This window comes from Egbenema bharatensis FJBBOT/2019, from assembly GCF_048077055.1.
Lineage (GTDB): Bacteria > Cyanobacteriota > Cyanobacteriia > Elainellales > Elainellaceae > Egbenema > Egbenema bharatensis.
The window spans coordinates 7,106,664-7,164,334 of sequence record NZ_CP182236.1; the positions used below are offsets into that span (position 1 = coordinate 7,106,664).

The 57,671-nt window shown below is 51.3% G+C and carries 48 protein-coding genes, 2 tRNA genes, 1 other RNA gene and 2 pseudogenes (2 of these 53 cut by a window edge); 30 read left to right on the forward strand and 23 right to left on the reverse strand.

All coding sequences use genetic code 11. The features are described 5' to 3' along the window. The 3 genes from ACM1PF_RS33065 to ACM1PF_RS33075 form a co-directional block, all read left to right on the forward strand. Window positions 1-350, forward strand: partial view of a branched-chain amino acid transaminase gene (locus ACM1PF_RS33065; RefSeq protein ID WP_416670679.1) — the end only. The gene continues 565 nt to the left of window position 1, outside the view; the window shows 350 of its 915 coding nt (coding positions 566-915); the start codon falls outside the window, past its left edge; its stop codon occupies window positions 348-350. 112 nt (window positions 351-462) lie between these two features. After that, a complete protein-coding gene (locus tag ACM1PF_RS33070) occupies window positions 463-807 on the forward strand; it encodes a four helix bundle protein (protein ID WP_416670681.1) in 345 nt (114 codons plus the stop codon). Between the two features lie 155 nt (window positions 808-962). Beyond that, entirely contained in the window at window positions 963-1,163 is a 201-nt protein-coding gene (locus tag ACM1PF_RS33075) for a hypothetical protein (protein WP_416670683.1), read from the forward strand. Window positions 1,164-1,275: 112 nt separating this feature from the next. Here the strand turns inward: ACM1PF_RS33075 and lepB are convergent, their stop codons facing one another. Continuing rightward, window positions 1,276-1,923 (reverse strand): signal peptidase I, encoded by a 648-nt coding sequence (lepB, locus tag ACM1PF_RS33080; protein ID WP_416670685.1) that lies wholly within the window; start codon window positions 1,921-1,923, stop codon window positions 1,276-1,278. 795 nt (window positions 1,924-2,718) lie between these two features. On the opposite strand from lepB, the gene ACM1PF_RS33085 reads away from it, so the two are divergent. Beyond that, window positions 2,719-3,348 carry a type I restriction endonuclease gene (locus ACM1PF_RS33085; protein WP_416676912.1) on the forward strand — a complete coding sequence of 210 codons (630 nt, stop codon included), beginning with the start codon at window positions 2,719-2,721 and terminating at the stop codon, window positions 3,346-3,348. An 89-nt stretch (window positions 3,349-3,437) separates the two neighbouring features. Here ACM1PF_RS33085 and ACM1PF_RS33090 read toward each other — a convergent pair whose 3' ends face one another. Together ACM1PF_RS33090 and ACM1PF_RS33095 are read right to left on the reverse strand one after the other, a co-directional pair. Then, window positions 3,438-4,229 (reverse strand): SAM hydrolase/SAM-dependent halogenase family protein, encoded by a 792-nt coding sequence (locus ACM1PF_RS33090; protein ID WP_416670687.1) that lies wholly within the window; start codon window positions 4,227-4,229, stop codon window positions 3,438-3,440. A gap of 242 nt (window positions 4,230-4,471) precedes the next feature. Continuing rightward, window positions 4,472-4,906 (reverse strand): DUF2203 domain-containing protein, encoded by a 435-nt coding sequence (locus ACM1PF_RS33095; RefSeq protein WP_416670688.1) that lies wholly within the window; start codon window positions 4,904-4,906, stop codon window positions 4,472-4,474. Window positions 4,907-5,069: 163 nt separating this feature from the next. Here ACM1PF_RS33095 and ACM1PF_RS33100 point away from each other — a divergent pair, with 163 nt between their 5' ends. Then, entirely contained in the window at window positions 5,070-5,375 is a 306-nt protein-coding gene (locus ACM1PF_RS33100) for a DUF6439 family protein (protein WP_416670690.1), read from the forward strand. A 235-nt stretch (window positions 5,376-5,610) separates the two neighbouring features. Then, window positions 5,611-7,434: a SpoIID/LytB domain-containing protein gene (locus ACM1PF_RS33105; RefSeq protein ID WP_416676914.1), complete on the forward strand. Its 1,824-nt coding sequence runs from the start codon at window positions 5,611-5,613 to the stop codon at window positions 7,432-7,434. 102 nt (window positions 7,435-7,536) lie between these two features. Here the strand turns inward: ACM1PF_RS33105 and ACM1PF_RS33110 are convergent, their stop codons facing one another. After that, on the reverse strand, window positions 7,537-9,699 hold the full coding sequence (locus tag ACM1PF_RS33110) for an NAD(P)/FAD-dependent oxidoreductase (RefSeq protein ID WP_416670691.1): 2,163 nt from the start codon (window positions 9,697-9,699) through the stop codon (window positions 7,537-7,539). Window positions 9,700-9,883: 184 nt separating this feature from the next. Here ACM1PF_RS33110 and ACM1PF_RS33115 point away from each other — a divergent pair, with 184 nt between their 5' ends. From ACM1PF_RS33115 to ACM1PF_RS33145, 7 genes are all read left to right on the forward strand, one after another. Then, window positions 9,884-10,120, forward strand: a complete 237-nt coding sequence (locus ACM1PF_RS33115) for a hypothetical protein (RefSeq protein ID WP_416670693.1) — start codon at window positions 9,884-9,886, stop codon at window positions 10,118-10,120. 182 nt (window positions 10,121-10,302) lie between these two features. Next, window positions 10,303-10,887 (forward strand): DNA starvation/stationary phase protection protein Dps, encoded by a 585-nt coding sequence (gene dps, locus ACM1PF_RS33120; RefSeq protein WP_416670694.1) that lies wholly within the window; start codon window positions 10,303-10,305, stop codon window positions 10,885-10,887. An 85-nt stretch (window positions 10,888-10,972) separates the two neighbouring features. Then, a complete protein-coding gene (locus tag ACM1PF_RS33125; protein ID WP_416670696.1) occupies window positions 10,973-11,200 on the forward strand; it encodes a DNA-directed RNA polymerase subunit omega in 228 nt (75 codons plus the stop codon). 168 nt (window positions 11,201-11,368) lie between these two features. Then, on the forward strand, window positions 11,369-12,028 hold the full coding sequence (locus tag ACM1PF_RS33130) for a hypothetical protein (RefSeq protein ID WP_416670698.1): 660 nt from the start codon (window positions 11,369-11,371) through the stop codon (window positions 12,026-12,028). Window positions 12,029-12,039: 11 nt separating this feature from the next. Next, a complete protein-coding gene (locus ACM1PF_RS33135; RefSeq protein ID WP_416670700.1) occupies window positions 12,040-12,405 on the forward strand; it encodes a DUF1818 family protein in 366 nt (121 codons plus the stop codon). A gap of 92 nt (window positions 12,406-12,497) precedes the next feature. Continuing rightward, window positions 12,498-12,571 (forward strand) — tRNA-Pro (locus ACM1PF_RS33140). A gap of 275 nt (window positions 12,572-12,846) precedes the next feature. Beyond that, on the forward strand, window positions 12,847-14,121 hold the full coding sequence (locus tag ACM1PF_RS33145; RefSeq protein WP_416670702.1) for a glycosyltransferase family 4 protein: 1,275 nt from the start codon (window positions 12,847-12,849) through the stop codon (window positions 14,119-14,121). A gap of 205 nt (window positions 14,122-14,326) precedes the next feature. On the opposite strand, the gene cysC is transcribed toward ACM1PF_RS33145, so the two are convergent. Both cysC and ACM1PF_RS33155 read right to left on the reverse strand, forming a co-directional pair. After that, entirely contained in the window at window positions 14,327-14,884 is a 558-nt protein-coding gene (gene cysC / locus ACM1PF_RS33150; RefSeq protein WP_416670704.1) for an adenylyl-sulfate kinase, read from the reverse strand. Window positions 14,885-15,049: 165 nt separating this feature from the next. Beyond that, window positions 15,050-16,522, reverse strand: a complete 1,473-nt coding sequence (locus ACM1PF_RS33155; protein ID WP_416670706.1) for a leucyl aminopeptidase — start codon at window positions 16,520-16,522, stop codon at window positions 15,050-15,052. A 441-nt stretch (window positions 16,523-16,963) separates the two neighbouring features. On the opposite strand from ACM1PF_RS33155, the gene ACM1PF_RS33160 reads away from it, so the two are divergent. From ACM1PF_RS33160 to ACM1PF_RS33170, 3 genes are all read left to right on the forward strand, one after another. Next, a complete protein-coding gene (locus tag ACM1PF_RS33160; protein ID WP_416670707.1) occupies window positions 16,964-17,959 on the forward strand; it encodes a glycosyltransferase family 8 protein in 996 nt (331 codons plus the stop codon). Between the two features lie 272 nt (window positions 17,960-18,231). Then, window positions 18,232-20,511: a lytic transglycosylase domain-containing protein gene (locus tag ACM1PF_RS33165; RefSeq protein WP_416670708.1), complete on the forward strand. Its 2,280-nt coding sequence runs from the start codon at window positions 18,232-18,234 to the stop codon at window positions 20,509-20,511. A 274-nt stretch (window positions 20,512-20,785) separates the two neighbouring features. Continuing rightward, window positions 20,786-20,968 (forward strand): CsbD family protein, encoded by a 183-nt coding sequence (locus tag ACM1PF_RS33170; protein ID WP_416670709.1) that lies wholly within the window; start codon window positions 20,786-20,788, stop codon window positions 20,966-20,968. A gap of 430 nt (window positions 20,969-21,398) precedes the next feature. Here ACM1PF_RS33170 and ACM1PF_RS33175 read toward each other — a convergent pair whose 3' ends face one another. Further along, complete coding sequence (locus ACM1PF_RS33175; RefSeq protein WP_416670710.1) at window positions 21,399-22,556, reverse strand: sensor histidine kinase; 1,158 nt, start codon at window positions 22,554-22,556, stop codon at window positions 21,399-21,401. A 449-nt stretch (window positions 22,557-23,005) separates the two neighbouring features. On the opposite strand from ACM1PF_RS33175, the gene ACM1PF_RS33180 reads away from it, so the two are divergent. The 3 genes from ACM1PF_RS33180 to mutY all read left to right on the forward strand — a co-directional run bounded on the left by ACM1PF_RS33180 (window position 23,006) and on the right by mutY (window position 25,319). After that, window positions 23,006-23,668 (forward strand): Coq4 family protein, encoded by a 663-nt coding sequence (locus ACM1PF_RS33180; RefSeq protein WP_416670711.1) that lies wholly within the window; start codon window positions 23,006-23,008, stop codon window positions 23,666-23,668. A gap of 105 nt (window positions 23,669-23,773) precedes the next feature. Next, the gene (locus ACM1PF_RS33185; RefSeq protein ID WP_416670712.1) at window positions 23,774-24,103 is read left to right on the forward strand and encodes a DUF760 domain-containing protein; all 330 of its coding nucleotides are present in this window, start codon (window positions 23,774-23,776) and stop codon (window positions 24,101-24,103) included. Between the two features lie 7 nt (window positions 24,104-24,110). Next, the gene (gene mutY, locus ACM1PF_RS33190; RefSeq protein ID WP_416670713.1) at window positions 24,111-25,319 is read left to right on the forward strand and encodes an A/G-specific adenine glycosylase; all 1,209 of its coding nucleotides are present in this window, start codon (window positions 24,111-24,113) and stop codon (window positions 25,317-25,319) included. A 26-nt stretch (window positions 25,320-25,345) separates the two neighbouring features. Here the strand turns inward: mutY and ssrA are convergent. The 4 genes and pseudogenes from ssrA to ACM1PF_RS33210 form a co-directional block, all read right to left on the reverse strand. Then, window positions 25,346-25,738: a transfer-messenger RNA gene (ssrA, locus tag ACM1PF_RS33195) on the reverse strand. Window positions 25,739-25,808: 70 nt separating this feature from the next. Further along, on the reverse strand, window positions 25,809-26,219 hold the full coding sequence (locus ACM1PF_RS33200) for a response regulator (protein ID WP_416670714.1): 411 nt from the start codon (window positions 26,217-26,219) through the stop codon (window positions 25,809-25,811). Between the two features lie 261 nt (window positions 26,220-26,480). Beyond that, window positions 26,481-27,760, reverse strand: a pseudogene (mgsA, locus tag ACM1PF_RS33205) (methylglyoxal synthase). Between the two features lie 6 nt (window positions 27,761-27,766). Next, window positions 27,767-28,951, reverse strand: a complete 1,185-nt coding sequence (locus ACM1PF_RS33210) for an AI-2E family transporter (RefSeq protein WP_416670717.1) — start codon at window positions 28,949-28,951, stop codon at window positions 27,767-27,769. A 181-nt stretch (window positions 28,952-29,132) separates the two neighbouring features. Here ACM1PF_RS33210 and ACM1PF_RS33215 point away from each other — a divergent pair. Then, a pseudogene (locus tag ACM1PF_RS33215) lies at window positions 29,133-31,245 on the forward strand (cation:proton antiporter). Here the strand turns inward: ACM1PF_RS33215 and ACM1PF_RS33220 are convergent. Together ACM1PF_RS33220 and ACM1PF_RS33225 are read right to left on the reverse strand one after the other, a co-directional pair. Then, complete coding sequence (locus ACM1PF_RS33220) at window positions 31,246-33,006, reverse strand: macro domain-containing protein (protein WP_416670719.1); 1,761 nt, start codon at window positions 33,004-33,006, stop codon at window positions 31,246-31,248. Next, window positions 33,003-33,671 (reverse strand): MerR family transcriptional regulator, encoded by a 669-nt coding sequence (locus ACM1PF_RS33225; protein WP_416670720.1) that lies wholly within the window; start codon window positions 33,669-33,671, stop codon window positions 33,003-33,005. Before ACM1PF_RS33225 ends, ACM1PF_RS33220 begins: the two co-directional genes overlap by 4 nt. Before the next feature lie 312 nt (window positions 33,672-33,983). On the opposite strand from ACM1PF_RS33225, the gene ACM1PF_RS33230 reads away from it, so the two are divergent. Next, entirely contained in the window at window positions 33,984-34,604 is a 621-nt protein-coding gene (locus tag ACM1PF_RS33230) for a TenA family transcriptional regulator (protein ID WP_416670722.1), read from the forward strand. Between the two features lie 194 nt (window positions 34,605-34,798). After that, on the forward strand, window positions 34,799-36,331 hold the full coding sequence (locus ACM1PF_RS33235) for a phytoene desaturase family protein (RefSeq protein WP_416670724.1): 1,533 nt from the start codon (window positions 34,799-34,801) through the stop codon (window positions 36,329-36,331). 61 nt (window positions 36,332-36,392) lie between these two features. On the opposite strand, the gene ACM1PF_RS33240 is transcribed toward ACM1PF_RS33235, so the two are convergent. After that, window positions 36,393-40,184 (reverse strand): NB-ARC domain-containing protein, encoded by a 3,792-nt coding sequence (locus tag ACM1PF_RS33240; RefSeq protein WP_416670725.1) that lies wholly within the window; start codon window positions 40,182-40,184, stop codon window positions 36,393-36,395. 169 nt (window positions 40,185-40,353) lie between these two features. On the opposite strand from ACM1PF_RS33240, the gene ACM1PF_RS33245 reads away from it, so the two are divergent. Further along, the gene (locus ACM1PF_RS33245) at window positions 40,354-40,920 is read left to right on the forward strand and encodes a TetR/AcrR family transcriptional regulator (protein WP_416670727.1); all 567 of its coding nucleotides are present in this window, start codon (window positions 40,354-40,356) and stop codon (window positions 40,918-40,920) included. A gap of 111 nt (window positions 40,921-41,031) precedes the next feature. Then, window positions 41,032-41,271: a response regulator transcription factor gene (locus tag ACM1PF_RS33250; protein ID WP_416670729.1), complete on the forward strand. Its 240-nt coding sequence runs from the start codon at window positions 41,032-41,034 to the stop codon at window positions 41,269-41,271. 24 nt (window positions 41,272-41,295) lie between these two features. Here ACM1PF_RS33250 and ACM1PF_RS33255 read toward each other — a convergent pair whose 3' ends face one another. Beyond that, window positions 41,296-42,483, reverse strand: coding sequence for a glycosyltransferase family 4 protein (locus ACM1PF_RS33255; RefSeq protein ID WP_416670730.1), 1,188 nt, complete (start codon window positions 42,481-42,483; stop codon window positions 41,296-41,298). A gap of 517 nt (window positions 42,484-43,000) precedes the next feature. On the opposite strand from ACM1PF_RS33255, the gene ACM1PF_RS33260 reads away from it, so the two are divergent. Further along, window positions 43,001-44,191: a histidine kinase gene (locus tag ACM1PF_RS33260; protein WP_416670732.1), complete on the forward strand. Its 1,191-nt coding sequence runs from the start codon at window positions 43,001-43,003 to the stop codon at window positions 44,189-44,191. Window positions 44,192-44,203: 12 nt separating this feature from the next. Beyond that, window positions 44,204-44,929 carry a diacylglycerol/polyprenol kinase family protein gene (locus ACM1PF_RS33265; protein ID WP_416670734.1) on the forward strand — a complete coding sequence of 242 codons (726 nt, stop codon included), beginning with the start codon at window positions 44,204-44,206 and terminating at the stop codon, window positions 44,927-44,929. A 32-nt stretch (window positions 44,930-44,961) separates the two neighbouring features. Here the strand turns inward: ACM1PF_RS33265 and ACM1PF_RS33270 are convergent, their stop codons facing one another. Beyond that, window positions 44,962-46,296, reverse strand: a complete 1,335-nt coding sequence (locus ACM1PF_RS33270) for a homoserine dehydrogenase (RefSeq protein ID WP_416670736.1) — start codon at window positions 46,294-46,296, stop codon at window positions 44,962-44,964. A 582-nt stretch (window positions 46,297-46,878) separates the two neighbouring features. Here ACM1PF_RS33270 and ACM1PF_RS33275 point away from each other — a divergent pair. Both ACM1PF_RS33275 and ACM1PF_RS33280 read left to right on the forward strand, forming a co-directional pair. Next, window positions 46,879-47,490 (forward strand): hypothetical protein, encoded by a 612-nt coding sequence (locus ACM1PF_RS33275; RefSeq protein WP_416670739.1) that lies wholly within the window; start codon window positions 46,879-46,881, stop codon window positions 47,488-47,490. Window positions 47,491-47,565: 75 nt separating this feature from the next. After that, window positions 47,566-47,637: transfer RNA gene (locus ACM1PF_RS33280), tRNA-Thr, on the forward strand. 65 nt (window positions 47,638-47,702) lie between these two features. Here ACM1PF_RS33280 and ACM1PF_RS33285 read toward each other — a convergent pair. The 5 genes from ACM1PF_RS33285 to ACM1PF_RS33305 form a co-directional block, all read right to left on the reverse strand. Next, a complete protein-coding gene (locus ACM1PF_RS33285) occupies window positions 47,703-48,680 on the reverse strand; it encodes a glycosyltransferase family 2 protein (RefSeq protein WP_416676916.1) in 978 nt (325 codons plus the stop codon). A 38-nt stretch (window positions 48,681-48,718) separates the two neighbouring features. Continuing rightward, window positions 48,719-49,519: a class I SAM-dependent methyltransferase gene (locus ACM1PF_RS33290; RefSeq protein WP_416670741.1), complete on the reverse strand. Its 801-nt coding sequence runs from the start codon at window positions 49,517-49,519 to the stop codon at window positions 48,719-48,721. A 239-nt stretch (window positions 49,520-49,758) separates the two neighbouring features. Continuing rightward, a complete protein-coding gene (locus ACM1PF_RS33295; protein ID WP_416670742.1) occupies window positions 49,759-51,870 on the reverse strand; it encodes a hypothetical protein in 2,112 nt (703 codons plus the stop codon). Between the two features lie 157 nt (window positions 51,871-52,027). Next, on the reverse strand, window positions 52,028-54,148 hold the full coding sequence (locus ACM1PF_RS33300) for a hypothetical protein (protein WP_416670744.1): 2,121 nt from the start codon (window positions 54,146-54,148) through the stop codon (window positions 52,028-52,030). 399 nt (window positions 54,149-54,547) lie between these two features. Then, window positions 54,548-55,024 carry a DUF4079 domain-containing protein gene (locus ACM1PF_RS33305; RefSeq protein WP_416670747.1) on the reverse strand — a complete coding sequence of 159 codons (477 nt, stop codon included), beginning with the start codon at window positions 55,022-55,024 and terminating at the stop codon, window positions 54,548-54,550. 193 nt (window positions 55,025-55,217) lie between these two features. Between ACM1PF_RS33305 and ACM1PF_RS33310 the strand changes: the two genes are divergently transcribed. Together ACM1PF_RS33310 and ACM1PF_RS33315 are read left to right on the forward strand one after the other, a co-directional pair. After that, entirely contained in the window at window positions 55,218-55,718 is a 501-nt protein-coding gene (locus tag ACM1PF_RS33310) for a hypothetical protein (RefSeq protein WP_416670749.1), read from the forward strand. After that, a complete protein-coding gene (locus ACM1PF_RS33315) occupies window positions 55,715-55,879 on the forward strand; it encodes a hypothetical protein (protein WP_416670750.1) in 165 nt (54 codons plus the stop codon). Before ACM1PF_RS33310 ends, ACM1PF_RS33315 begins: the two co-directional genes overlap by 4 nt. 421 nt (window positions 55,880-56,300) lie before the next feature. Here the strand turns inward: ACM1PF_RS33315 and ACM1PF_RS33320 are convergent, their stop codons facing one another. Both ACM1PF_RS33320 and ACM1PF_RS33325 read right to left on the reverse strand, forming a co-directional pair. After that, window positions 56,301-57,053 (reverse strand): aspartate/glutamate racemase family protein, encoded by a 753-nt coding sequence (locus ACM1PF_RS33320; RefSeq protein WP_416670753.1) that lies wholly within the window; start codon window positions 57,051-57,053, stop codon window positions 56,301-56,303. Window positions 57,054-57,176: 123 nt separating this feature from the next. Then, on the reverse strand, window positions 57,177-57,671 hold the end of the coding sequence (locus ACM1PF_RS33325) for a UDP-glucose dehydrogenase family protein (protein ID WP_416670754.1). It continues 855 nt past the right edge of the window; 495 of the gene's 1,350 nt are visible here — the last part of the coding sequence; its start codon lies off the right edge, out of view; its stop codon occupies window positions 57,177-57,179.

Here is a 57,671-nt window from a genome sequence, read left to right on the forward strand (position 1 = left end):
GCGAAGCCTCTGGGATGAATATCTTCATCGTGCGGCAGGGGCAATTGATTACACCAGGATACGAGCAAGACATTTTGGAAGGCATCACCAGAGATAGTGTGCTGACGATCGCCAGAGACCTGGGCATTCCAGTCGTGGAGCGATCGATCGACAAATCCGAGCTTTTCATTGCCGATGAAGTTTTCCTCAGTGGCACAGCAGCTAAAGTGACTCCGGTGCGCCGCATTGAAAACTACGAACTGTCTAACGTCCGTCCCATTACTGAAAAACTGCGTGACAAACTCACAGCCATCACCGAAAACCGCGACTCTGCCTACAAGGATTGGGTTTATGTGATTCCTCTGGATTAGCGATCGCTCTACTGTTGGACTGATACAGTTCCCATTCTGAAGGGTTTTCTGCAACGCTGAAGCGATTTTGCGTTCAAAATTAAGTGAGTCGATCTGTGAGAGTCAGGGGAGCATGGGGGATAGTCTCATTCAACAGAAAACCTTTGAGTTTGCCCTCAAAATTGTGCGACTATATCGCAAACTTCAAGCTCGTCAGGAGTTTGTACTATCCCCTCAGCTTTTACGCAGTGGCACGAATGTGGGCGTGAAGATTGAACAGGCGATGGCAGAATGCGATCGTCGATCGTTTTTAGATAAACTTGCTGCGGCTTCCAGTGAGGCGCGGGAAACTCGTTACTGGCTCCGATTACTGCAAGAGTCCCATCTGACTGATATTGACCTGACTTCAGAACTGAATCAAATCAATGAAATTATTGATCTGATTACCAGCTTGGCTGCCGCAGATTGGCATCAATAATGCGGCTCTTTCCCAGGTTCCCCATCGAAATGGCGCATTCGATACTTCATTTTTCTGGTAAAGCCATTAAGCTATGCATACAATTTCCCAAATATCCTAAAACCCTGACATAGAATTGGAATATACGGGAGCCGCAACACGCTAGAGGTGATGAAATGCTAGTCATCATGACGGAAAATCAGGTCTTTCCTCCTCAGCAAGTGTGTCAAACGTGCCTCATGGCCGATCAAAGTGGTCAACCTCGCTGGTATCAAGGGAAACTGCGCTGTGGTCGTGCTTTAAGCAAACTTGCTGAAGACTTACCCGATCAGTATGAGTGTCAGATGGGATTTCGGATCGCTAATATCGACGGGTAGGGGTTGTAGAACATTAGAAGATCTGACTTGATCACCTGTGTCACTCTGCTTTGTTGACTGGGCGGGCAGGATGCCCACCCCACAAGAGTTTGGTTAATCCCAGGCATTTTCCTTAGCGGCTGCTTGCTTCGAGTTTGATGCGTCCCAGTCGATCGATCGGAAAGAAGCGAAACACAGCTCGACCAATAATATTCTGCTTGGGCAAGAATCCCCAGATGTGGGAGTCATTACTGTTGTTGCGGTTGTCTCCCATTACGAAGACTTGATTTTGGGGCACTTGAACCGGGGGCATTTCGTAATCTGGCGCTTCGGCAATGTACGGTTCTGTCAAGGGTTGACCATTGACGTACACCCGTCCCTCCTGCACCTGCACCACATCTCCCGGCGTACCAATCACTCGTTTAATAAATGCCTTGTCTGGAGCGTAGCCATATTCCAGTAACTGGGCTGGTGGCATAAACACCACAATATCGCCTGTGTTAGGTGGATGCAGATAGTAGCTGACTTTTTCCACGACTAAGCGATCGCCAATTTCCAGGGTCGGAACCATTGAGTCGGAGGGAATGTAGCGCGGTTCTGCAACAAACAGGCGGATGACTAGAGCCAGGATAAGGGCGATCGCCAAAATCTGAGCATTTTCCCGCTGGGATTTCGGCAGTCGTGACCACCAGTTTCCCGTTGCGGTGGGTTGAGTGGCAGGGGTAGAGGGATTTGAGTCTGATCGATCGGATGGGTTGAGATCCTGGGGTTCAGAAGCCATATATGCAGTCGATGTACTTATAATCAATGCGGAGCTTGCGCCAGTGCTTATCTTCCCATGAGATGGGGGGTGGCGATCGGTTTCAGTTTGTCTGAAGCCTAACTGGGTAGAGGCAGGTTGGACAGATTACATTAAAACCGTTAAACCCAATGTCGAAAACGGGTGTATCCCACTTTTGTAGAAGAGTGAAGATTAATCCACCCCTGCCCCTCCCAAGAGGGGATTTAATGGACATTCTCCTGGTGAGCAGGGATTCTCCAGGGTTTCCCCTCCTGGGAGGAGTTAGGGGCGGGTTCCAATTCTAATTCCACCAGACCTTTGTGGATCCGATCGCCTTGGCAGGAAAGGGATTTAGGGAAGGCTGCAAAACTGGAATGCTCTCGTCGAAAACTGGGCTAATCAAACTTCTCTTTAGACAAGTTTTCTATTTTAATCTCCTGTAAGCGACCTCTGACTGCTATATCCTCAATATGAGATAGTAGCCGATTACAATGTTGCTCAAGCTCATGTAAAGCAGAGAAGAGATTTTGCAGATTTGTTTCTACAACCTCAATGCGTGTGGCTAAGGGCTGCCTCTTCTCAATAATGCGTGTAATCTGAGCCGTTCTGTCGCCTATCATGCTAAACACCTTTGTAATAAAAGCACAGGGAAATCAAGATTCTTCCTTCCCTGTATAGCAATTCGTTCTCGAAGCCGCTTTTGTGGTTCACCAAGACTTCGTATTCCAACTTTCTTGGCTGTAGTCTCTGGCTAGGGTTCCCAAAAATGAAGGCACATCGTAAGGGGAGGGGATGATGGTACAAACAATTCCAGCAAAGGACATTAACCTGCTACAGCTTCAAGAGCAGTTTGGTTTACAGCGATCGGATGATCCGCAGTTTTTTGGGGAGTGGCAGGGCACACTGCCGGAACTGAGCGCAGCAGAGAAAACCAGTTTGGATGAGGTGAAGCGGGACTATTTGCATCTCTCCCAGTATGAGATCTTGGAACCTGTGGTCAAGCTGGTGGTATTGTCTCCCCTGTTGAAGTTAGCGGGCTTCTACCGTCCTCCTTTCTACATCGCAGCCGAACGGACGATCGAGATTACTTCCCTGGATCAAGAAACTCTGGTGCGGGGTCAGATTGATGTGCTGGTGTTTCAACCCCGGTTTTGGGTAGTCACGATCGAAGCGAAACGATCGCACTATTCCCTGGAAGTGGGAATTCCCCAGGTGTTGGCCTATATGCTGGGACAGCGGGACAGAACTCAGCCTGTGTTTGGACTGGTTACCAATGGGCGAGAGTTTCAGTTTCCCAAGCTGGTTCAGCAAGGGACACCCCAATATGCCCTGTCCTATACCCTGTCTTTGAATCGGGGGGATGATCTGTACCGAGTGGTACAGGTGTTGAAGCAGTTGGGGCAGATTGTCAGCCAGGAAGGGTGAGCAATAAATAGCTTTATCCAACCTGGAAACCTGGTACACCATCAAACGATCGGACAGCCATTGCGAATTGTTCCAGGCTGAAAACAAAATTATGCCCCTAATCGAGTGATAGACTGCCCAACTCGGGGTCTACCAAAGCGTTCCCAGGCACTTCCACCCCGCAAAAATAGCTCAATCCAGCGTCGAGACTGCCCATCTGGCATCGTCCAGCCTGAGCTGCCCGGTGAAAAAGCCAGCGTTCCCTCCGGCACCCGGAAACTCCCATCGGAATAGACGGCATCACTGACCACATCACCCACTCGGATCACGATCTTTGCCTCAGGTTCCAGGGTGATGGAATCGGCCGGAATAGTGGTTTTAATGTTGCCGTAACCATCAACCCAGGCAATCCGATTCAAGGGCATTTCTGGGAGCAGGCTCACATCCAGGGCATCACCCAGCAGGCTATAGTCATCTTGAGCGATCGCCGCAGCCGCAGGCGGAAACACATCCCGCGATCGAAACTGGGAGCCGCCCCTGGACACATTGACGGAGTGGATGGCCTTCGCCTGATCTTTAATGAACGACAGCGTGTAGCCCGCATTGACACCCACGACTTTCACCCCATTCGGCAACAGCGCGTAGGTTAGCCCTTCCCCTTCATTATCCTGGCGCGCATCAGGGTCATCCTGGCGAGGAGCGCAGTTGTGATAAATCAGTCGATCGGCTGCACCGGGATTTAACCCCAACTGAGCAATCCAAAATCCTGTGGCGATCGTGCTGAAGGGGGGGACAGATAACTCATGAATCTGTGCCTGAGGTAAAGCCATTTGTAGCCGTTGTTTGACTTCCGCAAAGGCTGGATCGCCAACGCCGTAATCGGCAATGAGGGAGATGAACATAGGAAGTGAGGAGTGAGGAGTGAGGAGTGAGGAGTGGGGAGTGGGGAGGGAGCATCCATTGATGGAAATTGAGCGATTTCTGTAGCGCAGGCATCTTGCCTGCCAGTCGGCTAGGCGTGATACAAACGCGAAATTGGGTACCCCCTATTAGCTGATAGCGTAGCGTATCTTCTATCGTATCTTCTGCGATCGAACCGCCAGCCCGATCGAATAGCCAGCCCGATCGATCAGCCAGCCATTCATTAACCCGCGATCGATCGCAAAATCCAGCCGATGATCACCCCAATGCCTCCGAAACGAACGGCTTGCCAGAACACTTCTTTTAGCCCGCTCCAGGAGAACAGCTTGCTTTCCAGGGAAACTTCCAGATCTTCAAGCTGTTGCCGAATTTGCTTGAGTTCTGCCTTTAGCTCCGCCTGATGGGAGTTAGAACGGGGATGTTGGAGCTGTCGTTCCACCTGTTCCTTGCGCTGCTGAAGTTCCTGCTGACGAGTTTGATCCGTCTGCACCTGAGCATAGCGGGCTTTGAGGAGGAGGAGGGATTGCTCAACCTCGCGCAGTTGTTGTTCAAGATCGATCGCCGCTTCTGCCGCTTCGGGATGATCGGGAGGATGATCGGGGGGATGGGCAGGCGATGGGGCAGGCGATCGATTGGGGGGATCGGGCGGAGAAGTCATGGGAATGGGAACCAAGATGATGAAGAAATTCTGATCTTAATGATGCTGAAAAACCTTTCCTGGGAGAGACGTAGTAGAGTTTAAGAAGCATAGCATCACCTTATAAGTTCCTTTGCACCGCTCCTAGCCAATTCTCATCACCCCGTCTACCTTAGTCGCTAACATGATGCAGAATACCCCCACAGCACCCCAAACTGATCAATCCGCACCGCTAACTCCCGCTGAATTAGCTCAAGCCCTGGTAGAACAACTGGCCATTTCTCCCAATGATTGGCATCGATTAAAGTCGAATCGGAAAGCCCGCGCCGCAGAACAGGCCGCAGTCGCCCTGGTGTACTTGCTCAACGATCAACCGGAGGAAGCCCTCCTCCGATTGCAACAGGCTTCAGGCTGGCTCGATCGCTCGATCGTTGCTCCGCCCTGCCCAACCCACGGTCATGCTCGTTCGGATAGAGCCAACCCGGAATAACCGCATTTACCCTACCCGCACGGATTGCCCGTACCGATTGCTGGAACTTAAATTGCTGGAACTTAAGTAGATCCAGGCGGTTCATAATGTTTTGAGGATTTTTGGCAAGGGTGCGATGAAGTTTTCGTGAAGTTGCCTGTAACTTGGTCGATTCTTAAACTCAGCATCCATAATCAATGACTGTTGGGGATTGCTGTCAGCATCTCTACTGATCTATGGAGTACGGGTCGGAAGAATGGGTCAAACGATCGGTTTTAGTACCTACTGCGTCATTCCTACAGTGATATTACGGATTCAAATCAAGTCTAATCTGTTTGGGGCAGCCCTCCTGGCGGCCTGTCTAACCAGCCTTGCTACGGCTAAACCCAGCACGGCTCAGGAAGCTCCTTTGAACCCGATTCTGGATGTTGGGGTCGTTCAACGCTTCGGTTCTCAGCCCAGTGACTCTATCGTGATCCAACCCGAAGAGGGGGATACCGTCACCGTTGAGTTGAAGTCAGGAGAGCAGGAGCAGGAAATCACCACCACCGATGAAATCAAGATTGATGTGGTGATGCAGGCCCTGCCGGAACCCAAGGTAACGGAGCGTTTGGTTCTCAGCACCCACCGCAGCTTTGAAAGTGCTGAAGACAGTGCAACCCAATGGCGATCGAAGGGAATTGAGGTAGAAATTGCCCAACCGCGTCAGTGGCAGGTCTGGGCAAAACGAGAAACCTATGGCACTCCCCTGCTGCGACGGCTGCTGATGCAAAATCTGCGTTCCCACGGTGCGCGTAATGCGTTTATTGATTCGCAAGTCCAGCAACAGGTTCCTAAAGCCTCGCTCACCATCAACGGCACCCGGCTTCAGCAGGATGAAGTCACCTTCAGCACCACCCAGAATCAGGCCACGGTTTCCTTCAACCGTACCGATCATGGTCGCCGACTGTATGCAGGCACTCTGAGGCTTCAGCCGAATGCCTATGGCACCTACACCCTGGTGAATCACGTTCCGGTGGAAACCTACCTGCGCGGGGTTGTACCCCACGAAATTGGAGCTGGTGCTCCCCCAACCACGATCGAAGCGCAGGCGATTCTGGCTCGTACCTATGCCCTGCGGAATTTGCGGCGGTTTGCAATTGATAATTACCAGCTCTGTGCCGATACCCAGTGTCAGGTTTACTGGGGGTTGTCGGGGGCAGTTCCAGAAACCGATCGCGCCATTGCCGCAACCCAGGGGCAGGTGTTGACCTACAATAACGAACTGGCGGACGCACTCTACTCCTCCACCACGGGCGGGATTACGGCTCCCTTCGAGGATGTGTGGGATGGGGAAGAACGGCCTTACCTGAAGGCGATAGTGGACTCGGTGCAGAACCCCTGGGATCTGTCCAGCTATCCCCTGAATGATGAAACCAACTTCCGCAACTTCATTGGGCGCAAAACTGGTTTTAATGAAGACAATTGGGATATGTTCCGCTGGCGCATCGAAAACTCCTTGACGGACATTGCCGGTGACTTGAGGGCATTTCTTCAGAACAAACAACATCCCTTTGCCGACTTTACTCAGGTAAGAGAACTCAAAGTTCTGGAACGTTCCCTGGCGGGACGAGTACAGCGAATTGCCGTAACCACCGATCGCGGTGAGATTATTTTAGAAAAAGACGAGATTCTGCGGGCCCTGTACGCTCCCAATAGCACTCTGTTCTACCTGGAGCCGATTTATCAACCTGTGGCATCCCCCCAGACGGAAAAATCCGTTGCTCCCGCAGAAGCCCCTAATCCTACTGCCAATGCCGCAGCGAACCCCACACCTGACTCTACCCCAGCCGTCAGCCCCCAACCCACTCCGGCTCCGGTTTTGAAAGGATATGCCTTTGTCGGGGGTGGTTTTGGTCATGGCGTGGGCATGAGCCAGACGGGAGCCTATCGCCTGGGCCGGATGGGCTGGTCCAATAGTCAAATTTTGAGTTTCTATTACCCCAACACGCAACTGCAACTGTTGACCAATGCCGTCACCTTCTGGCGTGATGCTTCCCCTGAGGTTCCAGGTGCTGATCTCGATCGAGCGCGAAATTAGTTGATGCAACCGATCGGGACAAGGGCGCACAGCAGTGCGCCCCAACAACAAGGACGTACATAACAGTTCGTCCCGATGACAAGGACGCACGGCGGTGCGTCCCTACTTGGTTTCTACCTGGGTGGGGCGGATCGTTCTTTCGGGTAAGGAAGGGTTGATTTTTGCATCTGTGGCGGCGGATCGTCCTCGAATCCGGACGAAATCGGCACGGGGATTCCCAACTCCGTAGGTTAACCCATAGCTCTGGGTCAGCAACCAGAACCAGAGTCGAGGAAAATGGGGTTCTAGCCAGGGCTGAATCCATCGAGTGAAGCCGGGTAGCCAGCCCAGTAACCAACTGACCAGAGCCATTAGCGTAAAGTTGAGGTAGCTCCCCATCCAGCGCACCAGGGCTGATGCCCCTGCCATTTCCCAAATCCACAGTAGTAAAGCCGGGTTGGTAAACCCCGCTCGAATCGCCATGCGGTTAAACGGTATCCAGCCCGATCGATCTTTGATGAAGTTATCTGCCACCTGAGGAGATTCTTTGCCCAGAATGCCAAAGAAGGTATTGAGCATCGCGTTCACCCGTTCGGGGGGCAGAAAGCGGTGGGTGGGCACCATCATGCCCCTGGAAAATAACCAGGTGACTGCAATATTGCTTTGATAGGCCCGGATCTGGTTCAGGTCATTTGCAGTTAACAAATTGTGGCGCAGAGCAGTGTCGAGTAAATCGGTCAGGCGTGGCAGGTTGCGTACCAGGGAACCAAACCCTGTAAAGATCAGCGGCGACTGGAGCGAGGCAGCATCCCCGATCGCCAGGACGCGATCGAACCCAGTTTGGCGATCGTTCCCTCGAATGCTGAAATAGCCTGGAATGTAACCAAATGTCGCCTTCTTCCAGCGCAGTTTGTCTAAGTCGCAACGGCGGTATTCTGGCAAAATCGTGAAGAAATCCTCATACATTTCCAGCAGTGATCCAGGATTGTCGGGATGGATTTGGTGGTAGTGAAACAGGTAAAAGGTCAGTTCTTTGTCCTTGCCAGGAAACAGTTCCCAAATTAGCTGCCGTCCCCTGGAAATGTCTCCATGACTGTTCAGGACATCGCCATACTGGGAATCCCATACTTCTGGCTCAAATCCGCCATCAATTACCGCACCCACGGTTGGACACACACTATCAAACGCCCGTCCTCCGTTGAGCTGCCAGGCGATCGGGGAAGCAGTGCCCATTGCATCGATCAGCAGTCGGCCACTGACCGGGCGATCGGTTTGAGTCGGCAAGTGAACCGTTTGCAGCAGCACTTGCTCAGTTCCAACCTCTGCTCGAATAAACTCTGTTTCATCCCAGATTTCCCCACCTGCCGATCGCAATTTTTCACCACACACCTTCAGAAATGCTTCCGCATCGATCGCCACATTCAGCACCGTCGGCGTATGGAGTACAGGAGCCTGGGCCTGGGGTGGATTGTTGGCATCAAAAAATTTATTAAATCCATCTATATATTCACGGGCAATCACCCTATCGAATTCTGCGGCAGTAAATAATTCCAGATCCATCAAGGTCTGAAACTCATTCCGAGAGATATTCCACTCGCGATTCATCCGACCAAACGGCAGCCGTTCGATGAGTAAAACGCGATATCCCAACCGTGCCATCACCGCCGCATGAACCACTCCCAGGGCCCCACCGACATAGATCAGATCGTACTGTGCAGCAGAATTGGGCGTTCTCTGTTCCGTCTTGACTACCACCTGCCTGGGGGTTTTGGGATTTCGGACTCCTTCCCGCCACCGCTGTTCCCACCAATACACCCGCGTCAGGTCATATTCTCCATTGGGTATCGAGCGGAAGTATTTGACCGTCTTGGGATAGTGCGGTTCCAGGGCTTCAAAAATAGACTCTTGGGTGAGGTCAATGGGAGGAGGTTCAGGATAATGATGGGGAAATTTCGATCGCACCGATTGTACGAGCTGCTGTAAAATCTTCTGCTCGTTCGGGAAGGTCTGTTCAGCCCAGCGGAAGACCTTCAGGTAGGTAGTGCGTTGGACTGACCAGGTGAAGAGAGATAGCTCTGGGAGGAGGCGATCGGCATCAGAAGTAGCCAATTTGGAACTGGAGGCAGATGGGTGAGTGGGTTTAGCAAATCTGAACCGACAGCCATCCGGCGTAATCCACTTTTCAATTATCTTGAATTGTTTCTCAGGGCTAAATTCGTGATGTAACCATTGCCGAACGGCTGCGATGTCCGGCGTGGGGATTTCAATGTAAAGAACCTCTCTCATCCCAAAATCTAAAGCTCCAATAATTTTTTTCGGAAACTAATAAATTTCCTGTAAAAACAGGGTTGACAATCGCCAAGAGTGCGCTACACTTCTGGACACGTTGGGTCTTCTTAACAAACTTTACACAGTTCTCATTTTTGATCTTATTTATAGCCAGGGTAATGGTTTCCTTGAGTAGTCAGCAATGAAAAATTATCCCATCCCAGACAACCCCCAAGAAATAGTTGCAATGCGGCAAAAACCAGTAAACGAAGAACTGATTGCCACTGCGATCGCAGGCGTTGTCCAAGTGGCCCGCTCCAAAGGGCAATCCTTAGAAGATTTGACGGCTGAAGTCCTGGCAGACGATCGGCTGCTGGATTGGGAAGCCCGTCGCTGGCTCAGTGATATCGTGACCCAAGCCTGGAAAACGTTACCTTGATGCAGCAAGGCAGTTCCCAACTGAGGATACTCACAAAGAACTGCGGGATTTTCTGCGATTTCTGTGCGATTCCTAAAGGTTGTTACAAATTTCTGACAAAGTTGAAGTTTAATTCATCGTTTCCCCCGATTTGAACTAAGGTTGGGGATTATTACTCAGCATTCAAACTAGGACATAGACATATGGGTAGCAATGGTCACGGTCAGCCGATGTACCCCACTCGCATCGATCTTGCGGCTGATACTCGCGCAGATGTTTCAGCAATTCTCAATCACGCCCTCGCTTCTACCCTGGATCTCAAAACTCAGGTTAAACAGGCCCACTGGAATGTTAAGGGGATGGACTTCTATCAACTTCATGAGCTATTCGATGAAATGGCATCTGAGCTAGAAGAGTTTGTAGACATGATTGCTGAACGGGTGACAGCACTGGGGGGGCGAGCTTTAGGAACTGCCCGGATTGCTGCCAGTGGGTCTATCCTGCCGGAATACCCACTGGATATTTTGGAGGGTAAAGCTCATATTGTTGCCCTTGCCGATCGCTATGCTCCGTATGCCAAGATGATTCGGGATGCGATCGATCAAACCGACGACCTGGGGGATGCAGATACAGCCGATTTGTTTACCGAAGTCTCGCGGGCAATCGATAAGCGGTTGTGGTTCCTGGAAGCCCATTTGCAAACCTCCGTTGATTCTGAATCTTCTACAGAGAATGGGGATGGGGAAAAGGCAGAACCCGCAAAAGCTAAAAAGGCAAAGGCCAAGTAGGCTGGACTCGTAATCAGCGTGGGTGGACTCTGTTAGACTGGGAAGCGTTATACTGTCATTTCTGGCGATCGGTTAACCAAAAACTATGCTAAAACGTTCCACTCTGGATACCAGCCAACTCATGCGTCGGGCTGAGGATTTGATTGATGCCGCCTCAAATCGTTACCGGATTACGGTTCAGGTTGCCAATCGAGCCCAGCGTCGTCGCTATGAAGAATTTGACAGTATTGATGATCCAAAAATGAAACCCGTCATCCGGGCCATCATTGAGATGTCGGATGAATTGACGCAACCTGAGATCATTGGCGAGTAGGGGCGCACTGCCGTGCGTCCTAATTAACAAGTAACAGGGGTGCACTGCTGTACACCCTGACTGATAGGTAATAGGGGCGCACAGTTGTGCGCCCTTACAGTAGATTTCTGACAAGACTGGGATGGCTTTTATCGCAGATCCTTAATCTGTTGTTTTGCCTGGGTTGCAATGAAGTTTGTCAAAAGGAAGTTTGTACGCTTCTCGCAATGGGTCACGATCGCACTTCTAACCGTTGGGCTGGTGGGGTTGTTTGCATCTTTGCCCGCCTCTGAGTCCATTCACTTCCGTTCACAAACGCCGCTATTACAGTCCCTTTCTCCCAAGGCAGCAGTTGCCCAGCGGTTTGATGTTGAAGGTGTTTGGCGGTTGGTTTATGAAGCCCTGCCGGACTTGCCCCTGGAGAATCAGTATGTAAGTCGCAACACTGGAGAAGTCGCGGAAGAGAATACTTTAGTGGGTCGTCTGATTCGCTATCACGTTTATGTTCGAGGTCGTCCAGCCATATTTCGTTTCGACTGGAAGCTAACTCTGGGAGACTACCTGGGCGTGAATGAGCCAATCACACCATCGGTCTATCCCAGTGCCGATGTCCTGCGGGTAAATCCAGCAGAGGGCGACATCGCAGCTATCCGTACGTTGAACCGTGCGGAACGGGATGCCCTGGTTCAAGTTTTGGTGGATATCTTCAACGGTGGATTTGCCCCATCTGCTCCGTCTCCTGCTCCCGATCGTTCGGAGCCTGTTTCTCCCTCTCCTCCAGCAACTCCAGGGTCTAGCCCCGCGCTGCGAGAACCGCGACCTGGAGATGCGGATTTGCTCAGACCGTAGACGGTGGAGTTATGGTACGTCAAGTGAAAAGCGGTGAGGGTTGGCGGCTGGGATGGGACTCCAGTGCAAGGGAATTCTCTGGTCTGGTGGGCAGTGACCATTGGGCGATCGAACTCACCACCGCTGAGTTCAATGATTTTTGCCGTCTAGCCAGTCAGCTTGCGGAAACGATGCGCCAAATGCGTCAGGAGTTGATGGAGGAAGAACGCCTTTCCTGCGAGGCTGAGAGCGATTTGCTGTGGCTGGAGGCAGAGGGCTATCCCCATGCTTACGAGTTGCACCTGATTTTGCTCACCGGACGACGGGGCGAAGGCTCCTGGTCTGCGGCAGCCGTGCCGGACTTACTTCAAGCGATCCAGGTTTTGCACGTTTTTTAGCCCGTTCCGTGCAGTTGGTTTAGTTGGTTTCAAAGTTCGATCGCCACCCTTGATAAGTTATGCTATTCTGGTAAAGCGGTGAATTCAACCACCGGGGCGTAGCGCAGCTTGGTAGCGCACCACTTTGGGGTAGTGGGGGTCGTGGGTTCAAATCCCGCCGCTCCGATTTGATTTAATCTGCATATTTTTTAAGCGATCGCTGTCTCTACCAGGGGCAGCGATTTTCAGTTTGGCAGTTCTTGAGTCATTGCAGCGCACACCATCAGACGCGGGACTCGATCGTCACTATTACGAATTCTTTAAATTTCAGCCATCAGTCAGTATCGTATTCCTACGGTAGGCGAAAACCTTGCAAAACGAATAGATCTAGAGTTATAGCGGCAGGCAGAAGGGCAGAACCTGCTGATTCGCTTTGTTCCTCCTCCGAAAGTTTGAACTCCTATGCGTATCTTGATTTATTCCTACAACTACTATCCTGAACCAATCGGCATCGCCCCTTTGATGACAGAACTGGCGGAAGGGCTGGTTAAAAGAGGGCATGAAGTTAGGGTTGTAACTGGGATGCCAAACTATCCTCAACGCCAGATTTATCCAGACTATCAGGGCAAATTGTTCTGCACCGAGGAACGCAACGGAGTCATCATTCAAAGAAGCTGTGTCTGGGTTCGTCCCAAGCCTGGATTAATGACTCGAATGCTGTTGGATGGTAGCTTTGTGGCCAGCAGCATTTTTCAGGCGTTGAAGGGTTGGCGACCGGATGTGATCCTACTGACCATTCCGCCTTTACCGATCGCAGTTCCAGCTTCTTTGTTGGGGGCGATCTATTCCTGTCCGATCGTGCTGAACCTGCAAGATATTTTGCCCGATGCCGCCGTTCATGTGGGGCTGCTCAAAAATAAGGTCGCCATCCGCGTTTTTGAAACTTTAGAAAAATATGCCTATCGCACTGCTCATACCATTAGTGTAATTACGGATGGCTTCACCGAGAATTTGGTCAAAAAAGGAGTCCCTAATCACAAAATAAAGTGTATCCCTAACTGGGTTGATGTTAAGTTCATCCAGCCGCTTCCCAAGGTCGATAATCCCTTCCGGCGAACGCATCAACTCCAGGATAAATTTGTGGTGATGTATTCAGGCAACATTGCCCTGACGCAGGGCTTGCAGACGGTGATTCACGCCGCCGATCGCCTCCGTCACATTCCAGAAATTGTATTTGTAATTGTGGGTGAAGCGAAAGCGCTAGATGCCCTCTGGCAACTTTGTGCAGAACATCAGCTCGATAATGTTCTGCTGTTGCCATTCCAGCCGAGGGAACAGCTCCCTGAAATGTTAGCTGCCGCAGATGTGGGATTGGTGATGCAAAAGCACAATGTTGTGGCCTTCAATATGCCATCCAAAATCCAGGTGTTGTTAGCCAGCGGTCGGCCGGTGATTGCCTCTGTTCCAGCCACCGGAACTGCTGCAAGAGCCATTCGGCAGAGTGGAGGGGGCGTGGTTGTGGAACCTGAAGACCCGGAAGTGCTGGCGAACGCGATCGTGGATTTGTATCAAAATCCGACCAAGGTAGAAATGTATGCTCGACAAGGTAGACAGTACGCAGTCGCGCAGTATGCCTTTGATCAAGCCTTGAACCGTTACGAGGATCTGTTCTATGAAGTTACGGCTTCCTCTGAGTTGGCATCTAAAGCGATCCCTAAACTGAATTCCGAGAACTAACAGACCTCAGCAGCAATCCACTAACCTTCCGTAGTGCAGGCTTCCAGCCTGGGCGGGCAAGATGCCCACCCCACAAGAATTTCAGGTGATTTTCAGGTGATTAAATTTGCATTCCGACTGCCTTGTTGACTGGGCGGGCAAGATGCCCACCCCACAAGAATTTCAGGTTGTTAAATTTGCATTCTTAAGTTCACACTAGGGGCTGCTAAATAAAAAACTCAACCAGCGGTTTTGGTGGAATCAGTTGACGTTCCTCCAGAACCGCCAAAATTTTGGCAATACTTTCTGCCGGCGTTTCTTGATCGGTGTGGCAAGTAATGTCTGGAGCAACGGGTGCTTCGTAAGGGTCATCAATTCCCGTGAAGGCCAGCAGTTCCCCTGCCCTGGCCATGGCATACAGCCCCTTCACATCTCGCGCCTCACAAACCTCCAGCGGTGCATTCACATAGACCTCAATCAGGTTATTGATGCGATCGCGGATTTCCTGACGCGCTTCCCGGTAAGGACTGATGGCAGCAACGATCGCAATCACCTCATTTCGGCTCAACAGTTCAGCGACAAAGGCAATCCGGCGCATATTCGTGATCCGATCGTCTTGGCTATAGCCCAACCCCCTGGAAAGGCTAGTGCGAACAGCATCCCCATCCAACACTTCAACTAAACAACTGCGAGATTTTAGCTCTTGCTCTAAACCTTTGGCGATCGTCGTTTTTCCAGACGCACACAAGCCAGTCAGCCACAGCACCAGTCCTTGCTTGTCCATAGAATCTAACTCACCACGCGTTTAGCTTTCAATCTTAGACTGAATCACTGGGTTTGAGGGAGCTGGGTTGCGGTTGTGAGCCTTCGCTGCACGGAGTCCAGAACTGAGGTGGATTGCTCGCAGGCAGGATGCCTGCGCTACAGAATGAGGTGCTAATCCCTACGCTTAACTCAGCACCCAGTTCACCAGCGTCCGCACGGGAAATCCTGTCCCTCCGGCGTTGTGATAACCATTTTCCTTATCTGTCCAGACGGTTCCGGCGATGTCCAGGTGGGCCCAGGGCGTTTCTTTAACAAATTGTTTCAGGAAAAGGGCGGCGGTAATGGCTCCTCCGGCACGTGGCCCAGTATTTTTCATGTCGGCAACGACGGACTTTAAGCCCTCAAAGTACTTATCTTCCATCGGCATCCGCCAGAACTTTTCGCCTGCTTTTTCTGATGCCTGGGCCAGTTGATGGGCTAGATCATCGTTAGCAGTCCATAATCCGGCAATGTCATCTCCTAAGGCAACGACGCAGGCTCCTGTTAAGGTAGCCAGATCGACGATCGCCTCTACACCCAGCTTTTCTGCAAAGACCAGGGCATCGGCAAGGGTCAATCGTCCTTCTGCATCCGTATTGTTGACCTCGATCGTCTTGCCGTTAGAAGCAGTCAGAATGTCACCCGGACGCATGGCGTGACCGCTAATCATATTTTCCGTGGCGGCACTGATGAAGTGAACTTCCACATCGGGCTTGATTTGAGCAATCGCTTTTGCGGCTCCCAACGTGGCCGCTGCTCCGCCCATGTCGGTTTTCATCATTTCAATCCCACTGCCGGCCACCTTGATATTCAGTCCACCACTGTCAAAGGTGAGTCCCTTACCGACGATCGCCACTTTCTTACGGGGGGGGGCTTCAGGACGGTAGGTGAGGTGGATGAACTTAGGCGGCAGATCAGAGGCTTTGGCAACTCCCAGGAACGCACCCATGCCCAGTTTTTCGCATTCAGCCTGCTCCAGGATTTCCAGGTCTAATCCATATTCGTTGGCGATCGCTTCTGCCGTTTCTGCCAGTGTGATGGGAGTCACAATATTAGCCGGGGCTGATACCAGCTCTCTTGCCAGAACCACACCCAGGCAAATTTGACGCGCCTGAGTGATGACAGCATCCTGCCCGGTAAGTCCCAGCAAATCGATTTGTTCCAGTTTGAGACCTTTGTCTTCTGATTCAGATTTGAAGCGATTATCTTGATGGGCCGCTAACTCAAGACCTTCCACGATCGCCTGCGTCGTTAATTCGGGATCATTTTGCCAAACGGGCAGACTCAACCCCAGGGTTTTGCACTTTTCCTTCTTTGCCGCTCGCAGGGCGATCGCTGCCGCCCGGCGCAGGGTATCCAGCTTGAACTCTCCTGGCTTACCCAGTCCAACCACTGCAATTTTGCGAATTGGGCTGTTTGCTCCAACTCGTGTTACTGCACTGCTGCCGCCTTTGCCTTTGAATTCGGTTTCAGCAATCAGCTCTGAAAGTGTACCCGCCAGCTGTTGATCGAGTTCAGCCAGATCGCCTGTTAGCTCGATCGCGTCCTCGTACAGTCCAATGACTAAGCAATCCCCAGACCATTTGGTTCTGGGTGTCTCTATCCCACGAAGATTCATAACCTGACACAGCCCGAAATCATCTTTTTCAGTATTGCTCAATTTTCGGGGTTTAGGGCTGGCTTTTCAAGAGACTGGTCGAACTGCATGAATCAGAGAAACGTGAATGGTTTACAGCACAGGGCAATTTGAATAAAGAACAGCGTTCAAAGTGAACATGAACCCGAATCAAAGTTAAGGTAAATCTTCGAGAGTCAGGTCGTCTTCCAGGCAAAATCAAGCTAGGATCAAAATCATCAGCTAGGATAGACCAGAACTGGACGTATCCCATTCTCACCTGTATTGCAAATGTCTTCCCAGCAGGCAAGATGTCTGCTTTCTAGAAATCAGCCTGTATCAGTGGGATGCCCGCAATTTTTTTAACGTCCTGAAAATTAACCTAACTTAACGTAGAGTTGATTAAGTCATTTCACCTTTAAAGATTCAGGAGGTTCTACTTGCATGATCTCTGCTTTGAGTCCCGTTGTAGTTGCTTGTGCGGCAGATGATTTTTTTTCCATGCCCCTGGCTGTTACTGCATTTTCGGCACTCAAGAATCTGAGTTCTGATTATCGCATGGTTTTGTATGTTCTAGATGGTGGTGTTAGCTCGCATAACAAAGCCAAGCTGATGCGAACCTTAAACGCAAAGCGCGTTGAGATTCATTGGATCAAGCCGACCTCAAAGCAAATTGAAAAGGTGCTGCTGAAAGGGCGAGCCAGCAACCATCCCATTTCTAGCTACTACAGGTTGCTTCTCCCTGAGATCATTCCTGCCCATGTTAATAAAGTGATTTATTTGGATTCAGATGTGGTGGTTGAAGCAGATTTGGCAAAGCTTTGGGAGCAAGATTTAGGAGAAAACTACCTGCTGGCAGCGCAAAATCAAGTTGATGGAATTTTGCTAAATTCCTGGCATCTCAACCATTCAGTTGAATCTTTAGATTTAAAGCAGTACGGAATTACCCCCGAAGACAAATACTTAAATTCTGGTGTTTTAGTAATCAATCTAGAGCAATGGCGACAGGATAACATTGCTGATCAGGTGCTTAATTTAATCGCAAATCATCCAGATTTTCCGTTCCCAGATCAAGACGGCATTAACATTGTCCTTGCAGGTAAGTGGAAAGAGTTAGATCCTCGCTGGAATCAAACTCATGTGGTTCATAGCTTCACTTCACCGCAGGAGACCCCCTATGCTCCTCAGCTTTATTTTGACTTGATTCATCATCCTTTCATTATTCACTACACCGGCAGACCCAAGCCCTGGAGTAAAGATTGTACTCATCCCCAAGCCGATCGCTTTTTTAAATATTTAGATCAAACAGCCTGGAGAGGATGGCGCAATAATCCCTTTAACTTCTATTTCACCTTATTCCGTCGAAGTATGCGTCGGTTAAAGATTGCCGTATCCAGGCGAATATCTCTTTTCTCTGACAGTTTTTTTGTCAGGAACTAAATGAAAAATGGCGATCGAGGGCAGCAGCCTCCCCTTGATGCAATCGATCCTTGATGCAAATCGATCGACTGAGGAATTGATCCTGTACAAATGCAAAATTAATCCGGCAGATGCAAAATTTAACCTGCAAATGCAAAATTTAACCTGCAAATGCAAAATTGGAATACGCCCATTAAGTACTGCCAGCATTAAAACTTTCCCCTAATCCGGGAACCTTTGCTAAATTTGCTAAAGTCCAACATTAAAGCACTTTATTCAGCCAAGGCGGATTCATGCTAAAGCCGGAACCAACCCAGAAAAAACCTGCTCGATCGCGCAAATCCTCTACAGGAAAGCCGTCTAAAAAGCAGTGGTTGCCTCGATCGAAGACCGCATTGACCCTGGCTGGACTTGGTTTGGGTGGATTAATGCTGGGTGGTGCCACGGCAGCGGTATGGATGAGTGATTCGTTGCAACTCCCATTTGTATCGGGAGGTGGCTTTGAGTCCGCTTCAACCGATCCCCTGGCAAAGGAAACGTTGGCTTTGTCCCTGGCATCCTTGCCCCCTGCCCAAAGAACAGAACAACTGGAAGCCATTGCTCAGGGAGCCCCTTCCCTCGATCGCAATCGGGCCCGCTATCTGCTGGCCGTGGATTTGATTGAGCAAGACCGGGGAGGCAGTGCCTTACCCTGGTTGGAAGGGTTGGAAGCAGACTATCCTGAACTGGCGGCCTATATTTTGACTCGACGGGGCCAAGCCTATGCAGCAATGGGAAATGCAGAACAAGCAGTGGCAACCTGGCAGGCAGCCGTTGAACAATATGGGGATCAACCTGTAGCCGCAGAGTCCCTGTTTTTCTTGGGGCGATCGAACTCGCAATATCACGATCAGTTGATGACGCAGTTTCCGGCCCATCCCCGCAGCGTGGAGGTTGCCCTAACTCGACTTCAGCAAAACCCCAATCAACCCAACTTAATGCTGTTGCTGGCCAGACATGGCCATTATTTGTCGGACATTGGCTCTGTCCTCGATCGACTCAGAACAGAGTTTGCGGGGCAGCTTACTCCGGATGATTGGGAAGCGATCGCCTTTGCGTATTGGGAAATTCAGCGATATGGCAGTGCAGCGGAAACCTACACCAGAGCCGAACCCACTGCATTGAACCTGTATCGAGCGGCCCGAGGAGCGCAACTCGATGAACGAGCCAGCATTGCCAGGGAGCGGTATCAGGCTGTCTTGCAGGCTTTCCCAGAGGAAGAAGAAGCTGGATTAGCGCTGATCCGATTGGCTGCCCTAGCCCAAACTCCGGCTCAGGCGATTCCCTTTCTGGATCGAGCGATCGAACAGTTTCCCGATCGGGCTGCGGAGGCTTTGAAAGCCAAGGCAGATGCCTTTCTGCAACTCAACAGTCCGGATACGGCTTTGATGATTCAGCAACAGGTATTGACCCAACACAGTGATTCAGATGCAGCAGCCGAGATCCGGTGGCAACAGGTGGAACAACACGTTCGATCGAATAATTTGCAGTCAGCCTGGGAATGGGCCTGGCAGTTGGTGGAGGAAAATCCCAACCATGAACACGCACCCAGGGCAGGATTTTGGGTCGGTAAGTGGGCGACCCAGTTAGACCGACCTGAAGAAGCGCGGCAAGCCTATGAATACGTGCTGGCGGAGTATCCTGAGTCCTACTATGCCTGGCGATCGGCAACGTTCCTGGGATGGGATGTGGGCAACTTTGGCACCGTGCGGGATAAGTTGCCTGAGGTCGTAAAGCCCGAAGTTCGCCCAGAGGTATTGGCAGGGTCAACCTCGCTGCGGGAATTACATCGGTTAGGACAAACCCGCGATGCCTGGAGTTTATGGCAGGTGGAATTTACCAACCGAGTTCAGCCGACGGTGGCAGAACAGTATACCGATGGGTTGATGCGGCTGGGCGTGAATGATAATCTGGACGGCATTTTTATGCTGGCTAGCCTGGACTTCCGCGATCGTCCTGAGGAGCGGCAGGAAGTAATTCAGCTTCAACAGCAAATAGATTACTGGCAAGCCCTCTATCCCTTTCCCTATGCTGAGTCGATCAAGCAATGGTCGCAACAACGGCAATTAAACCCCATGTTAGTGATGGCTCTGATTCGCCAGGAGTCCCGGTTTGAACCCAAAATTCGATCGGTGGTGGGAGCAACGGGGTTAATGCAGGTGATGCCAGAAACGGCGGATTGGGTGGCCAGTCAAATCAGCCTGACGCAGTACAACCTGGAAGATCCGAATGACAACATCAATCTGGGCACCTGGTATCTGGACTATACCCACCAGGAGTATGCCGATAATTCCCTGTTTGCCGTGGCCAGCTACAATGCAGGGCCCGGTAATGTTGCCAGTTGGATGGGGCGATTTGACTACAGCGATCCGGATCAATTTATTGAACAAATTCCGTTCAATGAAACCAAGGGATACGTGAAAGCTGTGTTTGAAAACTACTGGAACTATATGCGGCTCTATAATCCCGAACTGTCTCAACAGTTGGCAAGTCATTCTGATACCCATTCCAGCTTAGTTAGTGCTCAGCCGTAAGTTTCTTGTCAGGGGATGCAAATTTAAAAAATGCGATGCCGCGAGTGAGTCAACCACAGTGCAGATATTTTGCCTATGGACTGGTAGCCGCGATAGCGGCCCTGCGGTTTTTCCCTAGCCCTGATTAAGGAGGACTGCCGAGCAATCCTGAGTGTCATGACTCCAAAGATGTAGAAGTGGGTCTATCTTTGAGGCGATGATGGGGCCAGGCGATCTTGATACGCTGAACACAGTTAAATTTACTTCCTAGTCCATACAAGGAGGATGAAGGTCTATGAGTATTGAAGATCGCATGAAGGCAACGGCCAAGAATGTTGAAGGTAAAGTTCAAGAAGCAGTTGGCGAAGTGACGGGTGATCCTAAGGATAAGTCGGAAGGGAGAGCCAAGCAGGCAGAAGCGAATGTGCGTCACTCCGTTGAAAACGTTAAGGATGATATCAAACGGGCGATCGACTAATTATCACCAGTTGTCGCCAGGAGTATAGATGAGGGCGGACAGCAGTTCGCCCTTTTAACTCCAGTAGATCACAAACCTGGTTTAGATCCCCCCTAACCCCCCTTGAAAAGGGGGGAACCGAGCCGAAGAGGGGTTGAAGTCCTCCTTTTTAAGGGGGATTTAGGGGGATCAACCCCAGGGTTAACTGTGAAATGAACCCATTTTAGATCTACTGAACTTCATTAATCATCCCTGCGCCTGTTATATAACCCGTTATATGGATTTTCCTCGGAACATTTCTACAGGTAACGAGTGGATACAGGCTAGACAGGAGGCGATCGCATCAGTGAATGATCTAACGAATGATTGATTGAATTATTTGAGGATGGAGCTATACCGGCTCGAACTGACTCCTGACTGATCTTGAATCTATTTGAACTTGTTAACTCAGTTAAGCTTGCGTGACAGGTAAATGCACTGTAAAAAGACTGCCTTTGCCTACCGTAGATTGGGCATGAATTGTTCCGCCATGCCCCTCAACAATACATCGTGACAGGTAAAGGCCCAGTCCGCTGTCGGCACGCTTATGTTTCCCCTTGCGGAATCTTTTAAAGAGGTTTTCTTGATCTTCCGGAGAAATGCCTGACCCTGTATCTTCAACCTCCACAACCATCCAGGCGGTTGAGTTAGTACTCGGCTGGGAAGTCGAATATTCTGGGTCTTTTAGGTCTTTAAAGATCCGAACTTTGACAAAGCCCGTGTCAGTAAACTTGATGGCATTACCAACCAGATTAGTCAACACCCGTCTGAGTTCCAGCCGATCGCCTAATACGATCGCTTCTTGTTTTTCCAATGAATTAGCCATGGGTTGAACATCCATCTGTAGGTGAATGCCTTTTTCCTGGGCTAGGGGGTGTAACTCTTGAAAAATTTCTTGAGCAACAATACCCAGATCACAAGGGGCAAAGGTTAGTTTTTTCTGCCCTGCTTCATGGCGATAAACCTCCAACAGCGTATTGACCATTTGCAAAAGGTTTTGGTTACTGCCAATCATTGCCGCGATCGCATCTTTCATTTCTGGCGAAATCGGACAGAAGGTTTCCTCCTGAAATAAATGCAGCATGCGATCGGCTGCAACGAGTGGCGTTCTCAGATCATGGGTTAATCGAGAAACAAAGTCCTCCCGCTGTTGGGACATTTTTTCTCGATCATCAATGCTGTGCTTGAGCCGCAGCAGCGATCGAACTCGTGCCAGCAACTCATCCGTATCAAATGGCTTACGAATGAAGTCATCTGCTCCTGCATCCAGCCCCTCGACGACACTGGATTGTTCGTGAGCCGTAATCAGCAGAATCGGAATGTATCGTAGAGCTGGGTTTTGCCGAACACGGCGGGTTACTTCATAACCGTCCATTCCTGGCATCATAATATCCAGCAAAATCAGGTCGGGAGGCGACTGGGCGATTTTATCCAGGGCATCCATACCGTCCTTCGCTACATTCACCTTATAGCCTTCATCTCCCAAAATGGCTTTGATCAGGAATAGGTTATCGGGTGTGTCATCGACCGCAAGAACGTGACTAGTCCTAGTCTTCTGGGCATGAGGCATGGTGGAGTCAACAATGATTTGCTATGAACAACAGAATATATCCTGCCCTTCTTGACTTGTTCAGAACATCACAAGTGAAGGGTTTCAAAGGTTTTATTCATTCATATTAATGTTTTGTTCAGATTTGTTATCTCTCCCATAGGTTAGATTACGGATTTTATTCGATTTGCTCAGGTACGATTAGCTCAGGGTATTCGGTTGGAGCCTTCCAATCTCACTACTGAATCTCAGTAGATCTAAAATGGGTTCGTTTCACAGTGAATCCTGGGGTTGATCCCCCTAAATCCCCGGCTCGACTGAGGATCGGCGAACGTCCTTAAAAAGGGGGACTTCAACCCCTCTTCGGCTCCGTTCCCCCTTTTTTAAGGGGCTAGGGGGGATCTAAACCAGGTTTGTGATCTACTTAATCTCATTACGTATTTCCTTACTGATCAGGGGGCAGAGTACAAATGACTGAGAAAAACGCGGCGATGCGAAAAGAATTTCTCCTGGGGCTGCAAGGCTTTATGGAGTTTGTCAAAAATCCCAACAATACAGAGTCTGTGTTTGATATAGCTGAGGCCATGGCCCGCACGGAAGCCACAACGGGGTCAGTCACTTACCTCAAATCCATTCCTGAAGTTGCTCAGATTATTGAAGAACGCTACATTGCTCCGCCTCCCAATCTTCAGGAGTTGCTTAGCCTGCCCCAGGATTCCCTGGGCTACATCTACAGCTCCCATATGACCGAAGTCAATTTTGATCCAGAGTTTTATCGCAAGGTCATGGTTCAGGATGATTTCACCTATATTGCCCTGCGAATGCGGCAAACCCACGACATTTGGCATATTATCACTGGCTTCGGTGTTGATGTGGCCAGTGAAATTGGGCTACAAGCCTTTCAACTCGCCCAAAACCACTCTCCGATGGCAGTCATGCTCATGGCAGGTGCATTGCTCAACATGATTCGTTCCTGCCAGAACATCGATGCACTGATGCAGATGATCAGCCGGGGCTACCACCTGGGCCTTCAAGCCAAACCCTTTCTGGCCCAAAAGTGGGAAGAAGGCTGGGAGAAACCATTGGCAGAGTGGCGATCGGAATTAGGGATAGAGCTACGTGCAGAGGAGTGAGAAAATCCCCCCACCCCGGTACGGTTCCACCGCCTCCCTTCAGCGACTCTAGATTGTTACAGTATGTTCATACAAACAAACGTCAACCACTGACCGAGTACTGAAATGAACGACACACCAAATCGCATCACAGAATACTTTGAGGGTGGTCACTCTGGCAATCATCTTTGGCAGTACGTTCAGTCCATGAGCCCAGAAACGATGTCCCAACTTTCCAAACCGGGGTCGGGCGAAGTACTGCAAGTGATGGAACGCAATATTATTGGGCTTTTAGGCGGCTTGCCATCAGAACAATTTGATATTACGGTAACCACCAGTCGGGAGCATTTAGGACGATTACTGGCTTCAGCCATGATGAGCGGTTACTTCCTGCGCAATGCAGAACAACGGCTGACCTTTGAACGCTCTCTCCAGGCAGCGGATGTTGATGAATAGAGAATAGATGAAGTCCGATCGCGTTAGTTCTGAGCATACCAATGAGAGTGCGAACCCATTAACTGCCAGGGATCATCCACTACCCTATTCATTACTATTGAATCATCCTCCCACAGGTTCCTCAGATCAGGGCCGGTGGGAGGATTTTGGTATATCGCAGCTTCCAGAACTCAGGCGATCGCTCCTGAACTGGTATGCCGAAGCTGGACGAGATCTACCCTGGCGCAGAACCCGCGATCCCTATGCTATCTGGGTGTCGGAGATCATGCTGCAACAAACCCAGGTGAAGACGGTGATCCCCTACTTCGAGCGATGGCTGGAGCAATTTCCGACGATCGCCTCCCTCGCGGATGCCGAGCAACAGCAAGTCTTGAAAGCCTGGCAGGGGTTAGGCTATTATGCCCGAGCCCGGAATCTCCATCGAGCGGCCCAGTTGATCGTTCAGGACTATGGTGGGACGTTTCCGACTGACTTTGAAACAGTGATCGAGCTGCCTGGCATTGGTCGCACCACCGCAGGAGGGATTTTAAGTGCAGCCTATAATCAACCCGTGGCAATTTTAGATGGTAATGTAAAGCGGGTGCTGGCGCGGATGATTGCCCTGGAGGTTCCACCCAAACGGGCGATCGGCTTGCTCTGGCAGGTATCGACGACCCTGCTAGATCCCATCCACTCCCGTGACTTCAATCAGGCGTTGATGGATCTGGGGGCAACCCTCTGTACGCCTAAGAATCCAGCCTGCTTACTCTGCCCCTGGCAAACTCACTGTCGTGCAAACCAGCTTAATATGCAAAGCGAACTGCCCATTTCAGAAAACCGAACTCCTATCCCCCATAAGCAGATTGGGGTGGCTGTGATTTGGAATGAAGAACACCAAATTTTAATCGATCGCCGCCGCCAGGAGGTCCTGCTGGGCGGACTCTGGGAATTTCCGGGGGGCAAAATTGAACCCGGTGAAACAGTAGAAGCCTGTATTCAACGGGAAATTCAGGAAGAAATTGGGATCGAAATCGAAGTGGGCGATCGGCTGATTACGATCGATCATGCTTACACCCATTTTCGGGTTACCCTCAACGTCCACCATTGCCGCTATGTCAGTGGCGAACCCCAGGCGATCGAGTGTGATGAGGTGCGCTGGGTGACGGTGGATGAGTTGGATCAGTATCCCTTCCCAAAGGCGAATGTGCAGATCATTGAAGCGATCCGCCAACTGTAGGGAGTTTTAGAGAGTTTTATTGTATTTAATGGAGCTGACGGGAGTCGAACCCGTGTCCGCCCTGGGTATTAATACTCCACTCATTCACAGGTTTAGCTTCTCTGACCCTCGAAGCGGGAACTGTCCATTATCCCGGACAATGGGATGCTCTGGTAAAGTCTTAACCAGTTACCGACCAGAGGCAGTAGGCTGGTGCATCCGTTGGGGTTTGGTCTGTAATCCTTAACGGAGTCAAATCACAGACGCTCGAACCAATTAGAGGTTATTAGGCAACTGCAACAGCAGCTTGCTTACGAGCAAAAGGAACGATGTTGTTCGCATTTACATTTTGTTTGAGCCATTGATTAGCGAGAGTTAGCCCGCTCTCGACCTGTATCATGAAGTAGCGTTCACCAAAACGTCGAAACCGTTACAGCCCCGCGTGTACTTCGGATGTTCTTCTATTATAGCGACTCTAAACGGGATGTCATGCAAGAGCAACTGACGAATTTACGATCGGGGACGGACAGAACTCACCGGACTTCGACGACCAAGTAACTGGCGGATCTGGGAAAATAGCTGCTGGGTATCCGTTTGTTTGCTGAGGATGGCATCAGCTTCAGGACAAATACTGTCTGCATCATTCAGCACATCTTCTGTAAAAAAGCTGGAAATGAGAACCAGGAGAGGCGGATGCCGGAAACGACGAAGCTGGCTGATTAGCTCTGGCCCATCCATGCCCTTCTGATAGGGGGGAGCAGGAATGGAGAAGTCGATCAGGGCGAGATCAAACCGTTCCGCTTCCTGCAGAAAATCCTGTACGTTGGTAAATGAAGAAACAGCATACCCCTCTTGCTGTAACCGCAGTTCCAAGATGTAGCACCACGACTGGTTATCATCAACAACGGCAATACGATACATAAAGCAGATTGTTCAAAGAAGTTTTTCTTGAACCGTTGTATCCGATTTGTCAAAGGCGTGCCCACTGTCTAAAGAAAGAACATCAGGATGAAAGAATCGGATGGCAAGTCAGTCCAGGAGAATTTGCCGAATGCTCCCAGGGATTATGGATTCAATCACCTGTGCCACGTTTCACATTGCTGACTGGGCCCACCTCACAAGGCTGACTGGGCAGGCAGGATGCCCACCCCACAAGAATTCCAGATGATTCAATTCGCAGTTCTAAGGTTTGGGAACAAACACCGTCAGGCTGGAAGGCAAACATTCCACTTCCACCGGGGTTTCGCCAATGATCTCACCATCCACAACTACTTTTTGCGGCGGATCAGCGGTAATTTTCAGGTGTTTGGCATGGCTATGAACCACATTCTGTTGCTCGATCGCGTTGCGGGTAATTGCTGCTCCCAACATGCGCATGAGCGTTGTAATGCCTTCCAATTTATTTTGGGCAGAGGCGATCGTCACATCCAGTAAACCGTCATCAAAAATGACTTCTCCCGCTCCCTGGCCAGTACGGATGTGGAGGGAGCGGCATTTGCCACGGTGATTGCCTGGGCTTGAAACTGATAAACTTCGCCTTCTGTTTCGATGGTCGTCTCAAAAAGCTGTTGGCCCTCCATCGCCTGCCAGCCCGCCATGAGGTAGGCTAAAACTCCCCACTGATCTTTAAGCTCTCGATCGGCCATTTCGATCGCCGTTGCCTCAAACCCAATTCCCGTCAGCAAAATCATCGGATAGCCATTACATCGAGCCGCATCCACCGTGCGCGTACATCCGTCTAAAATCACCTGACAGGCACTACGAACTGGCATCAGTCTGGGAATTCCTAACGATACAGCAAACGCATTCGCTGTGCCTCTGGGAATCACCCCCAAGGGAATTCCTGTATCAATTAAGGCTCCCGCCACCGCTGATACCGTACCATCTCCACCAGAGGCGATAATCAGATCGGCTTTTGCCTCGATCGCTGCCTGGGCCAACTGCTGAGGGCTAACGTCGGGTTGTGTGTAGGTAATGTTGAGATGCAGGTGAGGCTCCAGCAATTGCCGAATCAGCCCCAGTTCTTCCTCTGGATTTCCCTGGCCTGAAACGGGATTATAAATTAAATAGGCAATTTGGGACTTGGCAAAGTGATTCATGATCGTCTCTGCCGTGGCCAAATTCGTCGCTAGCGGGACATTATGCACATTACAAATGCGGAGGAGAGCCTGAATATCGGGTTCGTGGGGCTGGGCATAGAGCGGATCAACCAGAAAAATCACGCTCAACACATTCCCAGAGGTTACTTCTGCCGCAATCTGTGTGTCTCCCCCCATCGGCCCCGACGAGAATAGTTCAACGGGTAACTCAGTGGCAGATTGAATCCGTTGTCCAGTGGTTCCTGTGGCAATCAGACGATATCGCCTCAAAACAGGGGCATACTGCCTGGCAAACTCAACGATTGCATCTTTCTTTGAGTCATGGGCAATCAGGGCGATCGTGGCAGGGAGAGCTGTATCCATAGCGAGTTAGGGGTCTTGCGGTGAAGGAGAAAGCGGGTCTTCCAGGTTGGTTGGAGGAATGTTTGTCAGTGTAGCGGGGAATGGAGCGGACAGGCTATCGAGTGATGGATCAGAGGGGGGAGGCTCCGAGAATTGATGAGACACAGTAGCCGCTTCGACTTCTACTGGAGTGGATTTCCATTGATCTAGCACATCGCGCACTAAAATTTCTCGGACTAAAACGCGCACAATCACCACCAGTGGAATGGCCAGAAAAAGTCCTAAAAAACCGAAAAAAGACGCAAACACAATCTGAGACAGTAGTGTAATCGCTGGGAGTAGCGAAACCTGTTGCCCCATGACCACCGGAACCAAAAGAAATTGCTCTAATTGCTGAATCAAAAAGTACGCAACAAGGACGGCGATCGCTTTCCAGGGAGAGTCGAGCAGGGCAATGGCAATGGGGGGAATCGCACTGAGAAAGGGGCCAACGTTGGGAATTGCCTCCATCAATCCAGCCAGCAGCGCATTCGCCAGAACCAATTTGACTCCCAAAATCCACAGCACAATGCCACTGACCACCCCAATTACCAACATATTAAACAACGTACCGATGATCCAGCTCACCAAATCCGCTTCACCCATCGTCAGGATCTGATCCGTGCGGCGGCGATAAAAGGAGGGGACAAGCTGAATAAAGCTGTGGCGGTAGGGCTGTGGATTAATCAACAGCATCACGGTGAAAATGATGACAAACAGGGTGCCTCCCGTCAGGTTAATAAACCCGGAAAACAGCCGAATTACATTATTTGCCAACCCACTCGCTAAAGGCTGTACCTGATTAAACAACTCACCAATGCTAGGAATAAAATCGGAAAAGTCGCCTGGAAATTGCAGCAGCAATTGTTCTAACCATTGCTCTAACTGGCGTAAGCCCAGAGGCACCAGCAACGTCAACTGTTGGAACTGCTCTAAAAAGGGCGGCACAATCAAGGCCATAAACAAGGTCAGAACGGCCAGCACCCCTATCACCGAAACAGCCGCAGCAACCCCACGGCTGACTCCAACACGCTGCCACTGCCGAACCAGGCGATTCAGAGCTGTTGCAAAGATAATCGCCACAAACAGCAGGAGTAAGAGCTGGCGAATTTCCCAGAGGATATAAAACGAGAGAATTAATGCAGCCAGTCCAAGCCAGTGCCCAAACTTCATAGTTTTATCCCAGGTGCTTCGATGAAAAGCTTCTCTAGGATAGTGCTTTTAAAGAGGCAAGAACAGGGGATGGAAATGGATGGTTGGGAGCGAATCGTCAAAAGAGCTGAACCCCTTGGGCGAATGAATGACAAGATCGCTTATCCTCGGAAGGAACCTGTTTTGGGGCAGATGGATCATCATGACGACAGAACTCTGGACATCCATAGAAAATGCTTGGCAGTGGCTCGCTGAGTCCTTTACAACCTCTGTTTTTTCTGATCCGGTCACTGATCCTGTAGCCGTTTTCTTGATCATTATGGCAATCATGCTGGTTGCCCCGCTGCTGTTTGAACGGATTCGCCTGCCGGGGATTGTAGGTTTGATTCTGGCGGGGGTGATTATTGGCCAAATGGGTTTGGAGTTCTGGAGCGGGATAGCACGATCGTCCTTTTAGGCACCGTCGGACTGCTGTTTCTGATGTTTATGGCTGGGTTGGAAACGAGTCTGGATGACTTGAAGTTCAATGCAGATAAGGCCATGATCTTTGGCGTGGCTACCTTTGCGGTGCCGATGATCCTGGGGACAGGGGCCATGATGGGGCTGGGGTATAGCTTTCTGGCGGCGGTGCTGGTGGCTTCCTGCTTTGCTTCCCATACGTTACTGGCCCTCCCGGTTGCGACGAAACTAGGCATCATGCGGGCCCCCGCCGTTACTGCCACCCTGGGAGCCACGCTGATTACCAATGTTTTTGCCCTGCTGGTGTTGGCGGTCGTGGTGCGGGCCCATCAGGGGGATTTAGATCTGGGCTTCTGGCTATTTTTGATTCCGGCTCTAACCATTTACACGATCGCCACCCTCTGGGGTGTACCGATTGTCGGCCGCTGGTTTTTCCGGAGGTTTGGCCATGATGAAGGGGCAGAGTTCACCTTTGTCGTCGCCACTCTGTTTGTGGTGTCCTATGTGGCGGCACTGATTCAAATTGAGCCGATTATTGGGGCATTTCTGGCAGGAATTGCCATTACCCAACTCATTCCCCAACTCAGCCCATTGATGAACCGGATTCAGTTTATTGGCAATACCCTATTCATCCCATTTTTTCTGATTTCAGTGGGAATGCTGGTGGATCCCCTGGTGTTACTGGGCGATCCGCAGTCGCTGATGGTCACAGGGGTAATGGTACTGGTGGCGATCGTCGCTAAACTGATTCCAGCATTGGGGGCAGGAAAGCTATTTGGCTACGACAAACCCAGCATTATGGTGATGTTTGGTCTATCGGTGGCGCAGGCGGCTTCTACCCTGGCGGCGATTACGGTAGCTTACCAGATCGAACTGGTGGATCAACTGACGGTGAATGGGACGATCGCCATGATTCTAGTCACCTGTATTGCCTCCCCCTGGGTGACGGCTCGTTGGGGCCCTGGCATCAAACTGGGAAGAAGCAAACCGGATCAGAGCAGAAGCCGTGTCTCTACCACGGGGAAAGGGGAACCGCCACGATACCGCATTCTCGTTCCCGTCGCCAACCCCAACACGGAAGACAACCTGCTGCAACTGGCTCTGATTTTGTCCAAAACCTCCCAGGGAACCCTGCTCCCCCTCCATGTTCTGGATGATTCCCAGGGGCCCATTTCTCCAGAGAAGAAAATACAGCAGGAGCAACTGTTGGCAGTGGCGGAACGGGCAGCCAATGCAGCGGTTACTCCTGTAGAGCCGATCGGACGGGTAGATGGTTCGATCGATCTGGGAATTGTGCGGGTGTCTCAGGAGCGTAGTGCCAGCCTGATTATCTGCGGGTGGAAGGGGTATTCCACCTACCGAGACAACTTTTTTGGCAATGTGCTGGATAGCGTGGTGCGTCGGGCGACCGTACCTGTTCTGGTGACTCGGTTTCCCCAGCCAATTAAAACCATTCAACGGATCCTGCTTGTGATTTCCGATGCTGACATCACCTCTGACACAATTCAGCAAACGCTGGTTTTGTCTCAAACCCTGGCAACAGAACTGAAGGCAACCATGATTCTGATTCGGACGGTATCGGATGCGATCTGGAATTCAGCGACTACAGGAGAGAAACCAGTGCTAGTCCTTCCGCCCAATGCTCCCGTCCAGCGAATTCAGGGAAATCTGGTTCCTAAGGTGTCGCGGATGCTGGAAATTAATGACCTGTTGGTGATGACGGCGGGCAATCAGCCAGAAAGATTTGGCGTATCGGCGTTGGGAGTGGCACCCGAGGCGATCGCCCGGCCCATATGGAAACGTCCATGATCATCATTCACTATCCCTTCTCCCTCAAGGATAGAGTGGCTCAGTAATTACTGACCGGCAACACGCTCAAATGCCGCTTCGTAATGCTGATAGGTGGCTTCATCAGAACAAATAAACCGGACAATCCCGATCGCGGTATTGGAACGCAGAAATTGGCTGACTGTGGTAAATGCAATCTGAGCGGCTCGATCGGGGGGAAATCCGCGTACACCCGTGCTAATGGCTGGAAAGGCGATCGAGTGAATCCCTTTAGCCACAGCCAGGTTCAGACAATTGCGATAACACTGAATCAGCAGTTCTTCTTCGCCTTGATGACCTCCCTGCCAGGTTGGCCCAACCGTGTGAATCACCCATTGAGCACGGAGACCGAATCCGGGCGTGATCTTGGCTTGTCCAGGTTCACAGCCATTCAGTTGATGACAGGCTGCCAGTAACTCTGGCCGCCGCCTGATGAATCGTTCGGGATAACGGTCCTCGATCGGACAGATCTCGATCGGTGGAATTGACGATCGCATCGATCTCCTCCTGGCTGATATCCCCCATCCGAACTCCCCGGCCAGAGCGTAATACAGATTAGTATGACCACCGCTATGCATACTGCTGCGGCTATAGGACTGGTGGGAAGCCCGCTTGCGGTATCGGGCCAACTTGCGATCCTTCAGGTCTTGCTCCAGATCAGATAGGGCATCCGCTTCCGGGGCAGACATGGGCAAGTCAAACGCAAGCATTTGTCGCCTGGCTTGTTGCAGTACGTGACTCGCACTGTCGTACTTCCCCTGATCAACCAGATGTACTGCCTCCTTCTTCGCCCGTGCTGCCATCATTAACGCCACTTGCTGCTGCACTACTTGATTCAAGGGAAATTCTTCCAACTGATTGTGATTGACCACCGGCAGTTGGAGAATTGCCCGCAATTCCTGGGTTTGTTGCTCGGAATCGCTCCAAGTTAAATGGAATTCACACAATGCTGTTTCCTGTACCAGGGCTGGAAGCTTGAGCCGCAGAACGAGATCGATCGGTTTGCTATAAAGTAAATTGGGCAATTTCAATCGTCCCTGATCCTCATCCAGATCGTTCAGCACATCTGCAACGGTGACTTCTCCTTGAGGCGTGATACTGATCGCAACCTGCCTGCCGATCGTGGCGGCCAGTCCCTGAAGTTCCTGTTCAAAAATGGCGGGAAGTTGCTCGGCGGAAGCGATGTAGTAATAGTTGCCATCCCCACTGCGGGCCATGGCTTCCAGCAGATCCTCGTTGTAGTCATCCCCCAGACCCATGGTGGAGGTACTGATGCCGCGCTGCGCCAACCCATGCACATCCGAGGCGATCGTGTCGGGATTCGTTTCACCCACATTAGCCAAACCATCCGACAGCAGAATCACGCGGTTGAGTTCAGCCGTCAGGGATTGACTCACCTGAATGCCCCCCTGCACCCATCCTGCATGGAGGGACGTGGAACCGCCGGGACGGATTTGTTTGACCAGACGGGTGAAGCTGGATTGTTGATTGGCAGGCGTACTGGGAATTAATGTTTCCACCTGATCATCGAAAATGGTGACGCTAAATCGATCGTTTGGCAGAAGTTGTTCGATGGCATAACAAACGGCTTTGCGGGCATAGTCAATTTTTCGGTCGGCGGACATGGAACCCGATCGATCGACGACAAAACCTAGATTAAGGGAGGGACGTTGCAGGGTGGTTGGCGGCGGGTCTGGTGGTATGATTCGGAGCACCAGATCCAGCGTAGTGGGGCGATCGGAACAAACGGCAGCGCGAAGCGGAATCAGCTCAATACGAGGTAGCGTCATGATTTAGAAGACCTCCGTTTGGAAGAAATGAGTGAGGTGAGCGATCGCAGGATGTGCTGAAGGAGATTTTGCTGTTCCTGCGTGGTGGAAGGGATAACAAAGTCGCTCCGAACGTGGAGTTCCAGTCCGGGGAGGATTTCCAGTCGGTGCCATTGGCTGGGGGCGGGAGATGGGGGGGATGCGGGGGTGGGAGCAGCAGATAAACGGAGCGAGCGATCGGTAGAGGGCACCCTGGGCGGCGCAGAACGGGCAGCGTCTGGTTGTCTTTGCTGAATTTGTTGCAGAAACGCCAGGGCAGGATTGGCTGGGGCAACGGTGAGTTGGATGCCACCTTGCAGTAAGGACTCCAGTTCTATATCGGTTTTGGATCGCGCCAGGGTATCGATCGCACTGGCCCCATACCCTTCAATCAGTAGCCGCCGCACAAACAGAACTTGCAGGAGATGACGATAGGTATAGCGGGCTTCTCGTCCTTGCTTGAGGGGTTCATCTAGCATTCCCTGACTGGTGTAGTGCCGAACGAGACGGGGGGTTACGTCTTCCCGAACGCGCGTGTGGGACTTTTCCTCGGGCAGGAATTGGGGCAGTAGCTCGTTGACTACGTTGACAAATTCCTCCAGCGACCAGTGGGGCTGTTCCTGGGCGATCTGCTGCAATGTTTTCATATCACCATGTTAATCATGACAACTGCAATTGTCAATAACGTATCTGACTGTAAATTTCTCAATCGCAGCGGTCAAGTTTGCTCCAGGAGACTGGCAAACCGTTTGCGCTTGATTCATAATGATCGTGACTTTATGATCTGTGACTTTGCCACTCTGATGCAGAGGCGATCGCTCCAGACCCTTCGCTTGCGGCCTTCCTGAGGGATACCTGAAGGTTGTCTGTGAGGTGAGCCAGTTCACTGCATTGGTGCGGACAGCGCGGACAGTGTGGATTCAGTCCGTAAATCCTTTTGCCGGTTTTGCTTCAAGCCCATGACTTTAACCTGCCAACAGTTACTCAAAACCCATCCCCAGGAATGGCAAGCCGCCACCGTTCATCCCTTTCTCACGCAGTGTAAAACGGGCGAAATTCAGCCCACCCAGTTCAACACCTGGCTGACTCAGGATTATCTGTTTGTCGTCGAGTTCACCCGGATGGCAGCGAGACTTTTAGCAGCGGCCCCCGTCCAGCATTTTGATGGGTTGTTGAGCGGCATGATTGCTTTAAAGGATGAACTCAACTGGTTTCGAGATAAGGCAGAGGAACGGGAACTGATTCTGACTGTGCCCAGGCAACCCACCTGCTCCGAGTATTGCCAGTTGATGAACGGTCTTGCCTCTTCTTCCTATGCGGTTCAAGCCACTGCATTCTGGGCGATCGAAGCCTCCTACAATCAAGGTTGGCAACTGCCAGGAGCCATGCCCGAACCCTACGCTGAGTTTGCGGATCGCTGGGGGAATCCAGGTTTCTCAGACTATGTCAAACTGTTAGAGCATCAGGCTGATCAAGTGCTGCGATCGGCTTCAGAGGTAGAACAGCAGCAGGCGGAGTCTGCCTTTTTAGCAGTTGCCCGTCTGGAAAAAGCCTTCTGGCAAATGGCCTACGAGGGATAGCAAACGCGATCGATGATGCAGTGGAATGCAAATTTAATAATCTGAAATTCTTGTGGGGTGGGCATCTTGCCCGCCCAGTCAGCAAAGAAAAACGTTGCAGGTTATTTAATCCATGATCCAGTTATTGATGACCCAAGCAATGCAAAAACCAGGTGCCGGATCAGTGATGCAGCAAACCCTCAAGCAAAGCTCCTATGGCAACCACTGATGTCGTCATTATTGGCAGTGGAATTGGCGGGTTAAGCTGTGCCGCCCTGCTGGTGCGCTATGGATTCAGGGTGGTGGTATGTGAGAGCCATGCCATTCCCGGTGGAGCGGCCCACGGGTTTGAACGCGATGGCTTTCGGTTTGATTCTGGCCCATCCCTTTACTCGGGCTTATCCTACAGTCCTTCGCCGAATCCCCTGCGTCAGGTGCTCGATGCGATCGGGGCAGACTTACCCTGCGTGACCTACGACACCTGGGGCTGCTGGTTGCCGGAAGGTTCGTTTGAAACGTCAGTAGGAGCCGATCAGTTCTGTGAAGTCCTGGCCCAATTGCGGGGAGAATCGGCCGTTGCCGAATGGCGCGAGCTACAGCGAATGATGCAACCTCTGGCAGCCGCAGCCGTTGCCCTACCTCCGGCGGCCATGCGGTGGGATTGGGGAGCCACACTGACCCTGGGCCGCTTTCTGCCTACCGTTGCGAAACACGCGCTCAATGGATTGAAGCTGACTGGCGCCTTTAGCCGCCTGATGGATCAAGTGGTGCAGGATCCGTTCATTCGCAACTGGTTAAATTTGCTGTGCTTCCTGCTATCGGGGCTACCTGCGAATGGTACCAGTGCCGCAGAAATGGCATTTATGTTTGCTGATTGGTATCGCCCAGGGGTGAAGCTGGATTATCCCATCGGCGGGAGCGCGGCCCTGGTGAATGCGTTAGTCCGGGGAGTCAAGCAACAGGGGGGAGAACTGCGGCTAAATGCCCACATCGATCGCATTTTGGTGGAGGGCAACCGGGCGATCGGGGTGCGGCTGCGCAATGGTGACATCATTCGGGCAAGACAGGCAGTGATTTCCAATGCTTCGGTCTGGGATACCCTTAAACTCTTGCCTGAGGGGGCAATGCCAAAATCCTTCCTGGCAAAACGTCAGGCAACCCCAGAATGCGATAGCTTTATGCATCTGCACCTGGGGATCTCTGGTGAGTTGCCCCTGGATTTACCCTGCCATCACATTGCCGTTCAGGATTGGGCCCAGGGAGTAACGGCTCCTCAAAACGTAGTTCTGATCTCGATTCCGTCCCTGATTGATCCATCCCTGGCTCCTCCCGGTAAGCACGTCATCCATGTTTATACCCCTGGTAATGAACCTTACGCCCTCTGGCAGGGACTCGATCGCCGTAGTGAGGCCTATGCCCAACTCAAGCAGGAACGATCGGCGGTGATGTGGCAGGCTCTGGAGCGCATTATTCCCGATATCCGCGATCGCTGTGAAGTCACTTTAGTGGGGACTCCCTTAACCCATGCCCGGTTCCTGCGACGGCATCATGGCTCCTACGGGCCGGCCCTGAAAGCAGGCGAGTCCATCTTTCCCTCAGCCCAGACCCCCTTACCGGGATTTCTATGCTGTGGCGATTCCACCTTTCCCGGCATTGGGCTACCCGCTGTGGCTGCCAGTGGCATGATTGCCGCCAACACCCTGGCTCCGGTCAGCAAGCATCTAGAGCTGTTGCGGGATATTGCTTGAGGTTTCAGGGGTAGAGGAACGCTCCTGGGATGCTCCGATTTGATGTTCTAATTTGATGCTCCTATAATTCCGATCGCTCGATCGCTCCCAGCGCATATAGCGTTGCCTTCTCTGCCTCCGTTAAACCGCTGGCATGGGTGATATCCATTCCTTCGTAAGGGCGAGGCGTTCTCAGGGTGTGGAGACATTGCCCAGTTGCCACCTCCCACACCTTGATCGTTTCATCAAAGCTGCTGCTGATGAGGAATCGAGGAGGATCTGACGGGTTTACATCGACGGCGGGGGAAAAATCGCCGATCCACTTGGCTTCAGGGGTGAAGCAGAGGGACGAAACCGTTCCCTGATGCCCATAGAAGGTGCGCAAACAGGTTCCAGTTTGTAGATCCCACAGCTTAATGTTGCAGTCTAGTCCACCACTGACCAGGTAGCGACCATTGGGACTAATATCCAGCACCACCACCGGAGCCGTATGTTCCCGCAGCGTTGCCAGACAGTCCCCAGTGGCAATGTCCCACTGCTTGATGGTTTGGTCGTAACTACAGCTCAATAACTGTTTGCCATCCGGACTGAACGCAGTTTGCCAGACGGTATTTTCGTGACCCTCCAGGGTTTGTATACACTCTCCCGTCGTCAAATCCCAGCGTTTGATCGTTGTATCAAAGCTGCTGCTGGCAAACTGAGTGCCATCGGGGCTGAATACAGCTGTAATGGCTGAACTCTGGTGTCCCTCCAGGGTTCTCAAGCATTCCCCAGTCTGAAATTGCCATAGCTTTAAGGTTGCATCATAGCTACTGCTGACTAGATGCTGTCCGTCGGGACTGAACACCGCATACCAGATCCAGCTCGTATGGCCTTCCAGCGTTCGCAAACACTGCCCCGTCCGACAGTTCCATACCTTTAGGGTGCTGTCTCCACTCCCACTCACCAGCAAAATGTCTTCTGCTTCATCCAAACCGATCGCCCGCAAGCTCGCCTGGGGTACAAAGGTCAATGCCCAGATGCGATCGTGATGCCCATGCAGGGTTCGGATCACCTGTCCGGTGGCCATATCCCACAATTTCACCGTTTCATCCTCATGGCCAGTAGCAATCAGAGAATGCAGAGGATTCAATGCTAAACAGAGCACCTCATTGGTGTGCCCCTTCCAGGTTTTAACGCACTGCCCCGTTTTCACACTCCATAACTTTGTGGCGTGATCGTCCCCTCCACTGACAAGGTGCTGCCCGTTAGGACTGAATGCCACCGACCAGAGGCGATTGGTATGGCCTTGCAGCGTTTTACGGCACTGTCCGGTTGGCTCTGCTGGATCCGTCAATGCCATATCCCATAGTCGCAGCGTTTGGTCATGGCTACAGGTTGCTAGATAGCGGCCATCGGCACTGAAGGTCACTTTCGTCACTTCCTGAGTATGCCCCTGCAAAACGCGGTAGCACTGGTCACTCCCCACTTCCCAGAGTCGGATTGTACTATCCGTACTGCCACTGGCCAAAAACTGACCATCGGGGCTAAAGGCAACCGATCGAATCCAGTCTGTATGACCGTGAAGGGTTTGCAGGCAGTCTCCGGTGTTTAGATCCCACAGGTAGAGGTGATGATCCTCCGAACCGCCCGCCAGGGTTTGACCATCGGGACTAAAGGCGATCGCCCAGATCCGCTGTTCCGTACGACAGAGCACCTTCCAGTGTTGTAACAGTTCTTGAGCCGCAGGTTGAATCCGCCAAAGCTGCACCGTCGCATCCTGTCCACTACTGGCGAGCAGCGTTCCATCGGGGCTAAAGACAACTGTGTTGGCAGCAGCAGTGTGGTTTTCCAGTACTTGCAGGCATTTGCCCGTTCTCACCTCCCATAACTTGATCAACCCATCATCACTGGCAGAGGCTAACCATTGATTGTTCGGACTGAAGGCGATCGACCAGACCCAGCTAGTGTGTCCTTTACACCCCATCCGCTTCTTGCCGCTTTTGGCATCCCAGAGGTGAATATCGCCGTTGGTATCACCCGTTGCAACATAGGTGCCATCGGGGCTAAACGCCACCGACAAGACCCCCCCAAAGGTTTGGGTAAACACCGATTTGGCAAACTGCGCAGAGGTAAAATTCGCACCCTGCACGTTCATGCCCTGCAAATAGGCTTGCAGAATCATCAGATGGGAAAAGTCATACCCGGATAGATCAGCCTGAAGCTGGCAGAGTAAATTTAACAAATTCCCGCCTGCGTAACCCGATCGCAGCCTTCCATGATCCCGAAGCTGATTCAGCAAACCTTGCAGGCGTTGTTCTAGATTTTCCTGATTCTCCAGACGAGTGATGGCCTGCTCTAAAATGGGATGCAAAATTAATCGCCGCTGGTTCTCCCGTACATACTCTTTAGCGGTCGCTTTCAGTAGTGCATGGGAATCGAGGAGCGTGATCGGTTCTGATTGAATAATTTCTTCACAAACCTGGTTAATTAAGCGATCGGTGATGTGTTCAATCAAAACGGGTTGCAGGGTAAAACCATTGCTGCTACGCTCCAGGGGTAAGCGTCTTTGCAAGAGTTGCAGGGTTTCCGCCACCTGGGCATGGGCAGTGGAAGACAGAATATCTTCCTTCAGTTCTGCAACCGTTGTCGGTTCGCGGTTGATGGCAAACCAGTAGGCAATTTCCTGTTCCTGGGGAGAAAGGCGATCGAAATGCCAGTCCAGTAACTCTCGCAGATCGTGAAAGATGGGGTTATTGTTGGCCAAAAATTCGGAAATATCACCCAAAAACACTTCATCAATGTGCTTGGCGGCTAATTCTAGCGCGAGGGGATTGCCATCGTACAACTCTACTAAGGTCTGCCACTCTGCATCCGTTCCCATAAACGTGCCCAGTTCAGCAAAAATGCGCTTGCCGTTGATCGCATCTAAGCCCGACAGTTGCATCGATCGCACTGAACGGTTTTTGCCTTCTATCCGGGCCACTTCCCTTGGCTTTTCCCGGCTCGTGAGCAGCAAACAGCTTTGGTGGGAGGTTTCCCCAATGGTCTGTAATAGTTGACCATATCCGGTATAGCCATCCCGGTAGTCTCCTGCCAGCCTCTTGCCCTGAAAAATGGTTTCTACATTATCCAGAATCAGCAGACAACGATGGTTGCGGAGGTAATACATCAGCCGAGACAGCCGACCCTCCAGATCATCCGGTAGCTGGGTTTCCTGCTGATTAGACAGAATTTTAATCCAGTCTGCCAATAGCCCATTGATCGCGGGGGCATTCAACAACGATCGCCAAATTACATACTCAAACTGATCTTGAATCCCTCGCGCTAGGGTCAATGACAAATCTGTTTTGCCAATCCCCCCAGCCCCCAACCGGACAGACAAGCGAGTCTTGCCCATGCCACCCATGCCCAGGATCGAAACCAACCGGCAGCGCTCGTCTACAATCCACTGCGTCAGCAGATCCAGTTCCTGAGTCCGTCCAAAGAAGACTGCGACCTCCGGAGCTTCCCCCCAGTCATAGTTTGATCTCAGTAATGTTTCTGATGGTGGTAATGGATTAGCGTCAGGGGCGATCGATGATTTGCGATAGCCCGCTCGCTCCATCAAGCTAGTTACAGTAGCCCAGTGCCGTACGGGTTCATGAGCCACCTGTTCAATGTAGCGATATAAACCCCGCGATAGCTCGACTCGCAATCCTTTCAAACTACACGGAATAATTGTAGCAATGTCGGTCGTACTCAGGCCGCAGAGCAATCCCTTCAGGCAAGTTTTTTCAGTATCTGACAGTTCTCTTTGCTTAATCTGCTCAAGATCACCGTACAGACGCTCTAAATCCCATTGCTGATCGATACCAGCAAAATCATGTCCCGGGGAAGACGGCGGAAGCGACATAGCAACGTTTGTTCAGGAATACACACTAATAGCATAGACAATAACCGATCCCTGGTGCCTTCACCCAGTCTTTAAGGGAGTCGGCAAGCTTTGTGCGTTCTTGACATTTTCATTGACGCTATACCGTCCGGACGGTATAGTAAATTCAAGCAACGAATCAATTCATGCCATGACTGATACGAAACACTCTGCCGTTCGCACCACTCGTCAGGTCATTCTCCAGGCGACAATGGACGGCTTACTTGAGCAAGGGCTGGACTCATTGACCCTGGATGCGGTTGCTCAACGGGCAGGGGTGAGTAAAGGTGGGCTGCTTTACCACTTTCCAAGTAAAGATGCGCTCATCGCAGGTTTGGCGAAATATCTCACTGAAGAGTTTGAAACGACGATGCAGGAGGAGTTTGCGCAGGATGACGCTCCGGGAACGCCGGGACAATGGACTCGATCGTATGTGAGAGCCGCTTTGCGGTTCAATCGGCAAACTATGGTACTGATTGCTAACCTGTCGGCGGCGATGACGAGAAATCCTAATTTGTTGGAAACAGCCTGTGATCATGAAAAGTTGATCCAAAAGCGGCTTTTATCCGATGGGATTGATCCCGTTCTAGCCACAATTGTCCAGCTTGCAATGGATGGTCTGTGGTTTGCCGATTCCTTAAACTTGCCGCTAAAAGACCCCCTCAGGAGTCAGGTGATCACAACCCTACTGGCAATGACGAACACGCAGACGGATTGATCTTGATCAGGTTCTGTGTGTAACGATCGAATGACAGGTTTCTGCACGTTATTGAACGGCTAGATTTGGGCTGTAAGTTTCAACCTTTTACACGAACTGGAGAATGGCAGTATGCAAAAGACAGTGAATCAATCAGCGTCACCAAAATACACTCATTCGATCCACCTCTCAGACCGTGAACGCGAAATTCTGGAACTCATTGTAGAAGGGCAAACAAACCAGCAAATTGCCTCCCAGCTTTTCCTCAGTCTGAGCACAGTCAAAACCCATGTCAAAAGCATTTTTAACAAAATGGGCGTTGAGCATCGAGTTCAGGCTGCGGTGATGGCCCTTCGATATGAATTGATTTAAGAATGGGATGGTCGGATGATCTACTTACCACTCTATGTCCGATCGCTCATGCAGAATTCGTCCATACACTCCTTCCGTTTGCTGGGCGAGGCGATACCAATCAAAGCGCACTTCCAGATCTTCATAGGCATTTTCCACTAGCCAGTCAGCATAGTCAGGATTTTTCAGAATTTCGACAATGCCCCAGGCCAGAGAGTCAGGATTGCCCGTGCGGGTAACAATCCCCGTTTTACCATGCCGTACCACCTCCGGTAGACCGCCTGTATCGGAAACCACCACTGGAACCCGTGCCGCAAAACTTTCCAGGGCGACAATGCCAAACGGTTCGTAAAGGCTGGGAAAAACAGCACAATCCGCCACCCGGCGAAACTGATTCAGGTCGTCCTCTGGCATAAAGCCCGTGAAATAGCACTTGTCCCAGATTCCCAGATCCCAGGCTTGCCGCTTCAAGGGATCGAGATTCCCACCGCCAATGATCACAAATTTGGCATCCCCCGCCATTTCCCAAATCACCCTGGGAGCTGCATTCAGCAACAAAGTTATGCCTTTCTCGTAGGTCATTCGCCCCACGTAGTAGACAATCTTTTCCTGATCCGTGGCAAACCGTCGTCGAAATTGCCAGTGGTCAAACGCTGGGCTGGGTTCTCGCTTTTGCACACAGATGCCGTTGTACACCACATCAATTTTGTTCCAGGGGCTGTGGAGGGCCCGTTCCACCTCCAGCCGCATGTAGTTGGTGCAAACAATAACGCGCCAGGCTTCGGCCACCAGCTGGGTTTCTTTGCCGTGAATGTAGCGGTGGGTGTCGTTGTAAATGCCGTTGTGCCGTCCGGATTCCGTCGCGTGAATCGTGGCTACTAAGGGAACCTTGAAAATCTGCTTGAGGGCGATCGCAGCATCCCCCACCAGCCAATCATGGGCATGAATGATGTCAAAGGGGCCATCTTCCAGAAGTAGCTTCCCGCCATGCTGCCCCATGCTGTCGTTCATGTTGGACACCCAATGGAAGAAATTGTGGCTCTCAGCAACGTGGACTCGATGCACCCGAATTCCTTCCACTTCCTCATAGCGGGGAGCCTGACCAAATTCGACCGTCAGCAGATGAATCTCATGACCTAATTTCACCAGCTCAGGGTAAAGCTCTGCCACATGGCGAGAAATCCCTCCCACGATTCGGGGTGGAAACTCCCAAGCCAGTACCAGAATTTTCATTCCCCTCGCCTCGCCCATGCTTAGACAACGTTAAATGACCGTAAATAAAATGACCGTAAATAAAATGACCGTAAATAAAATAACTGTAGATGGCAGTACTCCGATCGCTTGATTGCCTTGATCCAGGACAAACCTCAGATCCCCGACAATCAATAGCAACGCTTTATTTCAGTAAATACCGTTAATACCGTGCTGCTCCACCGCCCATTCTACTCATACTGCCACCCCAGTCCCCTATACCCGTTTAACCATTTGCCGACTTTACGCTTTATTTATCCAGTCTATTCCTTTATGGAAAGGGTTGGTTCAGGTCGTCTGAAACGAATATCTAATCTTGAAATCACTCCTTTGCGGGCTGTCCTGGGAGCGATGAGATTCATTTATCCTGGAAAACTTGACCGATCGCCAGTTGCAGCAGATAATCCGTTGGTAAATCTGTCAAAATGATTAAATCTTGATCATTAGTTGCTGCTGAGTTGGTCGAGTTGATTTATTAAGTGGGTTTAAGTAGGTCCAAATGGAGGCACTGTCCAAACAGCTGAACAGTTCTGATGCACCCTTACAACTCTTGCTGTTTGTGGACAAACGCCCCACGGCCAGCGAGAGAATCCGCCAAATTCGGACGTGCTTGAAGGAACTGGCGGAACATGAGGGGGATTATGAGCTACAAGTGGTGGATGTGGGTGAACAGCCCCATTTAGCAGAGCATTTTAAGTTGGTTGCAACGCCTTCTCTCATCAAGATTCACCCGGAACCGCGCCAGACCCTGGCGGGAAGTAACCTGGTTGCTCAGTTAAAGGAGTGGTGGTCGCGCTGGCAGCGATCGGTGGAAGAAGTGTCTGTTTCCCAGCGATCGGCTGAAGTAGCCCGTTTCTCTCAGGGGGATGAGTCGATTCAATCGGTAGCCCATTCAGCTGAGTTAATTCAGCTTTCAGATGAGATTTTTCGGCTACAGCGAGAAAAAGAGGAACTGCAAGCCCAACTCCAATTTAAAGATCAGCTGATCGCCATGTTGGCCCATGATTTGCGGAATCCTTTGACCGCCCTCTCCATTGCCCTGGAAACCCTGGAACAGTTGAAACAGACTCCCAAACCGGAGACTGGCAGTCGCTTCAACCCAGAACTCATGACTCAATTGCTCCGCCATGCCCGTACCCAAACTAAAGCGATCGATCGAATGATCACGGACATTCTGCAAGCAGCGCGGGATAAGAGTGCCGAGTTTCGGATTCAGCCCAGAGAACTGGATTTAGGACGGCTGTGCCTGGAGGTGATCGATCGCTTGCAGGAACAGTTTCAAGCCAAGTCTCAACGGATCAAAACCGACATTCCCTCTGATCTACCCAAGGTCTATGCCGATCGAGAGCGCGTTAAACAAGTGCTGGTGAACTTGCTAGATAATGCCATTAAGTACACCCCAGAACAAGGAACAATTGCAATTGCCATTCTGCACCGGACTACGCAAAAAGTGCAGGTGAGTATTTGCGATGATGGCCCAGGCGTGCCGCCTGAGAATCAAAAATCAATTTTTGAGGAGCAGTTTCGGCTCAAGCGAGATGAAGCCAAAGATGGCTATGGCATTGGCCTGGCCCTTTGTAAACGGGTCGTACGGGCCCATTACGGGCAAATCTGGGTTGATTCAGCCCCCCATCAAGGCAGTTGTTTTCACTTTACCCTGCCAGTTTTCCGTCCCATTTCCCTACTGTGAGGACTGGTTGCTTTGCTAAGGTTCCCTTTATCGAGCTTCTCTGACGGGTTCTCTACCCCGCTACCCACCCTTCCCCCGATCGGTTGGCAAATTCTAGCTGTGGCAGTCTGGTTGGGGTTGATTGGGCTTCTGGCGGAAGGATTACGGCGATCGGGAGGTAGTGCGGAAGCGGTGCGGAAGGTGGTACACATGGGCACTGGCAATGTAATCCTGCTGGCCTGGTGGCTGGATATGCCCGCCTGGATGGGGATTTCTGCCTCAATTCTGTTTGGTATCATAACCTTGCTTTCCTACCGCTTTCCCATCCTGCCCGGTTTGAACAGCGTCGGCCGTAAAAGTTTTGGCACTTTCTTTTATGCCGTGAGTATTGGGGCGCTAACGGCCGCCTTCTGGCAAACTGCGCCCTACTATGCGGTCATGGGCATCTTAATTATGGTTTGGGGAGATGGACTCGCAGCCCTGATTGGTCAGCGTTGGGGTAACCATCCCTACAAACTCTGGGGCATGCAGAAAAGCTGGGAGGGTTCCCTGACCATGTTTGGGATGAGTTACATCGTGAGTATTCTGTTACTCATGGGCATTCATGGGAACCTATGGCAACTCTGGCTCATTTCCCTGATCATCGCCGCCACCGCCACCGCCCTGGAGGCTTTTTCCAAACTGGGAGTTGATAACCTCACAGTTCCCATTGGCAGCGCGATCGTGGCTTTCTGGCTCAATCAAGCATTGCTCGTTTAACGCTGAGAATTCATCCAGCTTGCTCAACTGCCCTACAGCACCCGCAGCGTACTGGGAATATCGGCGATCGCATCCACCGCCTTAATTTCCTGCAACGCCTGCCGGAAGTTGCCCTCCCGCACATGATGGGTAATCACCACAATTTCTGCCCGATTGTCCCGTAGTCCAATCTGCACAACGGATTCCAGACTGACATTATGCTGACCAAAGCAAGTACCTAACCGACCAATCACCCCAGGACTGTCTTCCGCCAGCACACGGGCATAGAAGCGGGTTTCTAACTCTTCGATCGGCGCAATGGTGCAGTAATGTTGATGGGAGCAAGCCAGCAGGGGGTCGAGCAGCGGTTTGCCGTTCGCCTGGACTGCCGAACCCCGCTCTACCTTCAGAATGGCTGCAATGTTGAGAATATCCGACACCACCGCACTGGCCGTCGGCCCGGATCCAGCCCCAGGCCCAAAAAACATCACCTGCCCCACCGGATCACCCTCAATCAAAACGGCATTGAAGACCCCATTAATGCTGGCCAGGGGATGATCCTTGGGGACGAGGGTTGGATGGACGCGCACCTGAAGCTGATCGGAGTTGAGAGCCTCATCAAAGGTGGGATTGTCTCGCTTGGCCGTTGCCAGCAGCTTGATCACAAAACCGAGCTTATCGGCATAGGTAATATCGGCGGCCGTAATTTGCCGAATGCCTTCCCGATGCACCTCCTCCAGCTTGATCCGTCCGCCAAAGGCAAGGGAGGCCAAAATCGCAATCTTATCTGCCGCATCAAAACCATCCACATCCGCAGTCGGGTCGGCTTCGGCGTATCCAAGCTGCTGGGCATCTGCCAGAACAGCATTGAAATCGCTACCCTCAGATTGCATGCGGCTCAGGATGTAGTTGGTTGTGCCGTTGACAATTCCTGTGATCGTTTGCAAACGATTGGCGCAGAGGGATTGCTTCAGGGGTTCAATCACGGGAATTCCCCCGGCCACTGCCGCTTCAATCAACACATACACTCCGGCATCAGTGGCAGCCGTAAAAATTTCATCATTGTAGCGAGCGATGACCGCTTTATTGGCCGTGACGACGTGCTTCCCGTGGGCGATCGCCTGCAAAATCAGCGATCGGGCGGGTTCCAGTCCCCCAATCACCTCAACCACAATATCCACTTCAGGATCGGTGACGATCGACTCTAAATCGGTGGTCAACAACTCTGGTGGCAGGTTGACCGTGCGGGCTTTGTCCAGTGAACGAACCCCCACCCGATGAATTTCCAACTCTTTGAGGAGCGGATGCCGTTGAGATGGATTGAGCAAAATATCTGCTGTCCCAGTACCCACGGTTCCTAACCCTAATAAACCAACCTTAAACGCCACAGCTAAACTCACTCACAATCGTTCTGATCACATTCTGATCACATATTGTAGGCGGGTGGGGGGCGACAAGCCAGCCTTTTTAGGGAACCCAGGATTTTTTGATCCTAATCTAGCCCCTGGGCATGCCCTTGAATTGGCTCAATTCAGTAATTGAATTGAGCAGTGAATTGAATGGATCAGTTAATTTCTGTGAATGGATACCGTCTAACTTCATCAAATCCTTAAAATCAGTTGAACCTGCTATGAAGCGGAGCAAGTTTCCCTAGTATAGAAAGAGAATGTTGCACGATGATTGAAATGGTGTTGAGGCAGTTCTGTATGGGGGCATTCTGACATTGAGCTATCGAGAACTATAATCAAACTCTCGATCGTGTCCGAGACCCGGCACATCTGAACCCTTCCCTCCGAACCATAATACTTATGCGTAAAGAGCGGTAAAGGTATCTAAACGTTAAAGGTGTCTAAAACGTTACAGTGCCACTGGGTCATTGAGTGTTTCTATCCTTTATCGCCAAAGTTGACTCATGGTAGTAATGTTGGATTGTACGCTCCTATCCGCACAATTCCAGGGAGTGAGTTGAGATGGATAGCGAAGATCGGCAGTGTTACCCTACTGCACCAAATACTTCAAGCACGGCAAATTCTACTTCAGTAACCAATGTTCGGGCCGATCAGTCTGCCCAATCTCTTAATTTGTCTCAATCGCCTGCTAACCCAACTGCTTATCCTGCCACTCTGGAGGATTCTGATCCAGAGGTGATTTTGAACTGCATTCGCAGTGGCATAATTTGGGCAGTGAACAGCCGTCGCAAGAATGGGCTAATTTTATACAAGCGGTTTTATGCAGAGTTTGCTGAACCTGGGGCAGCTGTGGGTGGTGAGTACGATCGAGATTGTCAGCGGGTGATTCCGGTGGGAAATTTGTCACTGCTTCAACCAGAAACCCATGAGAGCCGCCAAAATGCCTACCTGATTCGACGGCAGTGGATTAAGCTGACGCAGCAGTTTACCGATCAGTCGGCTCCACTCCAACGAGCCCAAATGATCCTCAATCAGTTTGAAACCTATTTTGACCAGCCGACGATCGCCCGGATTCCCGATGAAGCCTTCGCGATGCTGGTTGGTGTGTTTCCCTACGCTGTCCGGATTGCTCGTCGTCCACCGGGTAAAACCAGCATTAAGGTCAAAACCTGAGGTTTGTCTTCCCAAAAATCTATTGTTTGGATTTTCTCCGGGGTCTTCTCCCTGCTATACTAGAAATCCGAAAATGCCGATGTAGCTCAGTGGTAGAGCACTCGATTCGTAATCGAGCGGTCGTGAGTTCAAATCTCATCATCGGCTTATGGAAAAAAGTGTACGATCGGTTGCTCAATTTCTCTGGCTGTCCAGTGGTTCAGACATTTGCTTCAGTTAACCATCTTGCGGCTATGGGGATTGGTTGTCTCTCTTGTTGCTTCAAACCCGCCAACTTCCCCCAGTGTGTAGAGCGGTCTGCCTTTAATTTCCTCGTAAATTCGCCCGATGTATTCGCCCAAAATCCCGATGCTGATCAACTGCACAGCTCCCAGGAAGAAGACCGCGATCGTAATCGTGGCATAGCCCGTCAGCGGTGAGTTGGGGGCAAAGATTCGCCAGTAGACGACTAGAACAACCATCAGAAGGGCGATCGCCGCAGAGAATAATCCCAGATAGGTTGAGAGGCGGAGGGGTACTCTGGAGAAAGAAACCAGTCCATTAATCGCCAGGGAGAGGGACTTGCGGAAGGTGTACTTCACATCCCCCGCAAAGCGAGGATCCCGTTCAAACAGGATGGCCGTCTGGCGAAATCCCACCCAGGCCCGCAGTCCTCGAATATAGCGATTTCGTTCCGGCATGGCGTTGAGCAAATCCACCACCCGCCGATCCATCAGGCAAAAATCCCCGGTGTCCGTCGGAATTTCGACATCCGCCAACCGACGCAACACCCGATAAAAGCCGTAAGCCATCAGTCGCTTAAACCAGTTTTCCCGGCGGCGTTGGATCCGTTGAGCATAGACAACGTGATAGCCTGCCTGCCATTTGCGGGCCATTTCGGGAATCAGTTCCGGCGGATCTTGCAGGTCTGCATCCAGAATCACCACCGCATCTCCCCGCGCAAAATTTAGCCCTGCGGTGACAGCGATCTGATGCCCAAAATTGCGGGCAAAGCTGAGGTAGCAGATTCGCGGATCGTGCAGATGCAGTTCTCGAATCAGGGCCAGCGATCGATCGCGGCTGCCGTCATCGATCAGGACAATTTCCGCTTCCCCGTCCAGGCTATTCATCACGCCTTGTAGCCGCCGATATAGCTCTGGAAGAGTGTCTTCCTCGTTGTAGATCGGCACGATAAAAGAGTAGCGAGGGATCACCATAGGATTGCTCCACCCATACTTTAAGATAGATGCTATTTCCGGGCGACGACCGCCAGGTTCCAGGCCATGCGCTTCATCAGGGGCAGTTTCTTCAGCAGGCGATCGACCTTCTCCAGGGCTAAGTATTGGGACTTCAACCGATCCTGCTCAATGATGATTTTCTTCCAGTATCGCTCTTTGTTAGGATTCACTTTTTCAATCAGGTAAAACTGAAGGAAAATCCAGAGGCTGGCAATCCAGAATGTATCGTAGGTGGTTTGGGAATAGAGCGATCGAATGAAATTGACGATTTCAATATCCAGCGGCATCTCGTCTTCCGTGCGAACTTCCGTAGCCATGCGGCGGTAAACATTAATCACCGGATTGTGCTTCAGCGGATCCCAGAAGCAGGCCAGACCACCGGGTTTCAGGACACGATGCATTTCCCGCAGGGTCAGTTTGGGATCGGGAATGTGGTGTAGTAAGTTCGAGGCGTAGACAATATCAAAGGTGTTGTCTGGAAAATCAATATCCATTGCATTGATCACCCGACCTTCCACCTGTACCCGGTTGACTTCCGCCAGCTTCAACGCCACATCCACCATACCGGGAGAGTAATCTGAGGCAACGCACCGCGCCCCCCGACTGGCAAAATAAACGCTATTCTCGCCCGCTCCACAGCCCAGATCCAGTAAATACTTCCCCCGGACATCACCCAAATGCTTGAGGATAAAGCGATTTTCAGGAGCGGTGCAAGCCTCAAAGTAGTCTCGAACGTGAATCCCTTCCACATCGATCGCAGCCGCCCATTGGTCGTGGAATTCCTGCTCTTTTCTTAAGATTTCCTCTTGCATGGGTTCAATTCACTCAGTAATAGGATCTAGATCAGTAATAGGGTGTAGATGAACAACGGAAAAGATAGATAAGGAGAACTGCCTGATTGACTGACACATCCTTTTTTGTAGGTTGGGTTGAACAAGGTGAAACCCAACAAGGGAGATGGTTTGCGTTGGGTTTCGTCCCTCAAACCAACCTACGAGAGAATCATAGTTTCAGGAGTTTTGTCAGCCAGCCTGGGAGAACTGCTCTCAATTCATTGAGATGATACTACAAGATTATTGACTCGAATAGAACAGCGATCGGGTTCCGCCCCACTGGATGCAGTGGAGACTTCCAGGCTTAAATAACTTGCTGCCCCCTCTAGCTCTAGCCGCAGGGGGGTATTTTCGCTCAAGGTTATGGGTTCAATCGGGCGAAGGTTCTCACCGCGATCGTTTAACATCGAAAATCCCAGCGTTGCCGTTCCGCAGGCGGGTGGCACCACGACCCGTCCCCGCAGGCGGTTGCGCTCCGCCAGATTCCCCACATAGAGGAAGGTTTGAGTCGTTGATGGGTTGGCGAATTCCGTCCTGAGCGTGTATCGTCGAGGTTTCACCTGCTGGACTGATGCGCCATCGGGTCGGCTGAGAGCAATCCAATCTGGCTGCAATCCTAGGGGATGATCCACCTCCGCTTGCAGGGCATGGAACAGGCGCACAGCCCGATCGGGTGAAGTCGGGCGCAGTCGTTGGTAAACCGTCGTTGTGACTCCATTTTGCAAATCAAATTCCTGCACAGGGGCAAAATCTTCCGTAAACTCCCAGCCTTCTATAAATGCAGTCTGAACCGCTTTGATGGCCTGCTGCTGCGGCTCATTCCAACCAACAAACGGTTCCGTCACAACGACATACTGAGACTCCAACAGTTCCTCGATCGGATAGAATCCATCTGAATCCGTGGGGGAACCCTGCTGCATATTTAAAATCCGTCCCGTATCCCCATAGACGGTGCGCTCGGCCGCCAGAATCAGGTGCATCGGCAAGTGTCCGGTATACACCACAAAGATGGGTTCTCTGTTGGGTGCAGTCTGGCGCAGGAACTCCATCACCTGAAGCACATCATCGTAGTTTTGCCGAACGGGTGGGGGATAGGTGGCTGCCAGGAGGGGACGAACCGGACTGGTAAAATTGCCCGCTGGGGAAAGACTGACGATCGCATTGCCAATCAGTAAAGCTGTGCAAAAAGCCAGAATTAAAACGCGACTGATGCCTCTGCCGTGCAGCCAAACCGTCCAGATCAAGGCGGCAATGCCAAGGATCACATATGGGGCAAAATGCAGGGCGTAGTAAGTTTCGTTGTAGCGCAGTCGGAACAGCCAGAGCAGGATTGAAATCAGTCCAAAGCTATTGATAAACAGGGCAGCAGGATAGGACAGCGATCGGGTCAATAGTCCGGCCACAAATCCAACCAGTGCCAACCCCCAAACCAACCAGCCATACAACTCTCCATAGAATTGCCAGACCTGTCCGATCGGTTGGCTCCAGGATTCGTATAGGGAGACATAGTTTTCAGTAAAGGCTTGAATGGTGAAGTCCCAGGCCAGGGTGAGTAGGGTGACCGCACTGGTGGCAAGCACCAAAATCAGGCGCAGGACAAAGGCGAATAGATCCCGGACTGCGATTCGAGGCGATCGCCGGAGTTCCAGGATAAACACCACTGCTGTATGAATCACAATTGCCCCCAGAATCGCTACCACCGCATAGGCAAAATGGCGACGGAGCAGAATGCCAATGCCAAACAAAAATCCCAGCAACGGCACCTGCCAGCGATCGGGAAGCAGCCAGGTGAAGTGTCGATCGACTCCTCGCAGGGCAACCCAGATGGCCAAAACCATCATCAACGCAGCACTGATATCGGGATAGCCTTGAAGGACGGTAATCCAGTTTGGCGTAAACAGGGCAGCAATCAGCGTTGTCAGGGCAAATACAGCTCTAGGATTGCCGGGAATTAGTTGAGTCGCAATCGCACCCAGCACCAGGCAAAAGGGCAACAAATACACGATCGCCAGACTGATCACATAGGCGAGATAGGAGTCTCCCAAACCCAGAACCAGAGGAATTAAAGGCAAGCTGAATAGACGATTATAGGTTTGGTTTAAAGAGCCAAAGATCAGTTGAACTGCTTCCAGAGGCGATCGGCGAAATGCTTCTACGGCTTGTAGCGTAAATTGATAGAAGCCATCGTTAATATCTCCTCCTAAGAAAGCCCGTTGGCTGGTGATATAGGGAACCGTAAAAATCAGCATTACTAACAGTAAACTGATGATTAATTCTGCCCCTAAAAAGGTGTTTGCCGATCGCCTTGAATTTGGTAAAGATAATCGCATACCCACTCCTCATCCCTAGACTTCTATCGGGTGTATTCTGCTGACTCATTAGCAGGCAAGATGCCTGCGCTACGGCGGTTGGATCACTGGCAGGCAGGATGCCTGGGCTACGGCGATCGCTCGGGGAAACGCTGACCATTCTGCGAGAATTTTGTCATCAATTCACCGCTAATTGATTAATGGTTAAGGCACAACGATCGGGTTGATCTGTTTGTAAAGCTGGATTTTCAATCTCTAATAATAAATAGGTTGCTCCGGCTGTATTGACACTGAGTTGGATGGCTGACTGCTCCGTGATAGCCAAATCCGCCGATCGCTCCATCACATTCCCCTGCTCATCCATTGATGCTGCCCGGAAATTGACTCCAGCACAAGCTTCATTTCGCAGATTCACCTGCCCTTGCAGTTCAGCCACCTCTGAAAATTGACCAATATAAAGAAACGATTTGGTTGAAGATTCTGCCGCTTCATCCAGCGATCGGACTCGAATCGAATAGCCTGCCTCCTCCTGCCGGATCACAGAATTAAACGGTGGGCTGACCGTAATCCAGTCCAGTTGCCCTCCTAAGGGTTTATTGACTTCCGTTTGCATGGCGTGGAGTGTCCGAACAGCGCGATCGATCGAAGTCGGTTGAATGCGCCGATAAATCCTGGCTGTAATTCCGTCCCTCAGATCAAACTGTTCCGGAAGCGGCTCAAAGTCTTGAGTAATTTCCCATTCCTGAGTGAAGGCATCCACCACCACTTTTGCTGTATCCTGCTGTCCCTCATGCCATGCCACAAACGGTTCAGTCAAAACCACATATTCCGCCTCCAGTAATTCCCTCAGCGAGTAGTAACCGATCGAATCGATGACTGATCCTCCGCGCAAGGTCAGCACTCTCTCCTCCCCGTAGACCGTTTGCTCGGCAGCCCGCAGCAGGTGATTGGGCAATGGCCCCGTATGCACCACAAAGATTGGCTCTCCGTTGGGCGTAAGCTGACGCAAGAACTGCATCAGTTCAATCACTTCGTTGTAATTTTGCCGCACAAAGGGCGGATAGCTAGCGGCAAACCACGGACGTAGACTGTTTTGGAAGGAGCCGATCGGCGTTAAACAGACAATAAAGTTAAAGCTGAGATATAGCCCCATCGCAGCTAAACACCAGTTGCGCCAGGGGCGTTTTGCCTGTAACCAAATTGTCCAGAACAATCCAGCCAGTCCCAGAATGATGAATGGAACAAAATGAATCGCATAGTAGGTTTCGGTGTAGCGCAGCCGAAACAGCCAGATGGCGATCGAAATTCCTCCAAAACAAATCACAAAGGTCGTTGGAGCCAGCCGCAGCACGCCTGTCCAGAGTCCCAGCCCAAATCCCAACAGCACCAGCAACCAGGTTCCCAAGCCGTAGAGCGTACTGTAGAACCCAATCGATTCCTCGACGGTGCGCGTCCAGGAGTCATAGAGCGAGACATAATCCGTTGAGATTGCCTGCTGGGTAAATTCGGGGGCAAATACCGTCAGGGTGACTAAGCTGGTTGACAGGAGTAACCCCAACCGCAGGCCGAACCCTAGCAATTTCCGCCAGTTGACGGCATGGGATTTCCGCACTTCCTGTCCAATAACGATCGCCGCCTGAAGTCCGATCGCTCCCACTACCGCCAGAGCAGCATAGGCATAATGACGACGAAATAAGACGGCAACCCCCAGGAGAACCCCAATGAATGGAACCTGCCAGCGGTAGGGTAAGGGCCAGTCAAACGATCGCGGCATCCCCCGGAGACAAGCCAGAATCGCCAGGGAAATGATCAACGTTGCACCAATATCAGGATGTCCCACCAAAATCGTGACCCAATTAGGCGCAATCAGCGTGGCAATAAAAACCGTAGAGATAAAAACCGCCTTAGGATACACCGGAATCAGGCGAGTAGCCATAACGCCCAGGACAATATTTAGCGGCAACAAATAAACGATCGCCAGACTGATCACAAATGCCAGGTACGACTCTCCCAGCAGCAGGATCAATGGAATCAGGGGCAGCGTAAAAAAGCTGTTGTAGGTGCTATTACCATCCTCAAAAACATTCCGAATCGCAGTGATTGGTGTTTCACGGAACTCCTGAGAGACTTCGATCGTACGATTATAAAAACCCGCCAGGATATCGCCACCAATAAACGCTTGCTGATAGGTAAGGTATGGAATAACAACGCTGCATCCAACCAGTAGCAACGCTACAAATAGCTCTGCATAAAACAGGGATTCCCTCAATGCTTTAGGAGAGCGTAATTTCTGCTGCATGCGGTGGATTAAAAAACTAAAAATTTGCGTCTTACCATATCAGATCGCTGACATTCGGTGCAAGATTTTTGCTGGATTAAACATTTGAGCAGGGGGCATTTTTTGCTGACTGGGCGGGCAAGATGCCCACCCCACAAGAATCAGTTGGGGCGCATCCCAGTTAATGCAAATGGATCGGTTTCCGTAGCGCAGGCAGCGTTTCGACTGAGCGCTCAAGCCGAAGTCTTGCCTGCCAGTGAAATATTTGTCATGCAAATGCAAAATCGGGATACACTCAGTCCGTTGTTTCAGTCCTTCCAGTTAGGGATCTGCAATTAAATGGCATCCCTTTGAAAAAATCGGCTGTAAGGGCGTACTGCTGTGCGCCCCTAACGGGTGCGTTATTTTGCCGCATCCCCCTTAGCCCGTGATCCGCTCCAGAATCTTCTGTACGATCTGCGTTCCCGTCACCGCTTGCCAGGCAAACAATCCTACCAGCGCAATGTTAAGGGAAATATGAGAATAGCGGGCCCAGTCGTTGCCCTTCTGCATGAAAGGAGTCAGGGAGGCAGAGGTAGCAATTAGCCCAGTCATCGCCAAACCCACCAGCAGGTGAGGGCCCACAAACAGCTTACCGTTGTTGATGTAGGTGACCGCCATCCCACCCAGCGTACCAATCACCATGAATGCTAGTAAGGCCGCTCCGATCTGATGATGCCGGATATTGAACCGACCCTTGATCAACTCTTTCTTCACTTCCCCTTCGGCCGATCGAGTGCGGCGAATTTGAACGCCCAGGTAAAGGGCATATAGCGTTGCGGCAAGCAGCACCCACATCATGATGGGATGGGCAAACTGGCTCCAAACCTTAACCGATTCTGGGATTTCGAGGTTCATAGTCTTTAAATAGTGTTCCCCTAAGTCTTCATAAAAATTAGCATAACCGTTAATCTGGTTTTAGCGGGCAAACGGGAGCAAAAATATTAAGAGAAACTGAAGTACTTCTAGACTAGGGAAGCCAGATAAAGATAGGGTTAAGGGAAAATCATCATCCTTATCCACCTCGTTTCATTGATTTCATAGTCCCGCTATGAATCCATCCAAGCTTGAGGCAATCTTGCAAGTCGTTTTTGATACCTGTGATGCGGAAGGTTGCCCGTTAAGCACGCAACAGCGAGAAATCCTTTTTCGGATCCTGCTCGACGAATTGGCTCAACTCGCTCCATCGCAGGCGATCGATCGCCCTACTGCACCTTCTCAAAACGGCTCAAACCCCTTGGATGAGCTGTCTTCGGTTCAACGTCAGGCTTTACTCCAATTCATCCAAGACCAAACGCAGCAAAACCGCTCCTGGAAAGCTAAACTGCTGGATGATTGGCTCCACGATCGCCCATCGGGACAAATTCAGTTCATCCGCGATCAGTACGGATTGCCCTGGCTCGAACAAGTCCTGCCAGAACACATCACCAAATATGCCGATGAAGCCACCCTAAGACTTCAGGTGGGCGATCGGATTGAGGTATCGAATGGGCTGTGGGAATGGGTGCAGGAGGACGGCCCCGTCAGCGGGAGTGGTTTCCCTGTACGGTGACTCAGCTCATAGAAGTGAAAAATGAATCGAGGGGGACAGGCTACAGCACACCCGCCTATGCCCAGCAAACCAACTGCTTAATCCAGTTTGATAACGGCATGGAGTATGAAATCCAGGGCATCTACGAATGGAACCGCTACAACTGGCGACGACCTGCATAGAACCAATTGCTCAGAATAATGCTCAGCATAATTTTGGTTAAACAACCGATCGCCCCTCAAGAAAAGATCTTCTCAACCCCTGATGACGACAGAGGTTGAAGAAGAATCACAGGAAGGAAGTTACAAAACTTTATCAAAATCAGCTCTATGCGCTGTATCGGAGCATACGATCGGCTGGATTGAAAGGTGTAGAGGCTGGATCGGGTATATTCCAACTTTGCGTTTGCGCGACCACTATCTCACTGGCAGGCAAGACTTCGGCTTGAGCCCTTCGGCTTGAGCTCAGGTCGAACGCTCAGTCGAAACGCTGCCTGCGCTACGGACTGGCAGGCAAGATGCCTGCGCTACGGCAACGAATCTCTTCTATTCCTACTCCTTGGTGGGCACTGCCCACCCTACTTTGCTCCTCACTCCTCACTCCTCACTCCTCACTCCTCGGCTGCATATACTCAGGAAACCCCTTAATCCGCTTGGCATCGGGATATTTGTACGTCAAAGCTTTGCTAGTTTGCTTCCGCAGACTGACCAGGGCTTCCGCCATTTTTACCGCTGCGGCGACTGCATCAATCACGGGAATTCCCAGGCGTTGCTCCAGTTCGTGATCCAGACCGCTCATCCCAGCACAACCTAAACACAACGCCTCTGCCTTATCCTCAACCATGGCCGATCGCCCGATCGCTTCCAGGGAATCGACGGTGGCGGCCCGCGCCGTTTCTGTTTCCACGACGGCAATCCCAGAGGTGCGGATTGAAACACAGCGATGGGCAAAGCCTGCCTTGTGAATTGTTTTTTCAATCATGTCGAGGGTGCGATGTTGCGTAGTGACCACTCCCCAGCGAGCTGCCACCATATTAGCCACGTACATACTCGCTTCAGCAATGCCGATGACTGGTTTCGTCGTCAATTCCCGTGCCGCTTCAATTCCCGGATCTCCCCAGCAGGCAATCACAAAGGCATCGAATTCATCGCCAGACAAAATAATTTCCTCCAGAATGCCAGGAATGGCCAGGTATTCGTCGTAGTAGCTTTCGATCGATTCAGGCCCGGCTTTAGGCTGAGTGGTGGCAATGGTGGTGTGAGGGAAGCGAACGGACTGGGCGGATTCATTAATTCCCTGGGTCATGGCATCGAAGGTATTGCCATTGATCACTTTGATTTGAATGGGCTGCTGCATAGGTTATGGGAGGAAAAAGCAGAAATCGGTAAGAGTTTGACGGTCTTGCGACCACTCCTACCGAAATCATTGTATGGCTTGCGTCAGCGATCCTTTAGTCCATCCGCCAGAACCCTGAGGATTCTAGGAGGCAACGGAGGATTTTAGACCAATGCCCTCGTACTTGTCCACGCTGGTCTTATCCAACATCCGGCGACCATCCACGACCAACGGCGGATTTTCCATATCCTTCAGTAGTTCAGGAATCGCCTGGAACTGTTGCCAGCGCGTCATGATCAGGATGGCATCCACTCCTGCGATCGCTTCCTTCAGATCATCCCGGAAGTCTACCGTTGTGCCAAAGATTTTCTCGGCTTCGTGACGAGCGATCGGATCGTAGGAGGTGACGATCGCCTGCTCCTCCAGGAGCGTTTTGGTGACAGGCAGAGCCGGAGATTCCCGAATGTCATCGGTTCCAGGCTTGAAGGCCATCCCCAACACCGCAATCTTGCGTCCTTGCAGCACCGGGTAATGCTGTTTCAGCAGCGCGATCATCTTTTCAGGTTGAGTCGCATTGACCTCAATCACCGATTCCAGCAGCCGCATCGGGCTACCCGCCTGATTGCCATAGGAAATCAA

Bases quoted from the DNA above. Each gene is read 5' to 3' on its own strand.
- ACM1PF_RS33235 (WP_416670724.1), top strand. From the start codon at position 34,799: ATGGCAACCACTGATGTCGTCATTATTGGCAGTGGAATTGGCGGGTTA.
- cysC (WP_416670704.1), bottom strand. From the start codon at position 14,884: ATGGACAAGCAAGGACTGGTGCTGTGGCTGACTGGCTTGTGTGCGTCT.
- ACM1PF_RS33105 (WP_416676914.1), top strand. From the start codon at position 5,611: ATGGGTCAAACGATCGGTTTTAGTACCTACTGCGTCATTCCTACAGTG.
- ACM1PF_RS33275 (WP_416670739.1), top strand. From the start codon at position 46,879: ATGGATAGCGAAGATCGGCAGTGTTACCCTACTGCACCAAATACTTCA.
- ACM1PF_RS33170 (WP_416670709.1), top strand. From the start codon at position 20,786: ATGAGTATTGAAGATCGCATGAAGGCAACGGCCAAGAATGTTGAAGGT.
- ACM1PF_RS33090 (WP_416670687.1), bottom strand. From the start codon at position 4,229: ATGTTCATCTCCCTCATTGCCGATTACGGCGTTGGCGATCCAGCCTTT.
- ACM1PF_RS33115 (WP_416670693.1), top strand. From the start codon at position 9,884: ATGAAAAATTATCCCATCCCAGACAACCCCCAAGAAATAGTTGCAATG.
- ACM1PF_RS33245 (WP_416670727.1), top strand. From the start codon at position 40,354: ATGACTGATACGAAACACTCTGCCGTTCGCACCACTCGTCAGGTCATT.
- ACM1PF_RS33155 (WP_416670706.1), bottom strand. From the start codon at position 16,522: ATGAATCTTCGTGGGATAGAGACACCCAGAACCAAATGGTCTGGGGAT.
- lepB (WP_416670685.1), bottom strand. From the start codon at position 1,923: ATGGCTTCTGAACCCCAGGATCTCAACCCATCCGATCGATCAGACTCA.
- ACM1PF_RS33305 (WP_416670747.1), bottom strand. From the start codon at position 55,024: ATGAACCTCGAAATCCCAGAATCGGTTAAGGTTTGGAGCCAGTTTGCC.
- ACM1PF_RS33295 (WP_416670742.1), bottom strand. From the start codon at position 51,870: ATGCGATTATCTTTACCAAATTCAAGGCGATCGGCAAACACCTTTTTA.
- ACM1PF_RS33100 (WP_416670690.1), top strand. From the start codon at position 5,070: ATGATGCAGAATACCCCCACAGCACCCCAAACTGATCAATCCGCACCG.
- ACM1PF_RS33175 (WP_416670710.1), bottom strand. From the start codon at position 22,556: ATGCCTCATGCCCAGAAGACTAGGACTAGTCACGTTCTTGCGGTCGAT.
- ACM1PF_RS33260 (WP_416670732.1), top strand. From the start codon at position 43,001: ATGGAGGCACTGTCCAAACAGCTGAACAGTTCTGATGCACCCTTACAA.
- ACM1PF_RS33185 (WP_416670712.1), top strand. From the start codon at position 23,774: ATGAACGACACACCAAATCGCATCACAGAATACTTTGAGGGTGGTCAC.
- ACM1PF_RS33130 (WP_416670698.1), top strand. From the start codon at position 11,369: ATGAAGTTTGTCAAAAGGAAGTTTGTACGCTTCTCGCAATGGGTCACG.
- ACM1PF_RS33135 (WP_416670700.1), top strand. From the start codon at position 12,040: ATGGTACGTCAAGTGAAAAGCGGTGAGGGTTGGCGGCTGGGATGGGAC.
- ACM1PF_RS33070 (WP_416670681.1), top strand. From the start codon at position 463: ATGGGGGATAGTCTCATTCAACAGAAAACCTTTGAGTTTGCCCTCAAA.
- mutY (WP_416670713.1), top strand. From the start codon at position 24,111: ATGAAGTCCGATCGCGTTAGTTCTGAGCATACCAATGAGAGTGCGAAC.
- ACM1PF_RS33085 (WP_416676912.1), top strand. From the start codon at position 2,719: ATGGTACAAACAATTCCAGCAAAGGACATTAACCTGCTACAGCTTCAA.
- ACM1PF_RS33160 (WP_416670707.1), top strand. From the start codon at position 16,964: ATGATCTCTGCTTTGAGTCCCGTTGTAGTTGCTTGTGCGGCAGATGAT.
- ACM1PF_RS33125 (WP_416670696.1), top strand. From the start codon at position 10,973: ATGCTAAAACGTTCCACTCTGGATACCAGCCAACTCATGCGTCGGGCT.
- ACM1PF_RS33230 (WP_416670722.1), top strand. From the start codon at position 33,984: ATGACTTTAACCTGCCAACAGTTACTCAAAACCCATCCCCAGGAATGG.
- ACM1PF_RS33180 (WP_416670711.1), top strand. From the start codon at position 23,006: ATGACTGAGAAAAACGCGGCGATGCGAAAAGAATTTCTCCTGGGGCTG.
- ACM1PF_RS33225 (WP_416670720.1), bottom strand. From the start codon at position 33,671: ATGAAAACATTGCAGCAGATCGCCCAGGAACAGCCCCACTGGTCGCTG.
- ACM1PF_RS33320 (WP_416670753.1), bottom strand. From the start codon at position 57,053: ATGCAGCAGCCCATTCAAATCAAAGTGATCAATGGCAATACCTTCGAT.
- ACM1PF_RS33290 (WP_416670741.1), bottom strand. From the start codon at position 49,519: ATGCAAGAGGAAATCTTAAGAAAAGAGCAGGAATTCCACGACCAATGG.
- dps (WP_416670694.1), top strand. From the start codon at position 10,303: ATGGGTAGCAATGGTCACGGTCAGCCGATGTACCCCACTCGCATCGAT.
- ACM1PF_RS33200 (WP_416670714.1), bottom strand. From the start codon at position 26,219: ATGTATCGTATTGCCGTTGTTGATGATAACCAGTCGTGGTGCTACATC.
- ACM1PF_RS33095 (WP_416670688.1), bottom strand. From the start codon at position 4,906: ATGACTTCTCCGCCCGATCCCCCCAATCGATCGCCTGCCCCATCGCCT.
- ACM1PF_RS33145 (WP_416670702.1), top strand. From the start codon at position 12,847: ATGCGTATCTTGATTTATTCCTACAACTACTATCCTGAACCAATCGGC.
- ACM1PF_RS33240 (WP_416670725.1), bottom strand. From the start codon at position 40,184: ATGTCGCTTCCGCCGTCTTCCCCGGGACATGATTTTGCTGGTATCGAT.
- ACM1PF_RS33255 (WP_416670730.1), bottom strand. From the start codon at position 42,483: ATGAAAATTCTGGTACTGGCTTGGGAGTTTCCACCCCGAATCGTGGGA.
- ACM1PF_RS33165 (WP_416670708.1), top strand. From the start codon at position 18,232: ATGCTAAAGCCGGAACCAACCCAGAAAAAACCTGCTCGATCGCGCAAA.
- ACM1PF_RS33110 (WP_416670691.1), bottom strand. From the start codon at position 9,699: ATGAGAGAGGTTCTTTACATTGAAATCCCCACGCCGGACATCGCAGCC.
- ACM1PF_RS33300 (WP_416670744.1), bottom strand. From the start codon at position 54,148: ATGCAGCAGAAATTACGCTCTCCTAAAGCATTGAGGGAATCCCTGTTT.
- ACM1PF_RS33250 (WP_416670729.1), top strand. From the start codon at position 41,032: ATGCAAAAGACAGTGAATCAATCAGCGTCACCAAAATACACTCATTCG.
- ACM1PF_RS33075 (WP_416670683.1), top strand. From the start codon at position 963: ATGCTAGTCATCATGACGGAAAATCAGGTCTTTCCTCCTCAGCAAGTG.
- ACM1PF_RS33310 (WP_416670749.1), top strand. From the start codon at position 55,218: ATGAATCCATCCAAGCTTGAGGCAATCTTGCAAGTCGTTTTTGATACC.
- ACM1PF_RS33220 (WP_416670719.1), bottom strand. From the start codon at position 33,006: ATGACGCTACCTCGTATTGAGCTGATTCCGCTTCGCGCTGCCGTTTGT.
- ACM1PF_RS33210 (WP_416670717.1), bottom strand. From the start codon at position 28,951: ATGAAGTTTGGGCACTGGCTTGGACTGGCTGCATTAATTCTCTCGTTT.